Genomic DNA, 57,671 nt, shown 5'->3' on the forward strand with positions numbered 1-57,671 from the left:
TTTATTCCTCTAAAGCGTCAGAAGTCGTCAAGCTTCAGGTGAAGAAACGAGGTTTATTCCTCTAAAGCGTCAGAAGACGGCAAGCTTCAAAGTAACGAACCAGTATTATACCATGAAGAGTGAGAAACGGCTGAGCATCGCAAATAGAGAACGGCTCAGAAACTCGTAATAAAAAATAGAGGCCCAAAATCAGGGCCTCCAATCATTTATTTTTTAGTTTTAATTTTTCCGCTCCACTTTTTAAATCCGCCTTGTAGATGAGAAAGATCTCGGTAACCTTTGCGGCGCAATAATTGTGCAGCTCGTCCGCTTCTCATGCCACTCTGGCAATATAAATAAACAGGCTTGTCCTGTCGCAGTTCGATTAGACGGGTTTTTAATTGTGATAATGGGATGTTTCTTGCACCTAAAATATGTCCGCCTTCATATTCGTTTGGTTCACGTACATCAATAAGCTGAGCTTTTCTATAGCCCTCTCTGAATTCTTGTTCAGTTAAAGTTTTAACGATTCTTTTTTGATATAGCCACGTAATGACTGAATAAACAATAATTGCTCCAATAATAATTAGCAGGAAATAAAGTGTAGACAATTGATCTTTCTCCTTTCACACTTTGCTTAAGCCAAGATATATTATATAAGTTTTTACTATGTTTCGTAAAGGAAAACGAAGAATTTTTATTAGGAATTGATGATATTTTTTTTCAATTGGATAATTCGTGTTATCTCAGAAAAACTTTTATATAAAAATTTCGATCGTTCAGGCCGAAATATTTATTAAGGCAGTATCCTAAGAAAGGTATCTTGCAGCCGATCATCTGCTATGAACGAAATGTAAAGCAGCGGGTGTGTGGTGAGCCTAAGTGGTATCAAAACATAAAAAGAACTCAGCTATCCCGAGAATAGAGCAAAAAGTGATATCAAAAAAGAACCCAGTTTTCATAACGAACACGGTTCAATTTCCCAAAATCTATTGCTTTTTTTTTAGAGTGAATTTTGGTAGACTAGGATACGCTTATGGTTTCGTAAAAGACTATTTGTAAAAGAGGGTTAATATGGAGAAGGAAGTTTGGCGATTTATTGATTCAGGTATGGGATCACCGTCCTATAATATGGCATTGGATGAAGCTTTGCTAGAGTGGAATAGCGAAGGAAAAATGCCGCCTGTTATTCGATTTTATGGCTGGAATCCAGCTACACTTTCAATCGGCTATTTTCAAAAAGCAGAGAAAGAAATTGATATGGATGCAGTAGAGCGCCATGGGCTTGGCTTTGTGCGTCGGCCAACTGGTGGCCGAGGGGTATTGCATGAGCATGAGCTTACATATAGCGTCATTGTTTCGGAAGAACATCCTGAGATGCCGAAAACAGTCACAGAAGCCTACAGAGTCATTTCTGAAGGTGTGTTGAAAGGCTTTCACCATTTAGGGATGGAGGCTTACTTTTCGGTTCCGCGCTCTGAAGAAGAAAAGGCGTCATTAAAAAACCCGAGGTCGTCCGTTTGTTTTGATGCTCCGAGCTGGTATGAGCTCGTTGTAGAGGGCAGGAAGGTAGCTGGCAGTGCGCAGACAAGGCAAAAGGGTGTTATACTTCAGCACGGTGCGATTTTGTTAGACTTAGATGAAGATAAGCTATTCAGCCTCTTTAAGTATTCTAATGATCGAGTAAAGGAAAGAATGCAGCGTGCTTTTAAAAATAAGGCTGTTGCCATAAATAATTTAACTGCTGAAAAAGTCAGCTATGATCAAGCAAAAGCAGCTTTTAAAAAGGGCTTTGAAGAGGGACTGAATATAGAGCTAGAACCATATGAGCTGACTAATGAAGAACGCGAATATGTTGAAAAGCTTGCTCGTGAGCGTTATGAAAGCGATGAATGGAACTTTAGAAGATAGATATAGAAAAAAATTTCGGCGCAGTGGCCATTTTTATTTGGAACCTGCGTCGAAATCCTTTGGGTTGAAGCTTTGAACGAATGTTTGTAAAAGGCAGAAAAAGTGCAAACCGCAAAATTGCTTGAAATTAAATGGATAAGCATAGAAATCCAATTAAAACGTCCATTTCCTCATGCTTATCCTCTTTTTTATGTTTGACAAATTTAAAATTATCTTAATCTAACACAATATATAGTAGTGTCGAAAATAATCAGAACACTATATATTGATTTTTTATGTTTGGATATGATAACGTAAGGGTATTCTTTAAACCAGCTATTTTAATTATAAATATAAATTTTTAAAGAGAATCAGATTTTATTTATTGAAGGAGTTGTCATAATGTCTGTTGCTACTGGACAAAAAATGAAGCTAAATGTTGAGAGGTTAAATGAGGACATACGTTTATTCCCACAAGTCCATCCAATTACCCCAGAGATGAAATTAACCCACAAAGGAGTTTCCCGTCTTGTCATGCTGGACAGGTATACTTTCAAAGATACTGAAAAAGTAACATTAACAGAAGGTGACTTCGTTGTTTTAACTATAAAAGAAGATCCTAAATTCCCTGCTCGTGGATTAGGATTTATTATGGAAATTGACTGGGAAAATAAAATGGCTACTGTACAGGTGGAAGAGGATTATCGAGGTGTGCTTGACCATCCTGAAGAAGTTGAAACAGGCATTATTAAAAAATCCTTAGATGTTATCGAAAAGCCGCTGGAAATTTATTATGAGCAAATTGCGAAAAGAAACGCGACAGGGCTTGCATCTGTTGAAAAAACAGAGGAAAAGCAAAAGGAATGGTTTGAAAAATTTTATCATGAATTAGCAAGCTTAAATTTCATTCCTGCAGGCCGTGTGCTTTACGGAGCTGGGGCGGATACTGAGGTAACATACTTTAATTGTTATGTAATGCCTTTCGTCCAGGATTCACGTGAAGGAATTTCAGAACATCGCAAGCAGGTGATGGAAATTATGTCCCGTGGAGGCGGAGTCGGAACGAACGGTTCGACGCTTAGACCACGAAATACTTTAGCAAAAGGCGTTAACGGTAAATCATCGGGATCTGTATCTTGGCTTGATGATATTGCTAAACTGACACACCTTGTTGAACAAGGCGGATCAAGACGCGGTGCACAAATGATCATGTTAGCGGATTAAATAGATGCTGTAGTCCGCGCCGTTCAGACAATGAATGGCTGGAAAATCGGGTGAATTGCAGGAAAATCCTTTAGAGGCAAAGCTGCGACAACGTGACTGGAAACGGTGAGCGTGAACGCTTTAAAAAACGCTTTGCATTGGACAATCTGCAGCCAAGCGTCATTGGGCAAAGGTAATGGCGAAGGTTCAACGACTAGAGAGTGAGTCCCAACAATAAACTCTCATAAGCGCCCGACCCCTATTGCAGAATAGGGTGATGATATAGTCTAGTCCGACTGCGCAGCAGTGTAAATATCCCGAAAGGGACGGTAGGGAACGTGGCATCCAGATATTATTGAATTTATTATTTCTAAAATGCAAAACCCAAGAATTCTTCGCTTTTTATTAGAAAATACAAAAGACGAGACGATTAAAAGGTATGCGAAAGAAAAATTAAAATTCACCCCTTTTACTGAGCAGGAAATTGCAATGTACCAAGGGATTACAAATTATAAAACCATTCCTGGTCTTGGCGGATTTAATGAGAAAATTATTAAAGATGCGGAGGAAAAATTGCAAGCAGGCGGTACGTATACGGTTCATAACTCAGAATTCCTAACAGGTGCAAATATTTCCGTTTGCTTGACGAAGGAGTTTATGGAAGCAGTTGAAAACGATGCAGAATATGAGCTTCGTTTCCCTGATGTTGAAGGCTATGACGCTGATCGCATGAAAATTTATAATGAACAGTGGCATGAGGTCGGCGATGTTCGCGAGTGGAAAAAAATGGGCCATAAAGTTCGCGTTTATCGAAAAATTAAAGCGAAAGAGCTTTGGAACTTAATTAATATATGTGCAACATACTCAGCAGAACCAGGAATTTTCTTTATCGACAATGCTAATGATATGACAAATGCGAAAAGCTATGGCCAAAAGGTTGTTGCGACTAACCCTTGCGGTGAGCAGCCATTAGCACCATACAGCGTATGTAACTTAGCGGCTGTAAACCTAGCAGAAATGGCGGATAAAGAAACCAAAACTGTTAATTTTGAAAAATTAGCGAAAACAGTAGAAATCGGTGTGCGTATGCAAGATAATGTAATCGATGCGACACCATATTTCCTAGCAGAAAATAAAAAGCAAGCTCTAGGTGAACGCCGTGTTGGCTTAGGGGTTATGGGTCTCCATGATTTATTAATCTATTGTGAAACAGAATATGGATCTGAAGAAGGCAACGTTCTTATTGACAAGGTGTTTGAAACGATTGCAACAACTGCATATCGTGCGTCCGTTGAAATTGCACAAGAAAAAGGCAGCTTCCCATTCTTGACTGGCGAAACAGCGGAAGAAACAAACCGCCTTCGTGAGGCGTTTACTAAAACAGGCTTTATGGAAAAAATGCCTGAAGATATTAAAGCATCAATTCTGGAGCATGGCATCCGAAACTCACACTTGTTAACTGTTGCGCCAACCGGTTCAACAGGAACGATGGTAGGTGTTTCAACAGGTCTTGAGCCATACTTCTCATTCTCATATTATAGAAGCGGACGCCTTGGTAAATTTATCGAAGTAAAGGCTGATATTGTACAAGAATACTTAGACAGAAACCCAGGTGCAAATCCTGAAAATCTGCCAAACTGGTTTATTGCTGCGATGGACTTAGCACCTGAAGCGCATGCTGATGTTCAATGTGTCATTCAGCGCTGGATAGACAGTTCTATCAGCAAAACTGTTAATGCGCCAAAAGGCTATAGTGTAGAGCAGGTTCAAAAAGTATACGAACGCTTGTATCGTGGCGGTGCGAAGGGCGGTACAGTCTATGTGGATGGTTCCCGTGATTCGCAAGTGCTCACATTAAAAGCAGAAGAAAACACATTTGAGGATGAACTAGAGACGAAAGAAAAAACGAAACAGCATGTTGTCCTTGTAGATACAATTAGTGATCTTCGTTCAACAGATGTTACGATTGGATCAGAAGTTGGAAATACTTGTCCGGTTTGCCGAAAAGGAAAAGTAAAAGAAATCGGCGGCTGTAATACATGCACAAATTGTAATGCACAGTTAAAATGCGGATTGTAAATGAATAAAGACAGGAGGGTGATAATCCTCCTGTCTTTTTTATTTTTCGATATGTATTCACCCCATTAATCACAAAACAAGTCACACTCAAATACTTTAATAAAGGAAGGGTTATAGGACGTCAATGCACGTTATTGATGGGGGTGGCTTACATGGAAATAGATGGTGTGTTTTCTGGCGGTGGAATTAAAGGGTTTGCACTAATCGGCGCCTATGAAGAGATTGAGAATCGGGGGCTGCACTTTAAGCGAGTTGCTGGCACTAGTGCTGGATCACTAATTGCCGCATTAATTATTGCAAACTATTCAAGTGAAGAAATCGCCAGGATGATGGATGAACTGGACTTGAACAAATTCCTAGATCCACGGAAAACCGTTATCCCGTTTGCAGCTACAAAATGGTTTTTATTATATTGGAGCTTAGGATTATATAAAGGGAATGAATTGGAAAAGTGGATTAGTGAAAAGCTGGCAGCAAGGGGAATTCGAACATTTGCTGATATACCACAGCAGTCTTTAAGAATTATTGCATCAGATTTAACTAATGGCCGCTTAGTTGTCCTACCTGATGATCTCCACAAATATCAAATTGACCCAGCAAAATTTCCAGTAGCTAAAGCAGTTAGAATGAGCTGCAGTCTGCCTTATTTTTTCGAACCGGTTAAACTATACGGCCCCGGTCATTCTACAAATATTATAGTTGATGGCGCAGTGCTCAGCAATTTTCCAATGTGGTTATTTGATAAGGACAATGTCAAGAAAACAAGGCCGGTGCTTGGAGTGAAACTTAGCAATAATACTAATGAAATTCCTCCTAAAAAGATAAAAAATGCGATAAAAATGTTTGAGGCGCTGTTTGAAACGATGAAAGATGCTCATGATTCACGCTATATTTCCAGAAGTCATGAACAAAATATTATTTTTATTCCTACAGAAGGCGTCCTTGCTACAGAGTTTGAACTGACTCAACAAGGGAAGTATGACCTTTTGAAATTGGGGAGAGAGCGGGCAAGAGAATTTTTATCAAAATGGACATATTAAAAAATCGGGCTTCTATAAAGATGCCCGATTTTTCTTTTTGCCTTTTTTTCCTTCTATCACAGTTAAATGAGTAGTAGAAGACTTCCTTTTCGATTTTTTGATCGATGTTAATGTGCCCGTTTTTGCTTTACGCTGAATTGCTGAGCCTTGCTCTTTATTTTTAAATCGTTTCTTTGATTTTTTTGCTGCTTGTGCAAATGCTCTGTGCTCACGCTTGCCGGGATTAGCTCGGTTCACTCGCTGCACAATAAAATAGATTACTGCTACGACAATAGCAATGACTGCTATGCTTTGGAATAGACCAGTCGGATTATTGACAAGTTTAACGCCTAGTCCAAGGATAGCAAGGATAATCAGTCCTGAGACTACATAAAAAGAAATCCGATTTTTCAAGAAAGCCACCTCCCTATGAGCATGATGAGCATTTTTTAAAACTTTTAAACTTAGTTTTAAAAGAAAGTTGCTTGAAAAAACGCTGCTTTTAATGATATCTTACCCAATTTTTTAAAAATAAAGCAATATTTGCTTAAGAAAAATATTATTCTAATAATCCTTGTATTATCAATATTAATTTTAAAATAAATTGTGATAATACAAAGCACCATTTATATATATTTTAAATTCTACTCGAGTTGCTGTAAAACCTTTAGGATTATGTGAAAAAAGAATGAACAAAGGAAGTTGATTATTATTTTCCTACAATTATGCAATGGTTTTTTCCGCATTGGACATAATAAAAGCGGAGGTGGATATAATGGGTGAAGAACATCAAGAACTTGAACAAAATGAACGCGAAAAACCAATGTCGTTAATGAATATGACGGTGCTAACAGGATTTATAGGAGGCATTTTATGGAGCAGTTTAGGCTACCTCTGTTATGTGCTTAATTTTACTGAAATAGGACCTAGGGTGATCTTAGATCCGTGGACAATTGGCGAATGGAAGGATAGCTGGCTCGGCATTGTTATTGCCATTGTATTAATTGGGGTTATTTCAATTGGAGCCGCGCTGATTTATTATGTTGCATTAAGAAAATTTACAAGTATGTGGTTTGGAGCGGCCTATGGTGTCGGTATCTATCTGCTTGTTTTTTTTATACTCAATCCGATTTTTCCTAGTATTGCTCCTTTTACTGAATTAAGCAGGAATACAATCATTACATCTTTTTGTTTATACCTTTTATATGGTATTTTTGTCGGTTATTCCATTTCTTATGAAACGAGTGAATTGAAAAAGCAAAAAAAGATGGAGAAAGAAGCACAAACTTAAATCATTCCGTAGTGAGTTAGAATTATTTTGTGATAGAATAATCATATTGAATATTATTCACAGGAGAAAATCATGAAAAAATTCTTGCTTTTAAATGGTCCGAATCTGAACCTATTGGGTCAGCGTGAGCCGGGTATTTACGGTTCTGAAACTCTTGAGCTGCTTGAGAATAATATGAAACATTTAGGTGCTTCTGCTGAAATTGAAATTGATTGCTTTCAATCTAATCATGAAGGAGCTTTAATTGACAAGCTGCATGATGCAGGTGCACAAAAGATTTCAGGTGTTATTTTTAATCCGGGTGCATTTACACATTATAGCTATGCAATTAGAGATGCAATAGCAGCAATAAATGTGCCGGTGATTGAGGTACATATTTCCAATGTTCATGCTCGTGAAGAGTTTCGCCATCATTCAGTTATATCCGCAGTCACACGCGGACAAATTGTTGGTTTAGGTTTAAAGGGTTATGAATTGGCTTTTCATGCTTTAAAAGATTTATAAGGGAGAGGATCACTTTGGAAAAAATACAAAAACTACGTGCAACTTTCGAAAAACTTGGAATTGATGGATTTCTTGTTACTAGCTCATACAATCGCCGCTATATGTCTAATTTCACTGGATCTGCAGGGGTTGTTTTAATCAGCAATGATAAAGCTTTATTTATTACAGATTTTCGTTACACTGAACAAGCGGGGAAACAATGCCAAGGTTATGAAGTTGTTCAACATACAGGTTCTATTCCAGAGAAACTGGCGTCATTAGTACAGCAATTAGGCATTAAGAAGCTCGGTTTTGAACAAGATCATGTAACCTATTCCTCGTATCAGACGTTTGACAAGGCAATTGATGCAGAATTAGTGCCGATATCGGGAGAAATAGAAAAGTTACGCTTGATTAAGGATGAATCAGAGATTAAGATATTAAAGGGAGCAGCCAATATTGCTGACGCTGCATTTACACATATTCTTAACTTTATTCAACCCGGAAAAACGGAAATTGAAGTTGCGAATGAACTTGAGTTTTTTATGAGAAAAGAAGGGGCAACATCATCGTCTTTTGATATGATTGTTGCGTCCGGTCACCGTGGAGCTCTTCCTCATGGTGTAGCAAGTGATAAAGTCATTGAAAAAGGTGAGCTTGTCACATTAGATTTTGGTGCGTATTACAATGGCTATGTTTCAGATATCACTAGAACGGTTGCTGTCGGTCAACCTGATGCCAAAATGCAAGAGATCTATCATATTGTTTTAGAAGCTCAATTGCGAGGTATGAAGGGAATTAAGCCAGGTATTACTGGTAAAGAAGCCGATGCACTGACTAGAGACTATATTACTGAAAAAGGTTACGGAGACAACTTTGGCCATTCAACAGGCCACGGCATTGGTCTGGAAGTTCATGAAGGCCCAGGGCTATCTTCTAAGTCAGATATTGTACTTGAGCCAGGGATGGTTGTTACATGTGAGCCGGGGATTTATCTTCCAGGGCTCGGCGGGGTAAGAATCGAAGATGATACAATTATTACAAAAGATGGTAATGAGAACCTTAACAGCTCTAAAAAAGAGTTAATCATTCTTTAATGATTGATCGCGGATTAACGGGCAATAAGACCAGCACTTCAGGAACTTTCGAGAATTGTGCCACATTCTTACGGCTTTAGTTTTCTTGATGTGAATCCGTGGCGAGGATAGTGAGAGGTTAATTGCCCGTAAAAGCCTGATGATCAGAACTCAGACTAAAAGTACGCCACATCCTGTGGCAACGCCTGAGTGACCCGCATCCTGCGGGTCCCAGCTAAAAATCAGTGGACGGTGTAGTAAACCGCACTGATAAAAGTTTCACTTTATAATTAGGAGGATTTTTTGCATGATTTCAGTAAATGATTTTCGTACAGGATTAACAATTGAAGTGGATAACAGCATCTGGCGCGTAATGGATTTTCAACACGTGAAACCAGGTAAAGGAGCTGCGTTTGTCCGTTCCAAATTGCGTAATCTTCGTACTGGTGCAATCCAAGAAAAAACTTTCCGTGCAGGAGAAAAAGTAGGAAAGGCTCAAATAGATAACCGTAAGATGCAATATTTATATGCTAATGGCGACCAGCATGTATTTATGGATACAGAATCATACGATCAAATCGAGCTAGCTGCAACGGCAATTGAATATGAATTGAAATTTTTAAAAGAAAACATGGAAGTTTCAATCATGCTATACCACGGGGAAACACTTGGCGTTGAGCTTCCAAATTCTGTTGAGCTTGAAGTGACAGAAACTGAGCCAGGTATTAAGGGAGATACAGCTTCAGGCGGTACTAAGCCGGCTATCCTTGAAACAGGACTAAGTGTGCAAGTGCCTTTCTTCATTAATCAAGGCGATGTACTAATTATCAATACGACAGATGCTTCATACGTATCTCGTGCATAAAATGAAAAATCCGAGGCTTTGGCTTCGGTTTTTTTATGGATATTCTATTTTCCTTGTCATTGAGTGATTGTTATAGTAAGATAATTAGTATGAAGGCTGCGTTGTACGTTTGTATATGAAGTTTCAACCTTTACTTAAATAACGGGAGTTCAAAATTATTGAAGGAATAACATGCCTACATTATGTAGGACGTTAGGAAAACAATTGCGAACACCCACCTGGTGGAGCAGGTTATGAAACTCCATATTAATCGGCGGCAACAGCGGCTTATTGTATTGTTTAAAAACATGTCATAACCATTTTGGTTAGCATGTTTTTTTATTTTATAAAAAGTATAAACCTATGCAATACATATAAAAATGGCAGCATTTCGAAAAATGCTACCATAAGACACATGCGGTTCGTATCTCGTTTTGATCCCACAAAAATACGTCTATCAAAACAGTGTTCATCACCTTATAAATCATAGCCCATTAGTTCAGCAATTTTCCTTGGAACCTCAGTATTATCCATCACGCCGTGAAATTCCTCAGCACCTGTTCCGTAGGCAAACAGGATAACGGGGTTTCCTGTATGACCTCCCGCGCTGCTTATTGAGCGGATTTTCCTGCTAATAATGCCTGCATAATTTCTTTCAGCAATATAACTGCCAACCTCCCAAATCTCTTTGTTTTTCGTGTAAACTTTTCCTCGTGCGTTCATCATTCTCTGATTTAATTTGTTGATTTCTCTATCAGATAACTCCATTCCTGCATATTGCTTTAGCGCCTGATATATTGAATTTTTATCATATCCTGCGCCGTCTGTAGCTTCCTTAAATTGCGAGACGATGTATTCTGGTGAGGCACTGGCCGATTTTAATGAGCGGATATTTAACGGTTCAGTTCCGGACAGTCCCATTGTTTCATGATCAGCAACGACAATCACTAATGTTTGGCTATCCTTTTCAGCCCAGCTTTTTACTTGCCGCACAGTTTCATCGAACTCTTTTGTTTCAAGCCATACGCTCGTTAAATCAGCTGAATGGGCAGCATGGTCAATTCTCGCACCTTCTATCATTAAGAAAAAACCATTCTTATTATTTAAAGTGTCTATTGCTTTTTTTGACATTTCCCATAAAAAAGGTTCGTCGCTTTTATAATGCTTGCGATCGATTTTAAAGCTCATATGGTGCGGTGAAAATAAGCCAAGAATTTTTTCCCCTTTAGTCTTTGACAATCCAATTTGGTCTTCAATGACTGTATATCCCTTTTTTTTGGCTTGTGCAATTAAATTTCCTCGAAAGTATTTTTTACCGCCGCCCATAATAACATCAATGCCATGATCAATTTGCTGGCGTGCAATGTCACTTTGGTTTGTCCATCTATTGGCTATGCTTGCTGAAAAAGCAGCAGGAGTAGCATCCGTTACTGAATTGGTTGTTAATATGCCAGTGCGTTTCCCGTTTGTTTTAAAAGCATCAAGGATGCTATCGATCTCTTTTCCATCAGGTGTAACGCCAATCATTTCATTATTTGTTTTTTTGCCGGTGGCGAGCGCTGTGCCTGCTGCAGCGGAATCTGTAATCATCCGATTGGCTGAATATGTATGGACAAGTGCTGTATAAGGAAGAGATTCTAAAAAAAGCCGTCCATTCTTGCCGTATTCCAGCTGTCTGGCAATTTCAATCTGTCCTGCACCCATGCCATCCCCAATCATCACAATCACGTTTTTCGGTTGAGCCGACTTTCCTAAAGTAAATGCTTTTGCTGTGTCGGCAACATTTAGACAAAAAATAAAGAAAAAGGTGAAGGTTAAAAATTTTATCAATTTCATTTCATTGTTCACACTCCGCATTAACAATTTCCTTTTATTATCCCTCTCTTCAGCAAGAATTATTTCATGATGCAATTCATCTGTCATAATGTCGCAAACGAGGCATACATTTTAATTAATAAGAGGCTAGTCCTATAAAAACAGCGGCATCAGACTTTGTAAAGGAGGACTTTCGAGTTGGAATCCATTCTAGCATTTTTACCAAAAACTATAAGTGAACAGATCATGCAATTGCCTTCTCGACAGTTAAGTGGAATGGAAGAAATTCGCGTTCGTATTAACAAGCCATTGGAAATTGCAGAAAAAGGAAAATATCACCTTTTACCATATAAGGTTGAAGCGAATGACGCGATTCATTTATTGAATAAAATTAGTCATTTCTCCATTTATACGCTTGAAGAAGAGCTAAGGAGAGGCTATATCACCATTGAAGGCGGTCACCGTGTCGGTTTAGCTGGAAAAGTCATTCTCGAAGAAGGCAAGGTCAAAGCAATTCGTGATGTATCTTCCTTTAACATTCGAATTGCAAAAGAAAAGATTGGCAGTGCAGAGAAACTTGTCTCCTACTTAAAAAAGGATGATTGGCTCCATACGATGATTATCGGAGCACCACAAACAGGGAAAACCACACTGCTGCGCGATATCGCAAGAATTGCTTCCACAGGGGATAAAAATGGATTATTTACTGCCAAAAAAGTAGGGATTGTAGATGAAAGATCAGAAATTGCCGGCAGTGTCGGTGGAATTCCTCAGATGACATTTGGAGCGCGTCTCGATGTCCTTGATTCATGCCCGAAAGCGGAGGGGATGATGATGATGATTCGATCGATGAGTCCTGAAATATTGATTGTTGATGAATTGGGAAGCAAAGAGGATGTTGAGGCTGTAATGGAAGCAGTCAACGCTGGAATTAAACTAATCACTACTACACACGGCTATTCTTTTGAAGACATAAAACGGAGACCCATTATGGCCCCTCTGTTAAATTTAGATATTTTTGAACGGTTTATAGAACTGGATCGCCGAGTGGGTCCAGGAAATATTAAAGGGATTAGAGATGCCGATGGAAAAGAAATTCGCCATAAAATGTGGGTGAACTAAAATGATTAAACTTGTTGGAGCGGTATTGATCATTGTTGCCACCACGCTAGTTGGATTTGAAGTATCTAAGCGTTTAAGTGAAAGACCACGACAGTTAAGGCTATTGAAGTCAGCACTGCAATCATTGGAGGCTGAAATAATGTATGGCCATACACCATTGCATGAAGCCTCCAGGAGGTTAGCTGCTCAGCTTTCAAAACCGATATCTACTTTTTTTGACCACTTCTCCAAGAGGCTCACACATACGGAAACAACCGTGATGGAAGCATGGGAAGGCAGCTTAAAGGAAGTATGGAAAACAACCGCATTAAAAGGCGGTGAATATGAAATTATGAAGCAATTTGGCGAGACATTGGGTCGCCATGATCGCATTTCACAGCAAAAGCAAATTAGGCTGACATTGGCCCATCTTGAGAGAGAAGAAGCGGATGCGCATGAGAAGCAGGCCAAATATGAAAGGATGGCAAAAAGCCTTGGATTTTTATCAGGTCTTCTGCTCATCATTTTATTAATGTAATCATGAAAAATGATGTCTTGATATGTGAGAGGCATAGGAGGAGAAAGAAATGGGCTTGGACGTAGATATTATTTTTAAAATTGCGGGAGTAGGAATTGTCGTTGCATTCTTGCATACCATTCTTGACCAAGTAGGCAAAAAAGAGTATGCCCAGTGGGTCACATTATTTGGCTTTATTTATATTTTATTTATGGTTGCATCAGTAGTTGATAATCTCTTTCAGAAAATCAAATCCGTATTTTTATTTCAAGGCTAAAGGAGGGGTGCGCCATTGATATTCTTAAGATAGTTGGAATCGCACTTATCGCTACCTTCCTTGCATTAGTAGTAAAAGAACAAAAGCCAAATTTTGCCTTTTTACTTGTTGTTTTTGTTGGCTGTACGATTTTTCTATATTTAATCGATCAAATTTATATGATTATCCATATGATTGAGAAGCTGGCCGTGAATGCAAACGTTAATATGGTTTATTTAGAGACTATATTAAAAATTATTGGCATCGCCTATATAGCAGAATTTGCCTCGCAAATAACAAAAGACGCCGGACAGGGTGCCATGGCGGCTAAAATTGAAATGGCCGGAAAGATCTTTATTCTCGCAATGGCGATCCCGATATTAACTGTCTTAATAGAAACCATCATTCAAATGATTCCAAATTAATTAACATGGATTGCTTCCGAGTATAACCTCATGTTGTTGCTTAATTAATCCTAATTATTCCAGTCCGGGTGGCATATTGTCCGCCTACGCATTTCTATAATGAGGTGTAATGATGAAGCATAATATTTTGAAAATATTAACGTTGTATTTACTGTCACTTTTTCTGTTCGTTTCAAATGTACAAGCTGCTGATGAGAAGAATGAACAAGATCCAGACGACCAGCAAGAAAATACGGAAGAGGTATTTAGTCCTCAGGAAGTAGTCGATTCGCAAATAGATACTTTGCACTTAGATGAATTAAAGCAATTCTGGGAGGACATCAGCAATGAATATGGCGGTTTTTTGCCAGAAAGTCAAAAGGGAAGCATTTACGATTTTATTAAGGGAGAGAAGGAGTTCTCATTTAAACAATGGGCTGCAGGCGCTTTAAAATTTGCCTTTCATGAATTCGTCGTTAACGGAAAACTATTAGGCACACTCATTTTACTTACAATATTCAGTATGTTCCTGCAATCGCTGCAAAACTCTTTTGAATCAACAACAGTCAGTAAAGTGGCTTATGCAATCGTCTTTATGGTGCTTGTCATTCTTGCCCTGAATAGCTTCCATGTTGCAATGGAGTACGCCCAGGATACGATTCACAAAATGATTTCCTTCATCATGGCGCTTATACCGCTGCTGTTAGCTTTGATTGCTTCCTCAGGCGGGATAATATCTGCTGCCTTTTTTCATCCGGTCATTTTATTTTTGATGAATACGAGTGGATTACTCATCCAATATGTCGTCTTGCCGCTATTGTTCCTTTCAACATTACTTCATATTGTCAGTACTTTATCTGATCAATATAAGGTTACACAGCTTGGAAATTTGTTAAGAAACTGGAGCATCGGATTACTAGGTTTGTTTTTAACTGTTTTTCTAGCTGTTATATCTGTTCAGGGTGCTTCCACGGCTATTACAGACGGTGTCACTTTAAAAACAGCAAAATTTATCACTGGAAATTTCATACCAGTCATTGGCAGAATGTTCACAGATGCTACGGATACGGTTGTCAGTGCTTCCGTTCTTTTGAAAAATACAGTAGGTATCGCCGGAGTAGCGATACTGATGATTATCGTCGCATTTCCTGCAATCAAAATTTTAATGATTGCGTTTATATATAAATTTGCTGCTGCCGTCCTGCAGCCGTTGGGCGGCGGCCCAATTATCAAATGTCTGGACATCATTAGTAAAAGTGTCATCTATATTTTTGCAGCTTTGGCAATCGTGTCGCTGATGTTTTTCCTTAGTATTACTGTGGTCATCGCAGCGGGCAATTTAACGATGATGGTTAGGTAAGGAGGATTATATGGATGGAATTTTTAAAGGAATGGATTACAAACATCATTTTATTTATATTACTGGCAACAGTTATCGACATGATCCTGCCGAACACAAAATTGCAAAAATATACAAAAATGGTAACGGGGCTATTGTTGATCGCCATCATATTAACACCTATTTTAAGGCTTATATCTAGTGATTTTGAACAGGCCTTCTCATCTGTGCCAAAAATAGAAGCGGTTTCATCAAAAAGTGAGATAGAAAATTCAATAGAAATGCAAAAAAAAGAAATACAAGCCTCCACTGCTGCATATGCTTTAGAAAACGTAGAAAAAGCCATGAAAACAACGGCGAATGAGGAGTTGATGGAAAAGTACGGGTTAGAGATAACAAATATTCAATTTAATGTTGATCATAGCTCTGAGCTTGAGTTCCCTGAAAATCTGCAGAAGCTATACGTACAAGTGCAATCGATTCAAGAAGAGGAGGAAGCTCAGGCAATTGAAGTGGTTCAAAGAGTAGAAGTGAATACAGGTGAACCTTTAAAAAGTGAAACAGCCAAGTCGGTACCAAGTGAAATAACTTCTCTTCTGTCTAGCAATTGGGAAATCGATGAGCAAATTATGGAAGTGTTTTTAGATGAAGGGGGGATGGCGAAGGAAGATGAATAAAGATAAGGGACCGATCACCATGCTTAAGGATTGGCTTACAAAGGACAAACAATCGGACAAAAAACCCGGGAAATTTCAATATTTAGTGATTGTTCTTCTCTTTGGTGCAGCCATTATGCTCATAAGCAATCTTATGTTTAAGGATGATAAACCAAATGACCTCTCTGTTTTTAACTCGGGAGAAAACAACAATGTAGAAGAAAAAGAGGTTTTTGGCCAGGGCGATGCTGTTAAGAATGGGACAATCTCAGACTATGAAAAATCATATGAGGCACAAATTAAAGAGGCTCTGGATGCCATTGTTGGTGTAGAGGATGTAACTGTCGTCGTTAATGTGGACGCCACTGAGAAAAAGGTGCTTGAAAAAAATAAAACAACTCAATCACAGACAACCGATGAAACAGATCGCGAAGGCGGCAAACGAACAGTTGAAGACCAATCAAAGGATGAGCAGCTCGTCATCATTCGCGAAGGGGAAAAAGAGGTTCCGATAGTAGTAGAGACGAAGAAGCCGACAATTAGAGGCGTGCTTATCGTTGCAAAAGGTGCTGAAAATGTACAAGTTAAAGCATGGATTGTTGAAGCGGTATCACGAGTACTAGATGTACCAGCTCATAGAGTATCTGTTATGCCTAAAAAAACTAAGGGGGATTCATAGATGTTATTAAAGAAGCAAACAGTTTGGCTATTAACCATGTTAAGTTTAGTTGTCGTATTATCAGTTTACTATGTCACTTCACCAGATGGAAAATCTGATTTGGCTGCAACAGACCAAGAGGAAACAACAGGCAATGAAGAGGCGGAAAATAAAGATGATGCCATTATCTCGACTGTTTCTGGCGAAGAAGAGTTTGTTCAAGCTAGACTTGAAAAAGAAGTAGAAAGAAGTAAAATGCAAGAAGATTTAACAGATAAGGTTGCAGAAGCAGAAGTAAGTGCGGAAGAAAAAAGTAAAGCGATGGATCAATTAGATCAATTGAAAGACCTGGCAAATAAAGAAGAAATGCTTGAAAGCATGATTAAATCAATGGATTATGAAGATGTGCTAGTACAAGCGGATGGCGAGAGTGTAAAAGTAATTGTAAAAGCTGAAGAAGCTTCAAAAACAGAGGCAAATAAAATCATTAAAGAAGTCATAAATGAGCTTGGACAACAAGCGGCAGTGGCTGTAGAATTTCAAGTGAAAAAGTAAATAGTTGAAGGCAAGCCCGCTATCAGGTTTGCCTTTTTTTTTGCCTTGAGGACAAGAAAAATGATATGATAAATATGATATTTCGAATAATTGTAAAAAGTGTTAAAACAGTTCGCGTGCGATCTGCGACCATACATAACCAGTAAGATTATATTGAATTTTTATTAGGTCTTATCGTATGATTATAGTAGCTAGTCATAAAAACTTACCGATACTAACTAGCCTCACCTCCATTGGTGAATAGGTGGAAAAGAAGAACAGGGGTGTAATTATGTTGAAAGTACAAGAAATTCGCGAATTAATTAAACTTGTCGATCAGTCAAATATCGAAGAATTTATTTTCGAGCATGAAGGATCGAAAGTAGAAATGAAGAAGAAGGCGGGAGCTGTTGCGCCAGTTGCAGTCACTCCGGTTGTTCAACCAGCTGTGCAGGAGGTCTTACAAACGCCTCAACCAGTACAAACAGCAGCCGTTCAAACTGAAGTGAAGCCTGAACCAGCTGTGGCAGAGGCAGAAAAGCAAATTGACACTTCCGATTTGCATCAAGTTGTTTCTCCAATGGTAGGTACATTCTATCAATCGTCTTCTCCAGATGCGGATGCATATGTGAAACAAGGATCTAAAATAACGAAGGATTCTGTACTGTGCATTGTTGAGGCAATGAAGCTATTTAATGAAATCGAAGCAGAAGTTGATGGAGAAATCGTAGAAATCTTAGTTAAAGACGGACAATTAGTCGAATACGGGCAACCATTATTTTTAGTTAAGCCTGAATAAGGAGGGCTTTTTCAATTATGATAAAGAAAGTATTAATTGCAAATAGAGGAGAAATTGCTGTACGGATTATTCGCGCTTGCCGTGAAATGGGGATTGAATCTGTTGCAGTCTATTCCGAGGGCGATAAAGAAGCTTTGCATGTGCAGCTTGCAGATGAAGCATATTGTATCGGTCCGGTATCATCAAAAGATAGTTATTTGAATTTCACTAATATTATTAGTGTGGCAAAGCTGACAGATTGCGATGCTATTCATCCTGGATATGGCTTTTTGGCCGAGAATGCAGACTTTGCAGATCTTTGCAGAGAATGCCATATTACTTTTATCGGTCCGACACCGGAAGCGATTACAAAAATGGGGACAAAGGATATTGCTCGTGAAACGATGAAAGAAGCGGGGGTACCAATTGTACCTGGGTCAAACGGAATTATTAAGGATGTTGACGATGCGCTTGAACTAGTGAAAAAAATCGACTATCCTGTTATTATTAAAGCTACTGCTGGTGGCGGAGGCAAAGGCATTCGCGTCGCACGTAATGAAGAGGAGCTTGTAAAAGGAATTAACATTACACAGCAGGAAGCACTAACTGCATTTGGTAATGCTGGTGTATATCTTGAAAAGTTTGTAGAAGATTTCCGCCATGTGGAAATTCAAATACTGGCGGATACCTTTGGTAATACCATTCACCTCGGTGAAAGGGATTGTACCATTCAGAGAAGGCTCCAGAAGCTTCTTGAAGAAACACCATCACCAGCACTTGATGGCGAAACAAGAGAAGAAATGGGTAATGCAGCTGTAAAAGCAGCAAAAGCAGTTGATTATACTGGTGCAGGCACGATAGAATTTATTTATGATTATCATAACCGCAAATTTTATTTCATGGAAATGAATACTCGTATTCAAGTGGAGCATCCTGTTACAGAGATGGTAACAGGCGTGGACTTAATTAAGGAACAGATTAAAGTTGCATCTGGTGAGCGATTAGGCTTTACTCAAGAAGATGTCACATATTCCGGCTGGGCGATGGAATGCCGCATCAATGCTGAGAACCCGGCGAAGAACTTTATGCCATCCGCTGGGAAAATCACAATGTATCTTCCTCCAGGAGGTTTAGGTGTTCGCGTTGACTCAGCGGCTTACCCTGGTTATTCGATTCCTCCTTATTATGATTCCATGATTGCGAAAGTCATTACGTATGGAGATACACGTGAAGAAACGATTGCACGAATGAAAAGAGCATTAAGTGAATTTGTCATTGAAGGAATAAATACAACGATTCCGTTCCATTTGAAGCTTCTTGAAAACGAGAAGTTTGTAGAAGGGCAGTTTAACACAAAATTCCTGGAATTAAATGACGTTATGAAATCTGAATAAGAATGGGAGGTTTCAAAATGAGCGATCAAAACATTCTTGAAATGAACCAGGAGGAAACTGGTTTAGGTAAGGTGGAAATTGCTCCTGAAGTCATTGAAGTTATTGCTGGAATTGCTGCATCAGAGGTTGAAGGAGTTGCGCAAATGCGCGGTAACTTTGCTACTGGTGTAGTCGAAAAGCTAGGCAAGAAAAATCATGGCAAAGGCGTTAAAGTAGAACTTTCAGAGGAAGGCATTAAAGTGGATGTGTACTGCCTGATGAAGTTTGGTGTATCCATACCTGCTGTAGCCCAAAGCATTCAAGATAATATTCGCCAAGCTTTATTGAATATGACAGCATTGGAGACGAAGGAAATTAACATCCATGTTGTCGGTGTCTTATTTGAAAATCAAAAAAATGAACCCGACTATGAACAAGAAATGTAAGCACGAACACACAAAAGGCCAAAGACATCACCGTCTTTGGCCTTTTTATGATTCATATCATTAATGGATTTTCAATTATTTAAAGCGCTCTCGAAATGGGAAAAAATATGACTATACAGTGCGAATCATCTTGAGTTATGCTATTATCTTCTTATGTGTTTTTTAATTAACTTATATGATTAATCAATGATCTGTTATATAATTGAGATTTTCTCGAAAAAGGAGTCAATATAAAAGATGAAAAGAAGAACAGCAAGAGAAAAAGCTTTACAAGCTCTATTCCAAATTGATTTAAGTCAAACTGAAGTAAATGCCGCCATTGAGCATGTTTTGGAAGATTTGCCGAACGATCAATATTTAACAAAGCTAGTAAATGGAGTGGTTCAAGAAAAAGAAAGCATTGATCCGCTTATAAAAAAACATCTGGAAAAGTGGACAATTGAAAGATTGGCTGCAGTGGACAGAAACTTATTGCGTATCGCGATTTATGAATTGAAATATTGTACAGAGGAAGTGCCGGCAAATGTCGTCATTGATGAAGCCATTGAAATAGCAAAATTATATGGTGATGATCACTCTCCAAAATTTATTAATGCTGTATTATCAAAAGTCAAACAACAATAATAATCGAACATAGATCAGACCGATGAGAATCACTGTATAAATAAACAATGATTGTTTACTGTCCAGTATTCTTTTCGGTTATATACATATGAAGAAGTGCCTTATCCATATTTAGCATGACGTTATATACCTTTGTACGTGACGGCAAAGCCATCTAAATGGGCAGTAAGACCCGCAACCTCAAAGCTTAAAAGTAATCGAAGAAGCTTAGGTGGAGGGTAACTGTCCGTTAAAGCCCGATGATCAAAAAGCAGACTAAATCCGCCGCGTCCTGTAGTAACATTTTGAGTGACCCCGCACCCTATATGTCCTACCTAACCACAGTGGAGGATGAAGGAAAAACCACACTGATTCAAGTTTCACTCTATCATGGAGAGGTAGTTTTTATATAAGAGTAACGTCTATGACGGTGGCAAAGAAGGAGTAAAGATGGAAGAAAAGCGCTATTTAACTGTGAATGCACTAACTAAATACATAAAGCGAAAATTTGATGTCGATCCTCATCTCCAACAAGTCATGGTAAAAGGGGAAATATCCAACTTTAAACAGCATTCGAGTGGCCATATGTACTTTACCTTGAAGGATGAGAAATCACGAATTTTGGCAGTGATGTTTTCACGATACAACGCTGCAATGAAGTTCATTCCTGAAAATGGAATGAAGGTATTAATTTCAGGGGATTTATCTGTATACGAGTCGAGTGGACAATATCAGATCTATGTAAAAGAAATGAAGCCTGATGGCGTAGGCGACCTTTACTTAGCTTATGAACAGTTAAAGGCGAAGCTTGAAAAAGAAGGCGTCTTTTCACCCAAATATAAAAAGCCAATACCGAAATTTCCAAAAACCATTGGATTAGTTACATCACCAACAGGGGCCGCTATAAGAGATATGATTACAACGATTAAGCGGCGATATCCTATCGCGAATATTCTAATTTTCCCTGCGCTCGTTCAGGGAAACGGTGCCGCCCCATCCATCGTAAGTAAAATACAGCAGGCGAATGCACTCAATGAAGTCGATGTACTTATAGTCGGCCGTGGCGGCGGTTCGATTGAAGAGCTTTGGGCGTTTAATGAAGAGGCTGTTGCAAGGGCGATATTCTCCTCTAATATTCCGCTAATATCAGCTGTTGGTCATGAAACAGATTTTACAATCGCTGATTTTGCAGCTGATTTGCGTGCTCCTACTCCGACTGGTGCAGCAGAGATGGCTGTTCCGCACATTGATGACTTAAGTGAAAGAATCTTTAACCGCCAATCACGGCTTATTCGGTCGATGAGGGAAAGAATGATATTTCAAAAAGAAAGGCTTTCTAGGATTGAGAGATCATATGCTTTTCGTTATCCTCACAAGCTTTATGAACAAAAGCTTGAACAGGTGGATAAAATGAAGGAACAGTTAATAAAAGGTGCAAACAGGCTCGTCAAGCTGAAGCTGGATGAAGCGGAAGAAAGGCGAAAACGACTGATAAGAAACCATCCTGCGGCCGTTCTTTTAGATGCAAAGAATCAGCATGCAAAGGTGGAAAAGGAACTGAAAAAAACAATAGCCATCATCGCAGACGGAAAGCAAAAGGATTTTGCACATATCGTCTCTAAGCTTGAAGCCTTAAGTCCTTTAAAAATTATGGATCGCGGCTATAGCCTTGTATATTCAGCAGAGAACGAAATGATTAAAACAGTTAAGCAAGTGAAGAAGGATGACGAGATAAAAATAAATGTTACTGATGGTACAGTTTACTGTCGGGTAACGGATATTAAGGGGTGAGCTCATATGCCTAAAGAACAGAAAATGACATTTGAAGAAGCGATGGAACAGCTGGAACAAATTGTTGATAGGTTAGAAGAAGGCGATGTTCCACTGGAGGAAGCCATTAATATTTATAAGCAAGGAATGGAACTTTCCAAGCTCTGTCACGATAAACTGAAAAATGTAGAGGAACAACTGACACAAATCATAACAGAAGATAATGAAAAGGAATCATTTCATGTCAATGAGGAGGAATAACATCATGCAAGAATCATTACAGTCATTCACCGACAGCCATAAGACATTGCTGGAAGATAAAATGCGTGAGTATGTTAATCAGTTAGAGGCGCCTTCGATTATAAAAGAATCGATGCTCTATTCATTAGAGGCGGGTGGAAAAAGAATACGCCCTCTTTTGCTTTTTGCAACTCTTGCTGCATTTAATCAGGACACAAAGATAGGGTTAAATACCGCAGCGGCACTTGAAATGGTTCATACGTATTCTTTAATCCATGATGATCTCCCGAGCATGGATGATGATGATTTAAGAAGAGGAAAACCTACAAATCATAAAGTTTTCGGAGAAGCCTATGCAGTTCTTGCAGGTGATGCACTGTTAACTTATAGCTTTCAGTTAATTGCCGAGACATCAGCAGAAGATGCAACCGCTGACGCAAAGCTTGCCATCATAAAAGAGTTTTCCAAAGCGGCAGGTGCTGAAGGAATGGTTGGCGGACAAGTGGCTGATATTGATGGAGAGGAAAAACAGCTGTCATTGCCGGAATTAGAATATATTCATGTACATAAGACTGGCAAGCTGCTTGCTTTTGGAGTCATTGCTGGGGCAATATTATCAGGAGCGGATGAAGAAAAAATTCATTTGTTAACAGAATTTGCCATGCATCTCGGTTTAGCCTTCCAAATTAGGGATGATATTTTGGACTTGGAAGGGTCAGTGGAAATGATTGGCAAGCCTGTAGGCAGCGATGAGGTAAATCATAAAAGCACATATCCATCATTGCTAACAATGGATGGCGCTAAGAAGGCTTTAGTTGAACATACGACATTAGCTAAAGCAAAGCTGGCAGAAACAGGATTAAATACGTTTTTCTTGGAAGAAATCACTGACATGTTAGCTGTAAGGAATCATTGATAAATTATAACATTTGCTCTTCTTTACACTTTTAAGGTAATCTAGATATAATCACCTAAAAGTCTGAGGAACTTTTGTTATAAAAAGTAGTAAAAGAGTAACCGCATCGGATGAATAAGAAACGAAAGTGAGTGGTCCTCCAAATGGATCTATTATCAATTAAAGACCCTAGCTTTCTGAAGCAGCTTTCTAATGAACAGCTTGAAGAGCTTGCTGGGGAGATTAGAAATTTTCTAATCGAAAACCTATCTGCTACAGGTGGACATATCGGTCCAAACCTTGGGGTGGTTGAGCTGACAATCGCATTGCATAAATCCTTCGATAGCCCGAAGGATAAGATTTTATGGGATGTCGGGCATCAGTCGTATGTTCATAAAATCTTAACTGGACGAGCAGATCAGTTTGATACGTTAAGACAATATAAAGGTCTTTGCGGGTTTCCAAAAATGATTGAAAGTCCGCATGACGTGTGGGAAACCGGTCATAGCTCGACTTCTCTATCAGCGGCAATGGGAATGGCCATTGCAAGAGATTTAAAGAAAGAAAACAGCCATGTCATTCCGGTCATTGGAGACGGAGCTTTAACGGGCGGAATGGCTTTGGAAGCGCTAAACCATATCGGCCATGAGCAAAAAAATATGATTGTCGTACTCAATGATAATGAAATGTCAATTGCTCCGAATGTCGGCGCACTTCATAACGTTCTAGGAAGATTGCGTACAGCTGGAAAATACCAATGGGTAAAAGATGAATTAGAAGCCTTCTTAAAGAAAATCCCAGCGGTAGGCGGGAAAATCGCATCAACTGCAGAACGTTTAAAGGACAGCTTGAAGTATCTTTTTGTATCTGGAATGTTTTTTGAAGAACTTGGTTTTACTTATTTAGGACCGATTGACGGTCATAATTATGACGAGTTATTTGAGAACATTAATTATGCGAAAAAGATAGAAGGTCCGGTTCTTTTACATGTCATCACTAAAAAGGGGAAAGGCTTTGCCCCTGCTGAGAGCGATACAGTGGGAACATGGCATGGTACTGGGCCGTATAAAACAGAAACAGGAGACTTTTTAAAGCCGGTCAATACTGCCCCGGCATGGAGTAAATTGGTGAGTGAAACGGTTCGTGAGCTTGCTCGCGAGGATGAAAGAATTGTTGCGATCACTCCTGCTATGCCTGTTGGTTCAAAACTGGAAGGCTTTGCAAGTGAATTTCCTGACAGAATGTTTGATGTTGGAATAGCTGAACAGCATGCTGCCACTGTAGCTGCTGGATTGGCAACACAAAACATGAAACCATTTTTAGCCATTTATTCGACATTCCTGCAAAGAGCATATGATCAAGTTGTCCATGATATTGCCAGGCAGAACTTGAATGTATTTATTGGTATTGATCGTGCAGGATTAGTTGGAGCGGATGGTGAAACACATCAAGGTGTATTTGATATTGCCTTTTTAAGACATTTGCCGAATATGGTTGTGATGATGCCTAAGGATGAAAATGAAGGTCGTCATATGGTTTATACGGCTGTTAAATATGAAGATGGACCGATTGCAATGAGGTTTCCTCGAGGAAATGGTTTAGGTGTACCGATGGATGAAACGATGAAAGCTATACCGATTGGTACTTGGGAAGTGCTAAAGGAAGGAAGAGATGGGGCAATTCTCACCTTCGGAACAACCATCCCAATGGCAATGGAAGCGGCGGTGCAGCTTGAGAAAAAAGGCTATTCAATCAAAGTGGTAAATGCGAGATTCATTAAGCCGCTTGATGAATCAATGCTTTCAGAATTGCTGCGGATTAATATTCCTATTTTAACGATTGAAGAAGCTGTCCTGCAGGGTGGATTCGGAAGCGCAGTGCTGGAATTTGCACATGACAAAGGCTACAGCCATGCAAAAATCGATAGAATGGGCATACCGGATGAATTCATTGAGCATGGCAGTGTAAATGAATTATTGAAAGAAATCAACATGACTACTGAAGATGTGGTAAATAGAATGACGATTCTCACCGGGAAAAAACAAAAAAGGGCATAGATGATGAAGATAAAAAAAGAGCGGGTCGATGTATTGCTCGTAGAAAAAGGTTTAGCAGAAACAAGAGAAAAAGCGAAAAGAGCGGTGATGGCCGGCCTTGTTTTCAGCAATGAAATGAGGCTAGATAAACCAGGCGAAAAGGTGAGTGTGGATATTCCTTTAACGGTAAAAGGAAAAATGATGCCTTATGTTAGCAGAGGTGGACTAAAGCTTGAGAAAGCCCTGAAGAACTTTGATCTTAACGTAAAGGACAAAGTTCTCCTCGACATCGGTGCATCCACAGGCGGTTTTACCGACTGCGCCTTGCAAAATGGTGCAAAGATGTCTTATGCCTTAGACGTAGGCTACAATCAGCTGGCGTGGAAATTAAGGCAGGATGAACGAGTTGTTGTTATGGAACGGACCAATTTTCGCTACGTTACACGTGCGGACCTGGTTGGGGAACTTCCGAATATAGCATCTATTGATGTATCATTTATTTCCCTTGAGCTTATTCTTCCTGTCTTAAAAACCTTGCTTGTTGGAAACAGTGATGTCATTGCTCTTATTAAGCCGCAATTTGAAGCGGGAAGAGAGCAGGTTGGCAAGAAAGGGATTGTGCGCGATTCCAAAGTTCATATACAAGTCATTAACAAAATCCTTTCTTTTTCAATTGCGCAAGGTTTTGAAGTGAAGGATCTTTCCTTCTCGCCAATTACTGGGGGAGATGGAAATATTGAGTTTCTTGCCCATTTATATTGGTCCGGAAGCCCTGATCAAGGGAAGCTTAGCCTAAATAAAACAATTGAACAAGTGGTGCAGGAGGCTCATACTGAATTAAAAGCCAATCGTACCAATGAAGGGGAATGAGCGTCTATGCTTATTCCTTTTTTTTACTTGGTGATTGAATAAGTTTAATTCTGGAGTGAAAGTTAATAGCATGGACTGAAGCACATATCGTTTTGTGAAAATCGGCAAAAGAGGGATGAAGATTGTAAAAATTTCTCGTTTTTACAAGAATAAATTGTACAATAATGCAAAAATCAGCTAACATATGGATAGAGAACAATTGGATAGCGATGCGTCATAACTATGCGCTTTTGCTTTTAAATATGAGGTGAGAGAGTAATGAATAAAGGTCAACGCCATATAAAAATTCGTGACTTAATTACGAATAATGACATTGAAACGCAGGATGAATTAGTAGAAGAATTAAGAAATGCTGGATTTAATGTTACACAAGCAACGGTTTCTCGCGATATTAAAGAGCTGCATCTCGTCAAGGTGCCGCTGCTTGATGGCCGCTACAAATATAGCCTGCCAGCCGATCAGCGATTTAACCCGTTGCAAAAATTAAAGCGAAACTTAATGGATGCTTTTGTAAGACTGGACCCAGCGGGACATTTACTTGTGATGAAAGTGCTTCCCGGCAATGCAATGGCGATCGGTGTCCTCATGGACAATCTTGATTGGGATGAAATATTAGGCACAATTTGCGGAGATGATACTTGCCTTATTATTTGTAGAACACCTGAGGCAGCTGAAGTAATTTCAGAACGATTTTTAGAAATGCTATAAGCCGGGGTGAAGTTTAAGTGCTAAATGAAATATCAATAAGAAACTTTGCAATCATTGAAGCCCTTTCCATACCATTTGAGAAGGGCTTAACAGTGTTATCAGGAGAAACGGGGGCAGGCAAATCAATCATTATTGATGCTGTGCATCTCCTTGTAGGTGGACGAGGCTCAGCTGAATTTGTCAGGCACGGAGAAGATAAAGCTGAAATAGAAGGGTTATTTCTATTAGATGATTTGAACCACCCATGCTATAAGAAGGCCGAAGAATTCGGCATTGAGATTGAAGATGGAATGGTTGTTTTAAGAAGAGACATTTCTAAGAATGGGAAAAGTGTGTGCAGAATTAACGGTAAGCTAGTGACCATTTCTACATTGCGTGAAGTAGGAAGTACACTTGTCGATATTCATGGCCAGCACGAGCATCAAGAGCTTATGGATGAAAGCAGGCATTTGCCGCTTCTTGATCAATTTGGTGGTCAGAAAATAGCGAAAAGCCACAATGAGTACGAAAATATTTTTCGATCGTATGACCAAACGATGAAAAAAATAAATAATCTAACTGAAAATGAACAGCAGATGGCACACCGTCTTGATTTAATTCAATTTCAGCTTGAAGAAATAAGAAATGCCGATTTGAAATTAAATGAGGATGAAGAATTAATTGAAGAGAAGCAAAAGCTTTCGAATTTTGAAAGGATCTTTGAAGCGCTGCAAATTAGTTTTAATGCACTTCAAGGTGAGCAAAAAGGGATGGATTGGGTTGGTCTGGCCATGAGCCAGATGCAAACAGCCTCGGAGTTGGACTCAAATTTTCAGGAGCTGTCTGAATCTGTTTCGAACAGTTTTTATCAGTTGGAAGACAGTATGAGAACATTGCGGAATGAATTGGATCTAATGGAGTATAATCCAGGAAGATTGAATGAAATAGAAGAACGTTTGAACGAAATCAATGGTTTAAAGAGGAAGTATGGGCAATCAATCGAAGCAACCTTGGAGTATGCTTCTAAAATAGAAGAGGAAATAGAAACGATTTTAAATAAAGAAACCCATATAGAACAACTGCAGAAAACAGCTGCCTCCTTAAGGGAAGATTTATTAGTGGAAGGCGAAGAACTGAGCAGGCTGCGACAAAAAACGGCGGTAAATTTAACTAAATTAATTCATAAAGAATTAAAAGAGTTATATATGGAAAAGACTGTATTTAAAGTGAATTTCACAATGGACAAAGAAACTTTTTCAAAAAATGGCTTAGATATAGTTGAGTTCTATTTGTCGACCAATCCTGGTGAGCCGTTAAAGCCGCTTTCAAAAATCGCTTCAGGTGGAGAGTTGTCAAGAATTATGCTTGCATTAAAAAGTATTTTCTCAAAGCACCAAGGCGTCACCTCTATCATATTTGATGAGGTAGACACGGGCGTAAGCGGCCGTGTAGCACAAGCAATAGCCGAAAAAATTCATCAGGTGGCAAAGGATTCCCAAGTTCTTTGTATTTCCCATCTTCCGCAAGTTGCAGCAATGGCAGATTCACATTTATTTATTTCCAAGAATACGAAGGCTGGAAGAACGAAAACAACGGTAAAATCCTTGGGTGACGAAGAGAAGATTAAAGAGATAGGCCGAATGATATCTGGAGTTGAAATCACTGATCTGACTAGAGAACATGCGAAAGAACTCCTTCTTATGGCCAAACAAGTGAAAATACCTTGAAAAGCTATCCAAAGAAGGATAGCTTTTTTTATTGAGAAGAAGGTTATAAATGCACCTATTGCAGGCAAAATTATATATGTAGCCATGAACAAGAAGCGAGGAGAGTGAAAAGATGAAAAAAGACACAATACGTAAAATAATTGGTGGAATTCTCCTTGTTTCATTGATTGTAATTGGATTCTCAAAACCTTTTCAGGAGTATATCAATATTCCTCAACATATGACTGTTTTTGAAGGGCAGGAGCATGAGTTTGCAAAGGCAGAGCCCGTTGTCGCCACATTAAGTTCGAACGGAGCTGAATTGGCGATTAAACAAGATAAGAATACAATCTCATTATTAGCTAAAGAAAATGGAAATAGTGAAATGTTTTTAGAGCTTGCCGGCTTTCCAATTAAAAAAGTCGATGTAAATGTAATAAAGGATTTTAAAGTGATACCAGGCGGTCAATCTATAGGTGTAAAATTGAATACTGTTGGCGTATTGGTGGTTGGTCACCACCAAATAAACACGGTGGATGGCAAAGCTTCACCAGGAGATATAGCTGGAATTAAAGTGGGCGATATCATAACGGAAATTAACGGAACTAAAATTGAAAAGATGGCAGATGTCGCACCTTTTGTGCAAGAGGCTGGCGATAATGGAAAGCCATTAAAGATTTCACTAACGCGAGAAGATGGAAAATTTGAAACGGAATTAATGCCTTTAAAGGACAAAGGCGAGTCGACTTATAAGTTAGGCTTGTATATTCGTGACTCAGCAGCGGGAATCGGGACGATGACATTTTATCATCCTCCAACAAAAAAATATGGCGCATTAGGCCATGTTATTTCTGATATGGATACAAAGCGGCCAATTGTCGTCGATGATGGCCAAATCCTCAGATCTACCGTAACCTCTATTGAAAAAGGAAGCAACGGGAATCCTGGCGAAAAGCTAGCTAGATTCTCTAATGATAAAGAAATCATTGGTAATATCGTTAGAAATAGTCCATTTGGGATATTTGGCGAATTAAATAAGAGCATTAAAAATGGACTTTATGATAAACCGATGCCAATTGCTCTTTCGCATCAGGTAAAAGAAGGTCCAGCTCAAATTTTAACAGTGGTTGAAGACGATGAAGTTCAATTATTCGATATTGAAATTGTAAGTACGATACCGCAAAAGTTTCCTGCCACAAAAGGAATGGTTATAAAAGTGGTGGATTCTAAGCTGCTTGAGAAAACCGGAGGGATTGTACAAGGCATGAGCGGCAGTCCAATCATTCAGGACGGCAAAGTGATTGGTGCGGTAACACATGTATTTGTCAATGACCCTACAAGCGGATACGGCGTTCATATAGAGTGGATGTTAAATGAGGCGGGTATAGATATTTATGAATCAGAAGAAAAAGCATCATAAATGGAAAAAGCGGGGGATATCCCGCTTTTTTTTTCTTGTTTGTGGTAATATATAATCATAAAGATTTTTCGACAAAACTTATTTAAATAATCGAACATAGTCGAATAAGGGAGAAAACAAAAGGAAATTAAAGAATTAATCTGATTTTTTTAGAAATATAAAAAATACAAGAGGATTTTTAATACCTTTGTCGAATTTGTCACTTAGAAAATAGAGATAGCAGTAAATATAGAGACCAACTATGGATTGAGGAGGAAAGAATTAGTGAAAAAAATAAAAGTGTGCGTAGTGGATGACAATCGAGAACTCGTTGCTTTATTAGAGGAATACATTTCTTCGCAAGAGGATATGGAAGTTGTAGGGGTGGCACATAACGGTCAAGACTGCTTAAATATCATCGAAGAGGTTGAAACAGATGTTTTAGTTTTAGATATTATTATGCCGCACTTGGATGGTCTAGCTGTGCTTGAAAAAATGAGGAATTTCGAGAAGAAGCCTCTGCCAAGCGTAATTATGCTAACGGCTTTCGGTCAAGAAGATGTAACGAAGAAAGCCGTTGATTTAGGCGCGTCTTATTTTATTTTAAAACCGTTTGATATGGATAATTTAGCTAGCCATATTCGTCAAGTTAGCGGCAAATCAAGTCCGATCATGCGCAAGCCTTCTGCAAACAATTACCGCTCGCAAGTAGAAGCAAAACCTAAAAACCTGGATGCAAGCATTACAAGCATTATCCATGAAATCGGCGTTCCGGCACATATTAAAGGTTATTTGTATTTAAGAGAAGCCATCTCAATGGTTTATAATGATATTGAACTACTCGGCTCGATTACAAAGGTGCTATACCCGGATATTGCAAAAAAGTACAATACTACAGCAAGTCGAGTTGAAAGGGCGATTCGTCATGCGATTGAAGTAGCATGGAGCAGAGGGAATATTGATTCCATTTCATCCTTGTTTGGATATACGGTAAGCATGACAAAAGCGAAGCCAACGAACTCTGAATTCATTGCCATGGTTGCAGATAAGCTGCGTCTAGAGCATAAAGCTTCTTGAAAGAGCTAGGCGGTAAAATTACCGAATACAATTAAAATGATCGTTAAATTATCCAAAAATCGTCAGCAGAAAAAGGCTGGCGATTTTTTTGTAGAGACGGCATATAGATGGCATATTGGATTGGAGGACATTATATGAAAAAAAAACAACGGTTTACATGGCAATATGGGCCTTCATTGCAAATTGTTGCGGAAATGAAAAGAACATTGATGTCTACTGCTTCCCGTTCACATAATAATGAGTACTATTGCTTCGTCTGCAAGCTGCCGTTGAATAATCAGCCATGCATGATTAAAAATGATCAAATCTATTGTGCAAGCTGCAGTCTTTAAAAGTGTAGATTTTTGCGGATAGAACAGCCAGGATAAATACTTGGCAGTTTATTTATTTCATATATAAAAAAGTACCCCGGCATCTAGCGGGGTACAATAATTATTTCTTTCCTTCCACTTGCTTAAACTTGTCCTGAACTTTGTTTCTCTTTCGATCACGGTGCAGGATGAAGCCTGCAATAAATCCAATCCCGATTAAAACAAATAATAATCCGCATATAAATTGCAGCCATAGAAAAGGAAATGGGCTTTGCAAAATGCCAAAAACCATATCTCTCATTAATTTAATCCCATAAACCGCTAGAATGCCGGGAATGACTAAGATGGATAACGCGATTATTCTAATCATAATAATCCTTTCGTTTATATAAAAGTAATGATTTTATATCCTCTATTATATATGAAAACGGATAAAACAGTGAAGATATTTGTCAACTGGCTTTATTTCCGGTTTAATAAAGGTATGAAATAAATTGCAGTGGGCAATTGAAAGAAAATTCAGGGTAGGGTGAAAATATGCATAACGTATTAATTGTTGGAGCTGGAAAGGGCGGCACCGCAATTTATAAATTGCTTAAAGAAACGGAAATGCTTCGAGTGAAAGCAATCATTGATATAAATGAAAGTGCTGAAGGCCTGCACCTAGCTCGGCAGGAAGGTGTGAAAACAGGTACAGACTGGAAAAGTTCATTAAATGAAGAGATAGACATCATTATTGAAGTAACAGGTAATGAACAAGTTTGTAATGAAATTCGTTCCCAGCTGAATGAGCGCATTGTTTTTATCCCAGGCAGCGTTGCTTACTTAATGGCAATCATGCTAGAGCAAAAAGAAGAGTTAATATCAAAACTTAAAACACAAACGTATAAATTTGATCTTATTTTTAACTCAACGGATGATGGCATGATCGTTATTAACCCTGAGGAAGAAATAATATTATTCAATAAAAGTGCTGAAGCGATGACAGGTGTTTTAAAAGGCGATGCAATTGGCAGGAGAATCGGGGATGTTATTACCGGTAGCCTTCTTCCGCGGGTGCTGGAAACAAGACGCATCGAAGTAAATCAGGAATTTGTTTTTGAAAGCGGCTTGAAAATCATTACAACGAGAATCCCAGTACTTGGGGAGAATAATAAAATTATTGGTGCAGTATCGATATTCAAAGATATTACTGAGGTAGTAAATTTAGCTGAAGAGATTACCGACTTAAAGGAATTAAAAACAATGCTTCAGGCGGTGATTCATTCAAGCGATGAGGCTATATCTGTTGTGGACGAACATGGTAGAGGGATCATAATCAATCCCGCCTATTCCCGCATAACAGGATTATCTGAAGCTGAAGTGATTGGAATGCCGGCTACAGCAGATATTTCAGAAGGCGAAAGTGTGCATATGAAGGTGCTTAAAACGAGAAGAGCAGTAAGAGGCGTTCCTATGCGGGTAGGACCAAAGAAAAAAGAGGTAATTGTGAATGTAGCACCTGTCATTGTTGATGGGAAGCTTAAAGGAAGTGTAGGTGTTCTCCACGACGTCACAGACCTCCAAAATATGAGCAGAGAGCTAAATCGGGCAAGACAGATTATTAGAAACTTGGAAGCGAAATATTCATTCCAAGACATAATCGGGCAATCAGAAGAAATGACGATTGCAATTGAACAAGCAAAGCTAGGAGCAAAAACGCCGGCAACCGTTTTATTAAGAGGTGAGTCAGGCACGGGCAAGGAGCTATTTGCACATGCCATTCATAATGCTAGTGATCGAAAATATAACAAATTTATCCGGGTGAATTGTGCTGCTTTATCGGAATCATTGTTGGAAAGCGAATTATTCGGGTATGAAGAAGGAGCATTTTCAGGAGCGAAGCGCGGCGGAAAAAGAGGGTTGTTTGAAGAAGCAAACAAAGGCAGCATTTTTTTGGATGAAATTGGCGAGTTAACTGCGAACACTCAGGCAAAACTATTAAGGGTGCTGCAGGAGGGGGAAATTACACGAGTAGGCGGAACAAAGCCGCTGCAAATCAGTGTAAGAATTATTGCAGCAACAAACGTCAACTTAGAAAAAGCCATTGCAAATGGGACATTCCGTGAAGACTTATATTACAGGCTGAATAGAATGCCGATTCATATACCTCCATTACGAAGAAGGAAGGAAGATATCCCTCTGCTGGCTGATCGTCTCATCGAAAAGATAAACCAAGAGTACGGTCGCAATGTGGAAGGGATAAGCGAGGAAGGTTTAAGGATTTTGATGCAGTATGACTGGCCTGGAAATGTCCGTGAACTCGATAATATTATTGGTAGAGCAATGATTTTTATGGGTTATCAGACAGAAATTGATAAAGAGCATCTCCCTTCATTAGTAAATGAAGAAGGACAAGCTGCCGTTCAAGAATCCTTCAATAGCGTCAATTCAAGTGATGAGCCTTTAGCAGCTCAATTGGAGAGGTATGAGGAGAAAATTATTAAAGAGACGCTGATGAGAGTAAATGGAAATAAAACAAAAGCTGCAAAACAACTCGGTTTATCTGTAAGAAATTTATATTATAAGCTCGATAAATACAAAATTGAAAATGATAGCATGCAATAATTTTCACATATTGAAATAAATTGCACACCCCGTTCAGAGGAATAAAGCGTTTTCATCAATTTTAAAGTTGGCACACTACTTGCATATATAAATAGTGGGTGTAGCAAAATTAAAATATACGATTTTGCACAGCACTTTTTAGTAAAGGGGTTGAGACAGATGAAATTGGATTCGCTTATACAGAAAGCAACCCAATACGAAGGAAACACAGTAGCGGTCGCTGCAGCTGAAGACGAAGAAGTATTAGAAGCTGTTGCTGAAGCAGTGAAAAGAAAGATGGCGAGCTTCCTTTTATTTGGAGATAAAGAAAACATTCTTCAAATATTAGATGCGCACCATGCAGATGTCGCAAATAGCGATAAGCTAACTATTATACATGCAGAATCACCTGCACTTGCTGCTGAACTGGCAGTTAAATCAGTGAAGGAAAAGAAAGCCAGCGTGTTAATGAAAGGCAATATTCCAACTGCGGTTATTTTAAAAGCTGTATTGAACAAAGAATACGGTTTGCGCACAGGAAATGTTTTATCTCACGTAGCTGTCTTTGAAGTTCCCGGATTTGACAGATATACCATTGTTACAGATGCAGCAATGAATATTGAGCCGGATTTAAACCAAAAAGCTCAAATTACAAAAAATGCTGTAGGTATTGCTAGGAGCATTGGTGTAGCTATGCCTAAAGTAGCGGCAATCGCGGCAGTTGAAGTAGTTAACCCAGCGATGCAGGCTACACTTGATGCTGCTGCACTTACCCAAATGAATCAGCGCGGCCAAATTAAAGGCTGTATTGTCGATGGACCATTGGCACTTGATAATGCTGTATCTGCACTTGCTGCAGAACATAAGGGCATTAAAAGTGAGGTAGCAGGACAAGCTGACATTTTATTAGTACCGACAATCGAAGTTGGGAATACTCTTTATAAATCTTTAATCTATTTTGCTAAAGCGAAAGTAGGAGCAGTTATTGCTGGAGCTAAAGCGCCAATCGTATTAACATCCAGAGCAGATTCAGCTGAAAGTAAATTATATTCACTTGCACTGGCAATATGCTCTGCTAAATAATTTTTTAAACTCAGGGAGGAATCACAACATGGAAATTTTCAAATACCTAGAAAAATATGACTATGAACAAGTAGTACTTTGCCAAGATAAAGAATCAGGATTAAAAGCAATCATCGCGATTCACGATACAACTTTAGGGCCTGCACTAGGCGGAACTCGCATGTGGACTTATGCAACTGAAGAAGCTGCAATTGAAGATGCTCTACGTCTTGCGAAAGGTATGACTTACAAAAATGCTGCAGCTGGCCTAAACCTTGGCGGCGGTAAAACTGTAATCATCGGCGACCCACGCAAAGATAAAAACGAAGAAATGTTCCGTGCATTCGGCCGTTATATTCAAGGATTAAACGGACGTTACATCACTGCTGAAGATGTAGGAACAACTGTTGCTGACATGGATTTAATCCACGAAGAAACTGATTATGTAACTGGTATCTCTCCAGCATTCGGTTCTTCAGGTAACCCATCTCCAGTAACTGCTTACGGCGTTTATGTTGGTATGAAAGCAGCAGCTAAAGCAGCATTCGGTACAGATTCACTTGAAGGTAAAGTTGTTGCAGTTCAAGGTGTAGGTAACGTTGCATACCACCTTTGCAAACATTTACACGAAGAAGGCGCGCAATTAATCGTTACAGATATCAACAAAGAAGCAGTTCAACGTGCGGTTGAAGACTTCGGTGCAAAAGCGGTTGATCCAGATGAAATTTATGGTGTTGAGTGTGACATCTATGCTCCATGTGCCCTTGGTGCAACAGTAAATGACGACACAATTCCACAATTAAAAGCAAAAGTAATTGCTGGTTCTGCTAATAACCAATTAAAAGAAGAGCGTCACGGCGATCAAATCCATGAAATGGGTATCGTTTATGCTCCAGACTATGTAATCAACGCTGGTGGCGTTATCAACGTTGCTGACGAATTATACGGTTACAACGCAGAGCGCGCAATGAAAAAAGTTGAAGGTCTATACGAAACAATCGATCGTATTATGGAAATCTCTAAAAACGAAGGTATTCCAACATACATCGCAGCTGACCGTATGGCTGAAGAAAGAATTGCAAAAATGAGACAATCTCGTAGCCAATTCCTTCAAAATGGCCATCATATTTTAAGCCGCCGCAAGTAAGGCGAGCTTAACAAAGTAGCAAGCGCCGATTATTCGGCGCCTGCTATCCATTATTATTTAAACAAACAGGCTAATGATTATTGCAATCATTTTAAAATGGAGGTTTCGTCGTGCAAGAACAAATTAATCGAATTCTCGTCATCAATCCTGGTTCTACTTCAACGAAAATCGGCGTTTTCGATAATGATAGCTCCGTTTTTGAGAAAACGTTGAGACATGATACTGACGTTATTAATAAATTTGAAAATATTATCGACCAATATGAATTCCGTAAAAATGCTATTTTAGAAACTTTGGATGCAGAAGGCATCAATATTTCTAAATTAAATGCAGTTTGTGGACGCGGTGGACTTCTACGTCCAATCGAAGGCGGCACATACGGAGTAAACGAAGAAATGCTTGAAGATCTTAAAATCGGTTTTGCCGGACAGCATGCTTCAAATCTTGGTGGAATTATAGCATATGAAATTGCTACAGGTTTAAACATTCCTTCCTTTATTGTAGATCCGGTTGTAGTTGATGAATTGGCCCCGATTGCCCGCATCTCTGGCTTCCCGCAAATTGAAAGAACTAGCATCTTCCATGCGTTAAATCAAAAAGCAGTGGCACGTAGAGTCGCAAAAGATTTAGGTAAGAAGTATGAAGATCTTAATCTAATCGTTACTCATATGGGTGGCGGTGTTTCAATTGGCGCACATGAAAAAGGCAAAGTCATCGATGTAAACAATGCATTGCATGGTGAAGGCCCATTCAGCCCTGAGCGTGCAGGTACAGTTCCAGCTGGTGAGTTAATTTCACTATGCTATTCTGGTGACTACTATCGCGAAGAAGTAATGAAAATGCTTGTTGGCGGCGGCGGCCTAGTTGGATACCTTGGTACGAACGATGCGGTTAAAGTTGAACAAATGGTTGCTGATGGTGATGAAAAAGCAACTTTAGTCTATAACGCTATGGCTTACCAAATTGCCAAAGAAATTGGATCTGCTAGCGCAGTATTAAAAGGCAAAGTAGATGCAATCATTTTGACAGGTGGTTTAGCATACGGTAAAGATTTCGTTAATGATATTTCTAGCTATATTAACTGGATTGCCGATGTCATCGTACAACCTGGTGAAAATGAGCTTCAAGCACTAGCTGAAGGCGCATTGCGTGTACTTCGTGGAGAAGAAGCTGAAAAAGTTTATTCAGGCAAGGAAAAAAAAACAGCAACAGTTAATTGATAGGAGGAAATCACGTGGCACAAGAATATGATTTGGTCATTCTTGGCGGAGGTACTGGCGGTTACGTAGCTGCTATTCGTGCTTCTCAAGCAGGATTGAAAACAGCATTAGTTGAAAAAGGTAATCTTGGTGGGACATGCCTTCATAAAGGTTGTATCCCAAGTAAAGCACTTTTAAGAAGCGCAGAAGTATATGCTACTGCCAAGAAAAGTGAAGAATTCGGAGTTATCACTAGCGACGTTTCAGTAAACTTTGCTAAAGTTCAAGAAAGAAAAGGTAAAATCGTTGACCAGCTTCATAAAGGTGTTCAACATCTAATGAAACAAGGTAAAATCGATGTATACGAAGGAATGGGCCGTATTCTAGGACCATCAATCTTCTCTCCGACTGCTGGCACAATTTCTGTTGAAATGAACAATGGTGAAGAGAATGAAATGTTAGTTCCTAAAAACGTTATTGTTGCAACTGGTTCACGTCCAAGAACTTTACCTGGTTTAGAGATCGGCGGAAATGTAATGACTTCTGATGAAGCATTGTCAATGGAAGAAATCCCTAAATCAATCATTATCGTAGGCGGCGGTGTAATCGGTATCGAGTGGGCTTCTATGCTTGCTGATTTTGGCGCAGAAGTAACAGTACTTGAATTTGCTGATCGCATCATTCCTACTGAAGATAAGGATATTTCAAAAGAAATGCAGCGCCTAATGAAAAAACGCGGCGTAAACATTGTTACCAAGGCAAAGGTGCTTCCTGAAACACTTAAACAAGATGGCGGCGTAACGATTTCTGCAGAAGTGAAAGGCGAGCAAAAAGAATTCAAAGCTGAAAAACTTCTTGTATCTGTAGGCCGTCAAGCAAACACTGAAGGAATTGGCCTTGAAAACACTGATATTCAAGTGGAAAAAGGACATATCGTCGTAAACGAGCACCTACAAACAAAGGAAACTCATATCTATGCAATTGGCGATGTAATCGGCGGACTTCAACTAGCTCATGTTGCTTCTCATGAAGGAATTCATGCAGTTGAGCATATTGCTAACCAAAACCCATCTCCAATCGATTATGATCTTGTTTCTAAATGCATCTACTCTGCTCCAGAAGCAGCTAGCGTTGGTTTAACTGAAGACCAAGCAAAAGAGCAAGGACATAAAGTGAAGATTGGTAAATTCTCATTCCGTGCAATTGGTAAAGCATTAGTATTCGGTGAATCTGATGGTTTTGTTAAAATTGTTGCCGATGAGGAAACGGATGACATTCTTGGTGTTCACATGATTGGACCACACGTAACAGATATGATTTCTGAGGCAGGTCTTGCAAAAGTGCTTGACGCTACCCCTTGGGAAGTGGCGCACACTATTCACCCTCACCCGACATTGTCAGAAGCTATTGGCGAAGCTGCTCTAGCAGTTGACGGCAATGCAATTCACGGGTAATTAGCCAAGCGTTGATCGAATGCTCTAAGTATTGTTAATAAATGCTTAGAGTATTTGGTTAAAACCTTGTGTACAGAATAAAAGAGCGTAATAAAGCTCTTCTATATATTTTTAGGAGGTTTTGAAATGGGTAAAGGTAAAAATCGTCATAAAGCTTTAGGTTTAAGTGATGAGAAAGTATTGGAAATGTATGAAACAATGCTTTTAGCGCGCCGTATTGATGAGCGTATGTGGCTTCTAAACCGTGCAGGTAAAATTCCTTTTGTTATTTCTTGTCAAGGGCAAGAAGCAGCTCAAGTAGGTGCTGCATTTGCATTAGATCGTGAAAAGGACTATGCACTGCCATACTATCGTGATATGGGTGTTGTCTTAGCATTTGGAATGACAGCGAAGGAATTAATGCTTTCTGCATTTGCAAAAGCTGAAGACCCTAACTCAGGCGGACGTCAAATGCCAGGACACTTTGGTCAAAAATCAAACCGCATCGTTACAGGTTCATCACCAGTAACAACGCAAGTGCCTCATGCAGTAGGGATTGCTTTAGCGGGTAAAATGGAAGGCAAAGACTTATGTACTTTTGTAACATTCGGTGAAGGTTCTTCTAACCAAGGTGACTTCCACGAAGGTGCAAACTTCGCAGGTGTTCATAAACTTCCAGTTATCTTCATGTGTGAAAATAACAAATATGCGATTTCTGTACCAATTGAAAAACAATTAGCATGTGAAAATGTATCTGATCGTGCGATTGGCTACGGTATGCCGGGTGTGACTGTTGATGGTAATGATCCACTTGAAGTGTACAAAGTAGTTAAAGAAGCGGCTGACCGCGGACGTAAAGGTGAAGGCCCATCTCTAATTGAAACAGTTTCTTACCGTTTAACTCCACACTCTTCAGATGATGATGACCGCAGCTACCGTGATCGCGAAGAAGTTGCAGCAGCAAAAGAAAAAGATTCAATCATCACATTTGCTGTTTATCTTAAAGAGCTTGGTTTATTAACTGATGAGAAAGAAAAAGAAATGAACGATCGCATCATGAAAATCGTTAACGAAGCAACTGATTTTGCTGAAAATGCACCATATGCAGATCCAGAACATGCAATGAAATATGTATATGCAGAATAAGTAAGGGGGAACAAACATGGCAGTAATTTCTTATATTGACGCAATCACAATGGCGATGCGCGAAGAAATGGAAAGAGATCCAAAGGTATTTGTACTAGGAGAAGACGTAGGTCGTAAAGGTGGCGTATTCAGAGCAACTAACGGCTTATACGAACAATTTGGAGAAGACCGTGTTCTTGATACACCGCTTGCAGAATCTGCAATTGCAGGTGTAGGAATCGGTGCGGCAATGTACGGTTTGCGTCCAATTGCAGAAATGCAATTTGCAGATTTCATCATGCCTGCAGTAAACCAAATCATCTCTGAGGCAGCGAAAATTCGCTACCGTTCTAACAACGACTGGACGGCACCAATGGTTATCCGTGCTCCTTACGGCGGTGGCGTTCACGGTGCATTATACCACTCTCAATCAGTTGAAGCGGTATTTGCTAACCAGCCAGGACTAAAAATCGTAATGCCTTCGACTCCATACGATGCAAAAGGCTTACTAAAAGCAGCGATTCGTGATGACGATCCTGTAATGTTCTTTGAGCACAAACGTGCATATCGCTTAATCAAAGGCGAAGTGCCTACTGATGATTATGTACTTCCAATTGGAAAAGCGGACGTGAAACGTGAAGGTGAAGATATCACTGTTATCACTTACGGTCTATGTGTTCACTTCGCTCTACAAGCAGCAGAGAAATTAGCAAAAGACGGAATCTCAGCTCATATCCTTGATTTGAGAACTGTTTATCCGTTAGATAAAGAAGCAATCATTGAAGCTGCTTCAAAAACTGGTAAAGTTCTTCTTTTAACTGAAGATAATAAAGAAGGAAGCATCATGGGTGAAGTTGGTTCTATCATCGCTGAAAACTGCCTATTTGATCTTGATGCGCCAATCATGCGCCTTGCTGGTCCTGATGTACCTGCAATGCCATATGCTCCAACAATGGAGAAATTCTTCATGGTCAATCCGGATAAAGTTGAAAAAGCAATGAGAGAGCTTGCTGAATATTAATTAAACTGATTAACATATATGCGGGTGTAGCCATCATATGGCTCCCCGCCAATGATTAAAGAGAGAACAGAAAGACTTGCTATAAAGCAGTCAAACGTAATAAGGAGGTTTACCCATTGGCTATTGAACAAATTAAAATGCCTCAATTAGGTGAAAGTGTAACAGAAGGTACAATTAGTAAATGGTTAGTATCTGTAGGTGACAAAGTTAATAAATATGATCCACTTGCAGAAGTAATGACAGATAAAGTAAACGCTGAGGTACCATCATCTTTTGATGGCGTAATTAAAGAACTTATCGCTGAAGAAGAAGGAACTTACGAGGTAGGCGAAGTCATCTTAACAATTGAAACTGAAGGCGGCGGAAGCGCAGACAGTGCACCAGCAGAATCTGCTGAGCCTGCTAAAGAAGAAGCACCTGCAGCGGACAACCAAGCGGCAGCAGCTGCACCAGCTCCAAACGCTGATGCACCAAGAGGCCGTTATTCTCCAGCAGTTCTTAAGCTTTCTCAAGAACACGGCATCGACTTGAACCAAGTAACTGGTACTGGTGCTGGCGGAAGAATCACTCGTAAAGACCTTAACAAAATCATCGAATCAGGAAACATCCCAACTGCAGCTTCAGCTCCTAAAGCAGAAGCACCAAAAGCAGCAGAAGCTCCTAAGCAAGAAGCGCCTAAAGCAGCCGCTCCTTCTAAGCCAGCTAAATCTGCAGCAACAAATGTACCAGTTGTTCCTGGCGACGAAGAAATCCCAGTAACAGGCGTACGTAAAGCAATCGCAGCAAATATGCTTAAAAGTAAGCATGAAGCGCCGCATGCTTGGACAATGATGGAAATTGACGTAACAAACCTTGTTGAATACCGTAATTCAATTAAAGGCGAGTTCAAGAAGAAAGAAGGCTTCAACCTTACATTCTTCGCTTTCTTTGTAAAAGCAGTTGCTCAAGCGCTTAAAGAATATCCACAAATCAACTCTATGTGGGCTGGAGACAAAATCGTTCGCAAGAAAGATATTAACTTAAATATCGCTGTTGCAACTGATGACGCGCTTTACACTCCAGTAATCAAAAACGCTGACGAAAAAACAATCAAAGGTATCGCTCGTGAAATCGGTGAACTAGCTGGTAAAGTACGCGCAGGAAAATTAACTGGCGCTGAAATGTCTGGTGGAACATTCACTGTAAACAATACGGGTTCATTCGGATCTGTTCAGTCTATGGGTATCATCAACCACCCTCAAGCTGCTATCCTGCAAGTTGAATCAATTGTTAAACGCCCAGTAGTTATGGACAACGGCATGATCGCTGTTCGTGACATGGTTAACCTTTGTATGTCTCTAGACCACCGCGTACTAGACGGACTTGTTTGCGGACAATTCCTACAACGCGTGAAGGAAATCCTAGAAAACACTTCTAAAGAAAATACTTCTGTATACTAATACAGAATTGTCGAAGCACCGCGTATAATGCGCGGTGTTTTTTTTTGTGGAATAAATCAGAGGTGTAAAATGAGTGTCAACTGACGCAAAATCAGCGAGGCGCAAAAAGAGTGCGAGCTGACGCAAAAAGGGTGCCAACTGACGCAAAAAAGAGAGAAGCGGCGCAAAAAGAGTGCGAACTTACGCAAAAAAACAGCGAGGCGCAAAAAGAATACGAACTGACGCAAAAAAGAGAAAAGCGACGCAAAAAGAGTGCGAACTGACGCAAAAAAACAGCGAGGCGCAAAAAGAATGCGAACTGACGCAAAAAAGAGAAAAGCGACGCAAAAGAAGTGCGAACTGACGCAAAAAAGAGAAATGAGACGCAAAAAGAATGCGAACTGACGCAAAAAAGAAACGGCGCCAAAAAAAATGCGCGCTCACCTAAAAAACACTTGGTAATTAGCTGATTTATTGCTATAATATAGCAAAAATAAAATGAGGAGGAAAATATGATCCACAAACCTCGAAAAAAGTCTCTCATGCTACTTAAACATGAATCGCTTGAAGCACGTCTCCCATCTTCCCATCCTAAAATTCCACAAATTACTTCCAATTTGAAAAAGTTGTCCCCAGGCTATAATGGCGAGAAATCGGTTGACTATTATTTAAGCTTTCTCGATTTTGAAGACTATCATATTTTTCACGATATACGCCTCCCGTTTCAAAATCATTACTTCCAAATCGATATAATCATCCTTACAAGCTATTTTATTCTTTTGCTAGAAATCAAAAACATCGCAGGCACTTTATATTTTGATCCTATTTTCAAGCAATTCATACGAAATAAAGATGGTATAGATACTGGTTTTCCTAATCCGCTTCTTCAAATGAAACTGCATAAAATACAGCTTCAAAGATGGTTAAATCACCATATAAATACCCCGATTTATACCTACCTTGTCATAAGCAATCCGCAAACGATTGTTCGAACATCAAAGGATAACGAAACGCTTAATCAAGCAGTCATCCATGCCAACTACCTTTTAGAAAAGATCGAGCAAATACGAAGAACGGACCCCGTCTTACCAGAATCCTCATTGCACAAGATATCAAAAAATCTCCTCGCTGAACATAAGGAATTAAACTATCCCATACTTGAAAAATATCATATTTCCCAAAATGAGCTGATTAGAGGGATAATTTTGCTGCCGCTGCAGTTTTTGTCCGGTTCAGAGAGTATATGGTACTTGGTATTGCCCAAGCTGCTCCTTCAGCAATGAAAATCTTCATCAATCTGCACTCAATGATTATTATCTATTAATTAATGAAAGAGCGATGAATAGACAAATTAGACAATTTTTACAGGTGAATTCTAGAACAGTCGTGCATCGGCTGTTAAAGGAGATGGAATATCCTTTAGTTGGTTTCAAGAAAAGTGCCTTCTATCAACTGTGCTATTCAGAAGTCAATTAATACTCGCCCCGCCTTACATATTGCGTGTTTTCCCTATGTATAATACAATTAATATAAGTTTAATTTTGAATTTTATTAATTTTACAAAGGGACTACGGATTAGGTGAGGGGAGGGAATCTGTCTATTAGTAGACAGCGACTTTATGACGTTAAATCAGATGATGAATGAAACGTTTAAGCAGCAAAGCGGACATGATTGGAAGAATAAAGCCGAAGAAACGTTAAAGGGAAAGTCGATTGACATATTATCAAGAGATACATATGAAAACATTAAATTGAAACCGCTTTACACGAAAGAGGATTTGCCGCAGTCAAGTATTTCACAAAACCCGGGCAGCGCCGATTTCAGAAGGGGGTTTAATGAGCTTGGCTATGTTGAAGACGATTGGAAGGTTGCGCAAAAGCTTACTGGCGGAGATCCTAAAATTTTGCGTGAGAAGCTTCTTTTATCTCTGGAAAAAGGACAGACAGCGCTTTCTTTTCACTTAGATGAACTTAGACCGGCAGAGCTTGCAAAAATTGTAGATGGCCTGCATGATTATCCACTTAGTCTGCATACCGATCAATCATTAAAGGAAATTTTTGATGTGATTGAGGATGCGAACTTTACAGGCTATATTGCAAAGGACCCGATTGCAGTATCAGCAAAAACGGGTGTGGCTGTAGATGAAGAATGGCTAGCAGCTATTACTGAAGCGGATAAAAAATTTCCAAAACTGAAAACGATTTTAGTAGACGCATCCGTTTATCATAATGGGGGTGCAAATGCGGTACAGGAATTAGCTATTTCGGTGGCTACAGGGGTCAATCATATTGAGCGCTTGCTCAACGACAAGGGCATGAACATTGAAACAATCCTTGATAAAATGGTTTTTAATTTTTCAATCGGCGCTAATTTCTTTATCGAAATTGCTAAGCTCCGCGCGGCAAGACTACTTTGGAATAAAGTAGCTGAAGCATATGGAATAGAAGAAAGCAATAGAAAAATGACGATTGCAGCAGAGACATCTCAATATACTAAGACGGTGTATGATCCATATGTCAATATGCTAAGAGCAGGCAATGAAGCATTTGCTGCTGTATTGGGCGGTATCCAATACTTGCATGTCTCCCCATATAACGCTCCTGAAGGAGAAGCATCCAATTTTTCAGATCGAGTGGCAAGAAATACACAGCTGATTTTAAGAGAAGAAGCGCATTTGAAAAAAATAGTCGATCCTGCTGGCGGATCTTATTATATAGAAAGCATTACGAATCAACTGGCAGAAAAAGCATGGAATTTATTCCTGCAGATTGATGAAAAAGGCGGAATGGTCGAGGTATTGAAGTCTGGCTGGATACAGGGCCAAATTGCAGATACTCGTCAAAAACGCGAAATTGACAGCTATTCAAGAAAACAAAGCATAATCGGTACAAATATTTATGCGAACTTGCAGGATAAACCATTAGAGAAAAAGGCACAATCAAATGTGAAGGCGGCAAACACAGCGTTTGAAGTCATTCCGCAATTGCGTTTATCAGAAGCATTTGAGAATTTGCGGCACAAGTCAGAAGCATTGCGGGAAAGAGGGCATAAAGTTGAAGCCGGACTGCTTTGTCTCGGTGAATTAAAAGCTCATAAGGCAAGAATGGACTTTGTTACAGGCTTCCTTGCACCAGGCGGTATCAACACGGCTAAAAGCGAAGGAGTTAGCGGATACGAAGAAGCTACTAGCTTTATTAAGGAAACTAATGTGAAACATTATTTTATTTGTGGATCAAATGAGCAGTATGACGACACAACCATTGGACTCGTAAAGTCCATCAAACAGGATCATCCGGAAGTAAAGCTGTATCTTGCCGGTCTTCCCGCAAAAGAAGAGCAAGTGAAGTGGGAACAGGCAGGCATTTCTGCTTTTATTCATATGAGAAGCAATTGTTACGAGACTCTTCTCTCCATACTAGCTGACTTGGAGGTAGAAAAATAATGGCAAGCAAACCTGATTTTTCAAAAGTGGTATTATTTGATGACCGCTCAAACGTGCAGGCTGAGGAAGCGAGCCAGCTCTCGTTTGAGACCAATGAGCAAATAGACGTTAAGCCACTGTATACAAATAAAGATTTGGAAGGAATGGAGCATTTAGATGATAAACCAGGTCTAGCTCCGTTTACGAGAGGTCCGTATCCTACCATGTATGTGAATCGTCCTTGGACAGTTCGGCAATACGCTGGTTTTTCAACTGCAGAGGAGAGCAATGCTTTTTATAGACGAAATCTGGCAATGGGGCAAAAAGGGCTTTCGGTTGCGTTTGATCTTGCCACTCATAGAGGCTATGATTCCGATCATCCACGTGTTGTTGGCGATGTTGGAAAAGCAGGAGTAGCGATTGATTCAATCTTAGATATGAAAACATTATTCGATGGCATTCCATTGGATCAAATGTCTGTTTCAATGACGATGAACGGTGCGGTGCTGCCGATTATGGCTTTTTATATCGTTACTGCAGAAGAGCAGGGCGTCACCCAGGAAAAGCTGTCTGGTACCATTCAAAACGATATTTTAAAAGAATATATGGTGCGTAATACGTATATTTACCCGCCTGAAATGTCAATGAAGATTATCGCGGATATATTTGAATACACTTCCAAATATATGCCAAAGTTCAACAGCATTAGTATTTCTGGCTATCATATGCAGGAAGCTGGAGCACCGGCCGATATCGAGCTTGCCTATACGTTAGCAGACGGCTTGGAATATGTAAGAACAGGCTTAAAAGCGGGAATTGACATTGATTCATTTGCGCCGCGTTTGTCATTTTTCTGGGCTATCGGCATGAATTACTTCATGGAAGTTGCGAAGATGCGTGCTGCCAGATTGATATGGGCAAAAATGATGAAAACATTCGATCCAAAAAACCCGAAAACAATGGCGTTGCGGACACATTCGCAAACCTCAGGCTGGAGCTTGACTGAACAGGATCCTTTCAATAATGTAACGAGAACATTAATAGAAGCGCACGCTGCTGCTATGGGACATACACAATCGCTGCATACAAATGCACTAGATGAGGCGATTGCACTTCCAACAGATTTCTCAGCGAGAATCGCAAGGAATACACAGCTGTTTTTACAAGAGGAGTCCGGTGTGACAAATGTAATCGATCCATGGGGCGGTTCTTATTATGTGGAATCTTTGACAAATAAACTAGTTGAAAGAGCATGGACTCATATTGAAGAAATAGAAGAGCTTGGCGGAATGGCAAAAGCAATTGAAACAGGCTTGCCAAAAATGAGAATTGAAGAAGCAGCTGCAAGAAGACAGGCGCAAATCGATTCAGGTAAAGAAACAATTATCGGTGTGAATAAATATCGTTTGGAACAGGAAGAACCAATCGAAATATTGGATATCGATAATACGGCCGTCCGAATAAAACAAATTAAAAAGCTGGAACAATTAAGAGCTGCGCGTGATGAAGATAAAGTGAAAGCAGCATTAATAGCTATTACAGCAGCAGCCGAAAAAGGAGAAGGCAATCTGCTTGAACTTGCTGTTCAAGCGGCACGTGTCAGAGCAACGCTTGGGGAGATTTCTGATGCGATTGAAATCGTTGCTAAACGTCATAAAGCAATGATTCGTTCAATTAGTGGAGTATACAGCGCTGCGTTTTCTAATGAAGAAGAAATTAATGAAGTGAAAGCAATGACAGATGAATTTTTAGAAAATGAAGGCAGAAGACCTCGTATTCTCATTGCTAAAATGGGTCAGGATGGGCATGACAGAGGTGCAAAAGTAATCTCTACTGCTTTTGCTGATTTAGGCTTTGATGTGGATATCGGACCGTTATTCCAAACACCGGAAGAAACGGCGATACAGGCAGTGGAAAACGATGTCCATGTAGTAGGCTTCAGTTCTCTGGCAGCGGGACATAAAACCCTTCTGCCGCAGCTAATCGAAGAGCTGAAAAAGCTGGGAAGAGAAGATATTCTTGTTGTCATCGGCGGAGTCATCCCAGCGCAGGATTATAGTTTCCTTACAGAAAATGGGGCAGCTGCAATCTTTGGGCCAGGAACAGTTATCCCCGTAGCAGCGCAAAAGGTAGTGCGTGAAATTTATAGCAAATTAGGATATGAGGAAGTGGCTAAATAAATGGCCTCCTTTAAAAAACCTGAATGGCATCAAAATGAACGAAATAGTAATGATTTTACTACTTCTGTTGTGAGCGGTGTTCATTCAGAGCCTTATGTTCCTAAAGTCAATAAAGGACGCTTTCAAAAGAAGGAGAGGCAAGGCCCAAATATTGAGGAACTGGAAAAGGAGCTGCTCCAAGGGAATCGCAGTGCATTAGCGCGCTCAATCACATTAATAGAGAGCAATGCCGAGCATCATTTTAGGCCAGCACAGGAGCTATTGCAAAATCTGCTCTCTTATTCCGGCAATTCGATAAGAATTGGAATTACAGGTGTACCTGGTGCAGGAAAAAGCACTTTTATCGAAGCGTTTGGGACGTATCTTTGCGACGATTTAGGCTTAAATGTTGCTGTACTGGCTGTCGATCCAAGTTCAAGCTTGAGCGGAGGCAGCATTCTTGGCGATAAAACAAGAATGGAACAGCTTTCTAGAAATCCTAAAGCATTTATTCGTCCCTCCCCTTCATCAGGAAAACTTGGCGGTGTCCATCGTAAAACGAGAGAAACAATGGTGCTTTGTGAAGCGGCTGGCTTTGATGTTATTTTAGTTGAAACCGTCGGTGTCGGACAAAGCGAAGTCATTGTTCGAGATATGGTTGATTTCTTTATGCTGCTCGTATTAACAGGAGCCGGAGATGAACTGCAAGGGATGAAAAAAGGAATTATGGAATTAACAGATACTGTGATTGTGAATAAAGCAGATGGCGCAAATAAGCGGGCTGCTTTAAAGACAAAGGCAGAGTATGATAAAATCCTCCACTTCCTGCAGCCGGCAACAAAGGGATGGGTTTCAAGAGCCTACACCTGTTCCTCTGTAAATAATGAGGGCATTGATCATATATGGAACGTCATTGAAGAATTCTCTGATGTGACTAAAAAATCAGGAGTATTTGAACATAGAAGAAGAGAACAGACGAAGGAATGGATATATTCAATGATTATCGACCAATTGCAGTTTAGTTTTTTTGGGCAGCCTGAAATAAAAGAATTGCTGCCTAAAGTAGAAAATGATGTGATTGCCGGCAATCGAACGGTTACTTCAGCTGTAGAGCAACTTTTTAGCATTTATTCGAAGCAATAAAAAAGATAAGCTGCCCAATATTGGGCAGCTTATTGTCTATTATAATAGCCTGTTTGTCTAAGCAGGCACACCCAGGGGGAGAGGGTTATATTTAAATAATACCCAAACCTTCATAACTTAAACGCTCAAAAAAAAGTTTTCTTCACTGTAAAAATTGATTTCTAATTGGTATGATAGAAGCATACGTATTTTACAACAAAGGCGTAACTGTTATAGGATGAATTCCTATGAAATAAAAGGAGGAATAAACATGAATATGGATTTTAACCTGTTTATGAACGATGTTGTTCAGCAAGCACGAAAAGAAATCGTATCTGCAGGATATACAGAACTAACAACAGCGGAAGATGTAAAAGAAGCATTAGCGAAAAAAGGTACAACATTAGTGATGGTCAACTCAGTATGCGGCTGTGCTGGAGGAATTGCCCGTCCTGCGGCAGCTCATTCGCTGCATTATGATAAGCGTCCTGATCATTTAGTAACAGTTTTTGCAGGTCAGGATAAGGAAGCAACAGCAGAAGCTCGTTCCTTCTTTACAGGATATCCACCATCCTCTCCTTCCTTTGCATTACTAAAAGATGGAGAGATTATCACAATGGTTGAACGCCATGACATTGAAGGTCATGAGCCGATGGCTGTCGTACAAAAGCTTCAGCAATCATTTGAAGAGCATTGCGAAGAAATTTAATAGATTAGACCGAAAGTCATGTTAAAGAAGTCTCCAATTTTTTTGGAGACTTTTTTTTGATATTTACATAAGTTTCCTATATAATTAGTATTATTTGAAAAATCAAACGTTTTTGTCGATTTAAATTATGTAAATATAATATTGCATAATCAATGAAATGTGTTAAAATACAACTAGATGAATAAATATTAATCAACGAAATAGAGAAAATAATTTTAATAATATAAGATTTTTAGGAGGAGAAGGTATGAAAAAGAAGTGGTTCTCTTTAGCAGCAGTATTTGTTCTGCTTGCAGGTTTTCTTGCTGCATGTGGGACAAGCGATAGTGCAAACGGTTCAGGTGAAGGGGAAGAAGGCAAGAAAAAATTAATTATGGGTACTTCAGCGGACTATCCGCCGTTTGAATATATTGATACAGCAAAAAGCGATGAAATCATAGGCGTTGATATTGATATTGCTAAAGCTGTAACTGAGAAGCTTGGCTACGAATTTGAAGTAAGAGATATGGATTTCGGCGGATTAATTCAAGCGCTTCAATCTGGACAGGTTGACTTTGTTTTATCAGCAATGTCAGCAACTGAAGATAGAAAGAAAAATGTTGATTTCAGTGAAATCTATTATACTTCTAAACATATGATTGTTTCTAAAAAAGGCAGCGACATTACATCATTAGAGGACCTTGAAGGAAAAACTGTCGGTGTTCAGCTTGGATCAATTCAGGAAACAAAGGCGAAAGATTTAACGGAAGAAGTGGATATGAAAGTAGAAAACCGCAATCGTATCCCTGAACTAATCCAGGAAATTAAGGCTGGCCGTTTTGATGCAGCCATCATTGAAGATACTGTCGCACAAGGCTTCTTTGAAAAAGATAAAGAGCTTGAAGGCTTTACAGTTGAAGATGCTGACGGCGGATATGCGATTGCATTGCCGAAGGACAGTGAGTTAACGGAGGAATTCAATAAGGCCCTTCAAGAAATGATTGACAACGGCGAGCTGGACGAAATCATAACTAAATGGTTCTCCGGCGAGTAAATATAATGACAGGCGTTCAGAAGAATTTTCTTCTGGACGTCTTTTCCCTTAATCAATTCATTAACTATTACGGGCATTCCCGATTCAAAGAGTTAAGGGAGATAAAAATAATTTTGAGAGGAATTGCATGACAATGAACTTAGATTTTACTTCGGTCCTCCCTTCTCTGCCCTTCATATTAAAAGGTATTGGTGTAACGCTGCAAATTGTATGTCTGGCAGGTATATTAGGGTTTTTGCTTGGTGTCATTTTATCCTTATGTAAGATTAGCTCGATAAAGGTGCTAAACTGGCTTGCAGATGCTTATACTTCCATCTTCCGTGGAACACCTTTAATACTACAATTAATGATTATTTATTTTGGTTCGCCACAGATTTTTGGCTATCAAATTGAACCGATAGTAGCTGCAGTAGCAGCATTTGCGCTAAATTCTGCTGCCTACATCTCAGAAATAATCCGCGCTGGGATATTAGCGGTAGATAAGGGACAAAAAGAAGCAGCAATGGCACTCGGTGTTCCATATCGTCCAACTATGTTAAATATTATCCTCCCTCAGGCGATGAAAAATATTTTGCCAGCATTAATGAATGAATTCATCACATTGACGAAGGAATCAGCATTAGTGACTACAATCGGTGTAATGGATGTGATGCGCAGAGCTTACCAAGTAGGAGCCGATCAATTTAAATTTTTTGAACCGCTGCTTTTAGCCGGTATTATTTATTACATCATGGTAACGGTACTAACATTATTAGGTAAAGTGATCGAAAGGAGGTTGAGAACAAGTGATTAAAATTAGCAATCTCCACAAATCATTTGGAAGCAATGAAGTGTTAAAGGGAATAACAACGACAATTAATGACGGAGAAGTAGTGGCCATCATCGGTCCATCAGGTTCAGGAAAGTCCACTTTCCTTCGCTGCATTAATAAGCTTGAAGAACCAACGAGCGGTCACATCCTCATTAATGAACACGATATTACAAATAAAAAAACAGATATTATGAAGGTAAGGCAAAATGTAGGAATGGTGTTTCAGCATTTCCACTTATTTCCGCATAAGACAGTGATGGAAAACTTGACTTACGCCCCTATGAAAGTAAAAGGCCTTTCAAAGCAGGAAGCAGAAAAAGTTGGCATGGACCTGTTGGAAAAGGTTGGACTGGCTGTGAAAGCAAATGAGTATCCGAATAAATTATCAGGTGGCCAAAAACAGCGTGTGGCAATCGCACGTGCACTTGCAATGGAGCCGGAAGTCATGCTGTTTGATGAACCAACTTCCGCCCTCGACCCTGAGATGGTAAAGGAAGTGCTGGATGTAATGAAAAATTTGGCGCATACAGGCATGACAATGGCTATCGTGACGCATGAGATGGGATTTGCGCGTGAAGTAGCTGATCGTGTGCTGTTTTTAGATGGAGGCGTACTTGTCGAGGATGCACCGCCAAAACAATTTTTTACCGAGCCAAAATCGATGCGTGCGAAAGATTTCTTGCAAAAAATGCTCTAAAAGAGATATCCTATTAAAGATGATCATACAATTGATCATCTTTTCTTTATTTTTCCTGAAAAAATATGAAAGCAATCCCCATATTTTTTATCATATTGTCGAAACCTTTATAAGACTCTATGGAGGTTAAAAGAGAAGGATTTGAAAGCACTGAATTTTTTTCGATATAAAATCAGAATACAAATATGCACGAATATAGACATTCATGAGGAGCAAATGCATGAAATTTAGAATTGGCTACCGTACAGTAAAAACAGCATTAGGTGCTTCGATCGCTATAATGATTGCACAGATGGCTGGATTGGATAATTATGTTTCAGCAGGAATACTAACGATTCTATGTGTGAAAGTGACGAAAAAAGATTCATTAAGAGCATCGTGGGACCGAATATTTGCCTGTATCCTTGCGCTTATTATCGCTTCGTTGCTTTTTGAGTTGCTCGCCTACCACCCGCTAATTATTGGCCTAGTGCTGCTGCTATTTATTCCAACAGCAGTTATGCTTAAAGCGAGCGATGGCATTGTAACGAGCGCTGTTATCATCATTCATATTTATGCAGCGGAGCAAGTAACTGCAGAACTGATTGTCAATGAATTAGGCATCATTCTTATTGGGGTGGGCGTAGCATTACTTGCCAATCTTTACATGCCTAGTCTGGATATAAAGCTGAAGGAATATCAAGTGGAGATCGAACAGAACTTTAAAAGAATGTTTGATGAAATCGTTATTTATTTGCGCACAAATGAAAGCAATTGGGATGGGCGTGAAATTACTGAAACGTATACATTAATCGAAGAAGCGAAAGCATTGGCTTTTAGAGAAGTGGAAAATCATGTATTGCGAAATGAAAGCTTATATTACAGCTACTTCAAAATGAGAGAAAAACAATTTGAAATCATTGAGCACGTTCTTCCTATTGTGACATCCATTGATCAATATGTTGAGCAGGCTGAGACAATTGCTGACTTTATTGAAGAGCTGTCAGAAAATATTCACCCGGGAAATACTGCCAGTATTTTCATTAATAAATTACATGATATGAGGGCTGAGTTTGCTAAAATGGAGCTGCCAAAAACTCGTGAGGAGTTTGAAGCGCGTGCAGACCTCCTTTATTTCACAAAGGAAATGGAAGAATATTTAATTATAAAAAGCAAATTTGCTGGCCTTAAGGGCAGCCGCAAAATGAATCAAACAAAGGCAGCTGGAGAACAATAAAAGTAAAAAACAAGAGAGGTGTGATTTTTTGCTTCAACTTGTTTATTCACTTTTCATTGCATTTACCCTATCACCGCTATGGCCGCTTGGACAAAATCCTCTACCTGGAGATCCGTTTATTATCGTCAATAAAACAAGTAATGAGGTTGCCTTTATTGATGATAATCAAGTGCAAACGGTTCTGCCGGCTGCGACAGGAAAAGAAGAGAAACTGACGCCTGAGGGACTGTTTACTTTCACAGTGAAAGCGAAGGAGCCTTATTATCGCAAAAAAGAAATAAAAGGCGGCGATCCTGCAAATCCGTTAGGCACTCGCTGGCTCGGATTTGATGCATTAAATACAGATGGAAGAATCTACGGGATTCACGGCACAAATAACCCTGAATCAATTGGCAAATATGTATCAAATGGCTGCATTAGGCTGCAAAATGCAGCGGTTGAATCGCTGTTTGACAAGGTGCCGATTGGCTCAAAAATATTAATCACGTCAACCGAAAAGAGCTTTGAACAATTGGGCAAGGACTACGGCGCAATAAAGTAAAAATGGTGACAGATAAAATAAAAAGGACAGCTCAGCATTCTCTATCGAGAAGAGTGCTGAGCTGTCCTTTTTTTCATACGAGCCAAATATATTAGAACAGCATCGTTAATCCCATGAGTAAAGTAGATGCGAGCATGACAAAAATCATTAAATAGACAACAATTTTAATTGCTTTTTTTGACAAATGATTTCACCCTTTCTATGAAAAACTCTTCACTCTATTTTACTAGGAAAAATAAAAATGAACAACCGCTCGCAATTAGATTAAGGACATTCGACAGATTAAGAGATTATTATTATAATTAAATATAGTCAGAAAATATGCGATTTTTTGCAAGTTTAAAGGGGGAGAATCATGATAAAGAAAATTGATCATATTGGCATTGCGGTAAAATCCTTGGATGAGGCCTTACCCTTTTACACGGACATCTTACAGCTTCCTTTACTAGGCATTGAAGAAGTGAAAAGCGAAGGAATCAAGGTCGCTTTTTTAAAGGCTGGCGAAACAAAACTTGAACTGCTCGAGCCGCAAAATGATGAAAGCGCTGTAGCAAAGTTCATTGAGAAACGCGGGGAAGGCCTTCATCATGTAGCACTAGGTGTCGATTCTATCCAAGCTCGCATTGATGACATGAAAATGCACGGCATTAGAATGATTCAAGATGAACCCAAAATTGGAGCTGGTGGGGCACATGTTGCCTTTATGCATCCAAAATCTACTGGAAGTGTCTTATATGAACTTTGTGAAAAGAAAGGAATGAAGTAAATATGGCAGACATCTATGAGAAAATTAATGAACTTTATGACCGCCGCAGGGAAGTCGAGCTTGGCGGAGGAGATGAAAGAATCGAAAAGCAGCATGAGAAGGGAAAGCTGACTGCGAGAGAGCGGATTGATTTGCTAGTTGATCCAGGCAGCTTTGTAGAGTTGAACCCTTTTATCGAACACCGCAGCACAGATTTTGGTCTAGAACAGCAAAAGGGTCCTGGTGACGGAGTCGTAACAGGATACGGGAAAGTAAATGGCCGTCCAATTTTCTTGTTTTCACAGGATTTTACAGTATTCGGCGGAGCGCTCGGTGAGATGCATGCGAAGAAAATAGTGAATGTTATGGATTTAGCGGCTGAAAACGGTGCGCCATTTATCGGGCTCAATGATTCTGGCGGAGCAAGAATCCAGGAAGGCGTTGTTTCTTTAGATGGCTATGGCCATATTTTTTATCGCAACTCGATTTATTCAGGTGTTATTCCGCAAATCTCAGTCATCATGGGCCCTTGTGCCGGCGGTGCCGTATATTCTCCTGCAATCACTGATTTTGTTTTTATGGTAGAAAAAACGAGCCAAATGTTTATTACAGGGCCGAAGGTTATCGAAACGGTAACAGGCGAAAAGATTACAGCTGAAGATTTAGGCGGAGCGAAAGTACATAATACAATTAGCGGGAATGCCCATTTTAAAGGAGAAACAGAAGAAGAAGTCATTGCACAAGTGCGTCATCTGTTAAGCTATTTGCCGCAAAATAATGAAGAGAAGCCGCCGATAGCCGATGTGGACGAAAACGATGACTATCGTCCAGACTTAACTGATATTATTCCATTTGATGCGATTCGGCCTTATGATGTCCGCAAAGTAATCGATCAAGTAGTCGATCAAGATTCATTTATGGAAGTCCAGCCTGATTTTGCTAAAAATATCGTCGTCGGTCTTGCGCGCGTGAAAGGGGAATCAGTCGGACTCGTTTGCAACCAGCCTAAAGTAATGGCGGGGGGCCTTGATATTGATTCTTCGGATAAAGCCGCCAGATTTATCCGCTTCTGTGATTCATTTAATATCCCTTTAATCACGTTTGAGGACGTAACTGGTTTCTTCCCTGGAATTAAACAAGAGCATGGCGGGATTATTCGCCACGGCGCAAAGATTCTCTACGCTTATTCAGAAGCAACAGTCCCTAAGCTGACTGTTATATTACGAAAGGCATTTGGTGGAGCTTATGTGGCATTAAACAGTAAGTCAATTGGAGCGGATTTAGTGTTTGCATGGCCGAATGCAGAAGTCGCTGTCATGGGTCCACAAGGTGCTGCCAATATCATTTTTGCTAAAGAAATTGCTGGCAGTGAAGACCCAGAGGCAACAAGAGCACAAAAAATAGAGGAATACCGTGAAAAGTTTGCTAATCCATACGTAGCCGCAAGCAGAGGAATGGTGGATGATGTGATTGATCCGCGCGAAACAAGAATTAAAATCATCCAAGCACTAGAAATGCTAAGAAATAAAAAGGAATCTCGTCCTTATAAAAAACATGGAAATATTCCTTTATAAAGTGTAAGAGTGAGCGCTGACTCAAAGTTGATCGATTATGCATATACGGGGCAGCTACAACAACTGTTTTAAGGCAACGGGATTTTCCCGTGAATCTGCCGTGAAAATCTCATTTGCTGATAAAAACGCTTAGGAGTATACTTATATTGATAAGCGGATATCTAGTAACTGATATGTTTCAAGATTTTCCATAAAGTTGGGGGTTTATAATTAATGATTAACGAGGAAAGATTATTAAACGAATTTCTAGAGCTTGTACAAATTGATTCGGAAACAAAATTTGAAACACAAATTGCAAAGGTGTTAAAGAAGAAATTTCGTGATCTAGGTGTAGAAGTGTATGAGGACGATACAACTGCAGTGACTGGACATGGTGCAGGCAACTTAATTTGCACCCTTCAAGCAACAAAAGAAGGTGTCGACCCGATCTACTTCACTTCACATATGGATACAGTTGTGCCAGGCAACGGCGTAAAACCGTCAATTAAAGATGGATATGTTGTTACAGATGGCACAACGATATTAGGGGCAGATGATAAAACTGGACTGGCGGTTATGCTTGAAATCGTGAAGGTTTTAAAAGAGCAAAACATCGCTCACGGCACAATCCAGTTTGTGATAACGGTAGGTGAAGAATCTGGTTTACTTGGTGCAAAAGCATTGGATCCTTCATTAATGAAAGCTAAATTCGGCTATGCGCTTGATAGTGATGGAAAAGTTGGCAATATTATCGTTGCTGCACCTACACAAGCAAAAGTGAGAGCGACAATTATTGGAAAAACTGCCCATGCTGGTGTTGCACCTGAAAAAGGAATTTCTGCGATTACGATGGCATCAAAAGCGATTTCCAGAATGCCATTAGGGCGTATTGATGAAGAAACGACTGCGAATATTGGCCGTTTCGAAGGCGGTAAGCAAACGAATATCGTTTGCGATCATGTTGATGTGCTGGCGGAAGCTCGTTCACTTATTACAGAAAAAATGGAAGCACAAGTGGCAAAAATGAAAGACGCTTTTGAAAGTGCTGCTGAAGAAATGGGCGGCCGTGCAGAAGTTGAGATTGAAGTGATGTATCCTGGCTTTAAATTTGGCGAAGGTGACCATGTGGTGGAAATTGCAAAGAAAGCTGCAGCAAAAATCGGCAGACCTTCAGAGTTGCTTCATAGCGGCGGCGGGAGCGATGCGAACGTCATCGCCGGATTTGATATCCCAACAGTAAACTTAGCTGTAGGATATGAAGAAATTCACACAACAAATGAGCGCATGCCAATCGAAGAGCTGAATAAGCTTGCAGAAATGGTTATTGCAATCATTGA

At 39.6% G+C, this 57,671-nt stretch carries 55 protein-coding genes, 1 other RNA gene and 2 pseudogenes (1 of these 58 running past the window's edge); 53 read left to right on the forward strand and 5 right to left on the reverse strand.

The window, feature by feature from the left end; genetic code table 11:
* Positions 1 to 206 precede the first annotated feature (206 nt).
* On the reverse strand, positions 207 to 590 hold the full coding sequence (locus CWS20_RS25015) for a rhodanese-like domain-containing protein (protein WP_066201127.1): 384 nt from the start codon (positions 588 to 590) through the stop codon (positions 207 to 209).
* 463 nt (positions 591 to 1,053) lie between these two features.
* Here CWS20_RS25015 and CWS20_RS25020 point away from each other — a divergent pair, with 463 nt between their 5' ends.
* The 4 genes and pseudogenes from CWS20_RS25020 to CWS20_RS25035 all read left to right on the forward strand — a co-directional run bounded on the left by CWS20_RS25020 (position 1,054) and on the right by CWS20_RS25035 (position 6,191).
* Positions 1,054 to 1,890, forward strand: a complete 837-nt coding sequence (locus CWS20_RS25020) for a lipoate--protein ligase family protein (RefSeq protein ID WP_066201124.1) — start codon at positions 1,054 to 1,056, stop codon at positions 1,888 to 1,890.
* A gap of 381 nt (positions 1,891 to 2,271) precedes the next feature.
* Positions 2,272 to 3,090 (forward strand): annotated as a pseudogene (locus CWS20_RS25025) (ribonucleotide reductase barrel domain-containing protein); the annotation flags it as partial.
* Positions 3,091 to 3,411: 321 nt separating this feature from the next.
* Positions 3,412 to 5,151, forward strand: a pseudogene (locus CWS20_RS25030) (vitamin B12-dependent ribonucleotide reductase); the annotation flags it as partial.
* Between the two features lie 152 nt (positions 5,152 to 5,303).
* Positions 5,304 to 6,191 (forward strand): patatin-like phospholipase family protein, encoded by an 888-nt coding sequence (locus CWS20_RS25035; protein ID WP_066201121.1) that lies wholly within the window; start codon positions 5,304 to 5,306, stop codon positions 6,189 to 6,191.
* Positions 6,192 to 6,203: 12 nt separating this feature from the next.
* Here the strand turns inward: CWS20_RS25035 and CWS20_RS25040 are convergent, their stop codons facing one another.
* Positions 6,204 to 6,593, reverse strand: a complete 390-nt coding sequence (locus CWS20_RS25040; protein WP_276328341.1) for an SA1362 family protein — start codon at positions 6,591 to 6,593, stop codon at positions 6,204 to 6,206.
* 352 nt (positions 6,594 to 6,945) lie between these two features.
* On the opposite strand from CWS20_RS25040, the gene CWS20_RS25045 reads away from it, so the two are divergent.
* The 5 genes from CWS20_RS25045 (at position 6,946) to ssrS (ending at position 10,158) form a co-directional block, all read left to right on the forward strand.
* On the forward strand, positions 6,946 to 7,461 hold the full coding sequence (locus CWS20_RS25045) for a YqhR family membrane protein (RefSeq protein ID WP_066201115.1): 516 nt from the start codon (positions 6,946 to 6,948) through the stop codon (positions 7,459 to 7,461).
* A 72-nt stretch (positions 7,462 to 7,533) separates the two neighbouring features.
* Positions 7,534 to 7,965, forward strand: a complete 432-nt coding sequence (gene aroQ, locus CWS20_RS25050; protein WP_066201109.1) for a type II 3-dehydroquinate dehydratase — start codon at positions 7,534 to 7,536, stop codon at positions 7,963 to 7,965.
* Between the two features lie 14 nt (positions 7,966 to 7,979).
* Positions 7,980 to 9,041 carry a M24 family metallopeptidase gene (locus CWS20_RS25055; RefSeq protein WP_066201104.1) on the forward strand — a complete coding sequence of 354 codons (1,062 nt, stop codon included), beginning with the start codon at positions 7,980 to 7,982 and terminating at the stop codon, positions 9,039 to 9,041.
* 286 nt (positions 9,042 to 9,327) lie between these two features.
* On the forward strand, positions 9,328 to 9,885 hold the full coding sequence (gene efp / locus CWS20_RS25060) for an elongation factor P (RefSeq protein WP_066201101.1): 558 nt from the start codon (positions 9,328 to 9,330) through the stop codon (positions 9,883 to 9,885).
* 90 nt (positions 9,886 to 9,975) lie between these two features.
* Positions 9,976 to 10,158: non-coding RNA, 6S RNA (gene ssrS / locus CWS20_RS25065), on the forward strand.
* 183 nt (positions 10,159 to 10,341) lie between these two features.
* Here the strand turns inward: ssrS and CWS20_RS25070 are convergent.
* Complete coding sequence (locus CWS20_RS25070) at positions 10,342 to 11,700, reverse strand: alkaline phosphatase (protein ID WP_083957520.1); 1,359 nt, start codon at positions 11,698 to 11,700, stop codon at positions 10,342 to 10,344.
* Between the two features lie 177 nt (positions 11,701 to 11,877).
* Here CWS20_RS25070 and spoIIIAA point away from each other — a divergent pair, with 177 nt between their 5' ends.
* The 22 genes from spoIIIAA to CWS20_RS25180 all read left to right on the forward strand — a co-directional run bounded on the left by spoIIIAA (position 11,878) and on the right by CWS20_RS25180 (position 31,356).
* Positions 11,878 to 12,801 (forward strand): stage III sporulation protein AA, encoded by a 924-nt coding sequence (gene spoIIIAA, locus CWS20_RS25075; RefSeq protein WP_066201098.1) that lies wholly within the window; start codon positions 11,878 to 11,880, stop codon positions 12,799 to 12,801.
* Between the two features lies 1 nt (position 12,802).
* A complete protein-coding gene (gene spoIIIAB, locus CWS20_RS25080) occupies positions 12,803 to 13,318 on the forward strand; it encodes a stage III sporulation protein SpoIIIAB (protein ID WP_066201095.1) in 516 nt (171 codons plus the stop codon).
* Between the two features lie 49 nt (positions 13,319 to 13,367).
* Positions 13,368 to 13,574: a stage III sporulation protein AC gene (gene spoIIIAC / locus CWS20_RS25085; RefSeq protein WP_066201092.1), complete on the forward strand. Its 207-nt coding sequence runs from the start codon at positions 13,368 to 13,370 to the stop codon at positions 13,572 to 13,574.
* 14 nt (positions 13,575 to 13,588) lie between these two features.
* Positions 13,589 to 13,978 carry a stage III sporulation protein AD gene (spoIIIAD, locus tag CWS20_RS25090; RefSeq protein WP_066201090.1) on the forward strand — a complete coding sequence of 130 codons (390 nt, stop codon included), beginning with the start codon at positions 13,589 to 13,591 and terminating at the stop codon, positions 13,976 to 13,978.
* Between the two features lie 112 nt (positions 13,979 to 14,090).
* Positions 14,091 to 15,317: a stage III sporulation protein AE gene (gene spoIIIAE / locus CWS20_RS25095; protein WP_066201088.1), complete on the forward strand. Its 1,227-nt coding sequence runs from the start codon at positions 14,091 to 14,093 to the stop codon at positions 15,315 to 15,317.
* 14 nt (positions 15,318 to 15,331) lie between these two features.
* Complete coding sequence (gene spoIIIAF, locus CWS20_RS25100) at positions 15,332 to 15,973, forward strand: stage III sporulation protein AF (RefSeq protein ID WP_066201086.1); 642 nt, start codon at positions 15,332 to 15,334, stop codon at positions 15,971 to 15,973.
* Positions 15,966 to 16,631, forward strand: coding sequence for a stage III sporulation protein AG (gene spoIIIAG / locus CWS20_RS25105; protein ID WP_066201084.1), 666 nt, complete (start codon positions 15,966 to 15,968; stop codon positions 16,629 to 16,631). Before spoIIIAF ends, spoIIIAG begins: the two co-directional genes overlap by 8 nt.
* Positions 16,632 to 17,165: a SpoIIIAH-like family protein gene (locus tag CWS20_RS25110; protein WP_066201081.1), complete on the forward strand. Its 534-nt coding sequence runs from the start codon at positions 16,632 to 16,634 to the stop codon at positions 17,163 to 17,165. It abuts the gene before it with no gap.
* A gap of 271 nt (positions 17,166 to 17,436) precedes the next feature.
* Complete coding sequence (accB, locus tag CWS20_RS25115; RefSeq protein WP_066201078.1) at positions 17,437 to 17,943, forward strand: acetyl-CoA carboxylase biotin carboxyl carrier protein; 507 nt, start codon at positions 17,437 to 17,439, stop codon at positions 17,941 to 17,943.
* 17 nt (positions 17,944 to 17,960) lie between these two features.
* Positions 17,961 to 19,316 carry an acetyl-CoA carboxylase biotin carboxylase subunit gene (gene accC / locus CWS20_RS25120; protein WP_066201073.1) on the forward strand — a complete coding sequence of 452 codons (1,356 nt, stop codon included), beginning with the start codon at positions 17,961 to 17,963 and terminating at the stop codon, positions 19,314 to 19,316.
* Positions 19,317 to 19,333: 17 nt separating this feature from the next.
* Positions 19,334 to 19,741, forward strand: coding sequence for an Asp23/Gls24 family envelope stress response protein (locus tag CWS20_RS25125; RefSeq protein WP_066201068.1), 408 nt, complete (start codon positions 19,334 to 19,336; stop codon positions 19,739 to 19,741).
* A gap of 237 nt (positions 19,742 to 19,978) precedes the next feature.
* Positions 19,979 to 20,365 carry a transcription antitermination factor NusB gene (nusB, locus tag CWS20_RS25130; protein ID WP_066201066.1) on the forward strand — a complete coding sequence of 129 codons (387 nt, stop codon included), beginning with the start codon at positions 19,979 to 19,981 and terminating at the stop codon, positions 20,363 to 20,365.
* 429 nt (positions 20,366 to 20,794) lie between these two features.
* Positions 20,795 to 22,135 carry an exodeoxyribonuclease VII large subunit gene (gene xseA / locus CWS20_RS25135; RefSeq protein ID WP_066201063.1) on the forward strand — a complete coding sequence of 447 codons (1,341 nt, stop codon included), beginning with the start codon at positions 20,795 to 20,797 and terminating at the stop codon, positions 22,133 to 22,135.
* 6 nt (positions 22,136 to 22,141) lie between these two features.
* The gene (locus CWS20_RS25140; RefSeq protein ID WP_066201060.1) at positions 22,142 to 22,375 is read left to right on the forward strand and encodes an exodeoxyribonuclease VII small subunit; all 234 of its coding nucleotides are present in this window, start codon (positions 22,142 to 22,144) and stop codon (positions 22,373 to 22,375) included.
* 4 nt (positions 22,376 to 22,379) lie between these two features.
* Positions 22,380 to 23,270, forward strand: coding sequence for a polyprenyl synthetase family protein (locus tag CWS20_RS25145; RefSeq protein WP_066201057.1), 891 nt, complete (start codon positions 22,380 to 22,382; stop codon positions 23,268 to 23,270).
* 143 nt (positions 23,271 to 23,413) lie between these two features.
* A complete protein-coding gene (dxs, locus tag CWS20_RS25150; RefSeq protein ID WP_066201054.1) occupies positions 23,414 to 25,306 on the forward strand; it encodes a 1-deoxy-D-xylulose-5-phosphate synthase in 1,893 nt (630 codons plus the stop codon).
* A gap of 3 nt (positions 25,307 to 25,309) precedes the next feature.
* On the forward strand, positions 25,310 to 26,155 hold the full coding sequence (locus tag CWS20_RS25155; protein WP_066201885.1) for a TlyA family RNA methyltransferase: 846 nt from the start codon (positions 25,310 to 25,312) through the stop codon (positions 26,153 to 26,155).
* Positions 26,156 to 26,413: 258 nt separating this feature from the next.
* The gene (gene ahrC / locus CWS20_RS25160; RefSeq protein WP_066201051.1) at positions 26,414 to 26,863 is read left to right on the forward strand and encodes a transcriptional regulator AhrC/ArgR; all 450 of its coding nucleotides are present in this window, start codon (positions 26,414 to 26,416) and stop codon (positions 26,861 to 26,863) included.
* 17 nt (positions 26,864 to 26,880) lie between these two features.
* Complete coding sequence (recN, locus tag CWS20_RS25165) at positions 26,881 to 28,569, forward strand: DNA repair protein RecN (RefSeq protein WP_066201048.1); 1,689 nt, start codon at positions 26,881 to 26,883, stop codon at positions 28,567 to 28,569.
* Between the two features lie 112 nt (positions 28,570 to 28,681).
* Positions 28,682 to 29,968, forward strand: a complete 1,287-nt coding sequence (gene spoIVB / locus CWS20_RS25170; RefSeq protein WP_066201046.1) for a SpoIVB peptidase — start codon at positions 28,682 to 28,684, stop codon at positions 29,966 to 29,968.
* A gap of 264 nt (positions 29,969 to 30,232) precedes the next feature.
* Positions 30,233 to 31,024, forward strand: coding sequence for a sporulation transcription factor Spo0A (gene spo0A, locus CWS20_RS25175; RefSeq protein ID WP_066201043.1), 792 nt, complete (start codon positions 30,233 to 30,235; stop codon positions 31,022 to 31,024).
* A 134-nt stretch (positions 31,025 to 31,158) separates the two neighbouring features.
* On the forward strand, positions 31,159 to 31,356 hold the full coding sequence (locus CWS20_RS25180; RefSeq protein WP_066201040.1) for an LIM domain-containing protein: 198 nt from the start codon (positions 31,159 to 31,161) through the stop codon (positions 31,354 to 31,356).
* Positions 31,357 to 31,456: 100 nt separating this feature from the next.
* Here the strand turns inward: CWS20_RS25180 and CWS20_RS25185 are convergent, their stop codons facing one another.
* A complete protein-coding gene (locus CWS20_RS25185; protein WP_066201037.1) occupies positions 31,457 to 31,705 on the reverse strand; it encodes a DUF2627 domain-containing protein in 249 nt (82 codons plus the stop codon).
* A gap of 167 nt (positions 31,706 to 31,872) precedes the next feature.
* Here CWS20_RS25185 and CWS20_RS25190 point away from each other — a divergent pair, with 167 nt between their 5' ends.
* The 19 genes from CWS20_RS25190 to CWS20_RS25275 all read left to right on the forward strand — a co-directional run bounded on the left by CWS20_RS25190 (position 31,873) and on the right by CWS20_RS25275 (position 54,036).
* Positions 31,873 to 33,942: a sigma-54 interaction domain-containing protein gene (locus CWS20_RS25190; RefSeq protein ID WP_066201034.1), complete on the forward strand. Its 2,070-nt coding sequence runs from the start codon at positions 31,873 to 31,875 to the stop codon at positions 33,940 to 33,942.
* A gap of 159 nt (positions 33,943 to 34,101) precedes the next feature.
* Positions 34,102 to 35,004, forward strand: a complete 903-nt coding sequence (yqiS, locus tag CWS20_RS25195) for a phosphate butyryltransferase (protein ID WP_066201031.1) — start codon at positions 34,102 to 34,104, stop codon at positions 35,002 to 35,004.
* Positions 35,005 to 35,032: 28 nt separating this feature from the next.
* Complete coding sequence (gene bcd / locus CWS20_RS25200; protein ID WP_066201029.1) at positions 35,033 to 36,130, forward strand: branched-chain amino acid dehydrogenase; 1,098 nt, start codon at positions 35,033 to 35,035, stop codon at positions 36,128 to 36,130.
* A 110-nt stretch (positions 36,131 to 36,240) separates the two neighbouring features.
* Complete coding sequence (gene buk, locus CWS20_RS25205) at positions 36,241 to 37,350, forward strand: butyrate kinase (protein ID WP_066201026.1); 1,110 nt, start codon at positions 36,241 to 36,243, stop codon at positions 37,348 to 37,350.
* Between the two features lie 14 nt (positions 37,351 to 37,364).
* Positions 37,365 to 38,783: a dihydrolipoyl dehydrogenase gene (gene lpdA / locus CWS20_RS25210; protein ID WP_066201024.1), complete on the forward strand. Its 1,419-nt coding sequence runs from the start codon at positions 37,365 to 37,367 to the stop codon at positions 38,781 to 38,783.
* A gap of 126 nt (positions 38,784 to 38,909) precedes the next feature.
* A complete protein-coding gene (locus tag CWS20_RS25215; protein ID WP_066201022.1) occupies positions 38,910 to 39,908 on the forward strand; it encodes a thiamine pyrophosphate-dependent dehydrogenase E1 component subunit alpha in 999 nt (332 codons plus the stop codon).
* Between the two features lie 16 nt (positions 39,909 to 39,924).
* The gene (locus CWS20_RS25220) at positions 39,925 to 40,908 is read left to right on the forward strand and encodes an alpha-ketoacid dehydrogenase subunit beta (RefSeq protein WP_066201019.1); all 984 of its coding nucleotides are present in this window, start codon (positions 39,925 to 39,927) and stop codon (positions 40,906 to 40,908) included.
* Between the two features lie 116 nt (positions 40,909 to 41,024).
* Complete coding sequence (locus CWS20_RS25225; protein ID WP_066201017.1) at positions 41,025 to 42,347, forward strand: dihydrolipoamide acetyltransferase family protein; 1,323 nt, start codon at positions 41,025 to 41,027, stop codon at positions 42,345 to 42,347.
* 110 nt (positions 42,348 to 42,457) lie between these two features.
* Positions 42,458 to 42,610, forward strand: coding sequence for a hypothetical protein (locus CWS20_RS28250; protein ID WP_158237038.1), 153 nt, complete (start codon positions 42,458 to 42,460; stop codon positions 42,608 to 42,610).
* Positions 42,611 to 42,838: 228 nt separating this feature from the next.
* On the forward strand, positions 42,839 to 43,609 hold the full coding sequence (locus CWS20_RS25230) for a nuclease-related domain-containing protein (protein ID WP_083957476.1): 771 nt from the start codon (positions 42,839 to 42,841) through the stop codon (positions 43,607 to 43,609).
* Between the two features lie 336 nt (positions 43,610 to 43,945).
* Entirely contained in the window at positions 43,946 to 45,769 is a 1,824-nt protein-coding gene (locus CWS20_RS25235; RefSeq protein WP_066201012.1) for a methylmalonyl-CoA mutase subunit beta, read from the forward strand.
* Entirely contained in the window at positions 45,769 to 47,928 is a 2,160-nt protein-coding gene (scpA, locus tag CWS20_RS25240; RefSeq protein ID WP_066201008.1) for a methylmalonyl-CoA mutase, read from the forward strand. Before CWS20_RS25235 ends, scpA begins: the two co-directional genes overlap by 1 nt.
* Complete coding sequence (gene meaB, locus CWS20_RS25245) at positions 47,929 to 49,050, forward strand: methylmalonyl Co-A mutase-associated GTPase MeaB (protein WP_066201005.1); 1,122 nt, start codon at positions 47,929 to 47,931, stop codon at positions 49,048 to 49,050.
* Positions 49,051 to 49,300: 250 nt separating this feature from the next.
* Positions 49,301 to 49,738, forward strand: a complete 438-nt coding sequence (locus CWS20_RS25250; RefSeq protein WP_066201002.1) for a BrxA/BrxB family bacilliredoxin — start codon at positions 49,301 to 49,303, stop codon at positions 49,736 to 49,738.
* 247 nt (positions 49,739 to 49,985) lie between these two features.
* Positions 49,986 to 50,771: a transporter substrate-binding domain-containing protein gene (locus CWS20_RS25255; RefSeq protein ID WP_066200999.1), complete on the forward strand. Its 786-nt coding sequence runs from the start codon at positions 49,986 to 49,988 to the stop codon at positions 50,769 to 50,771.
* Between the two features lie 133 nt (positions 50,772 to 50,904).
* Positions 50,905 to 51,564: an amino acid ABC transporter permease gene (locus CWS20_RS25260; protein ID WP_066201882.1), complete on the forward strand. Its 660-nt coding sequence runs from the start codon at positions 50,905 to 50,907 to the stop codon at positions 51,562 to 51,564.
* Entirely contained in the window at positions 51,557 to 52,279 is a 723-nt protein-coding gene (locus tag CWS20_RS25265) for an amino acid ABC transporter ATP-binding protein (protein WP_066200997.1), read from the forward strand. The genes CWS20_RS25260 and CWS20_RS25265 overlap by 8 nt, the downstream gene beginning before the upstream one ends.
* Positions 52,280 to 52,499: 220 nt before the next feature.
* Positions 52,500 to 53,495, forward strand: a complete 996-nt coding sequence (locus CWS20_RS25270) for an aromatic acid exporter family protein (protein ID WP_066200995.1) — start codon at positions 52,500 to 52,502, stop codon at positions 53,493 to 53,495.
* Between the two features lie 28 nt (positions 53,496 to 53,523).
* Positions 53,524 to 54,036, forward strand: a complete 513-nt coding sequence (locus CWS20_RS25275) for a L,D-transpeptidase (protein WP_066200992.1) — start codon at positions 53,524 to 53,526, stop codon at positions 54,034 to 54,036.
* A 91-nt stretch (positions 54,037 to 54,127) separates the two neighbouring features.
* Here CWS20_RS25275 and prli42 read toward each other — a convergent pair whose 3' ends face one another.
* Positions 54,128 to 54,220 carry a stressosome-associated protein Prli42 gene (gene prli42, locus CWS20_RS25280; protein ID WP_101226426.1) on the reverse strand — a complete coding sequence of 31 codons (93 nt, stop codon included), beginning with the start codon at positions 54,218 to 54,220 and terminating at the stop codon, positions 54,128 to 54,130.
* A gap of 168 nt (positions 54,221 to 54,388) precedes the next feature.
* On the opposite strand from prli42, the gene mce reads away from it, so the two are divergent.
* From mce to CWS20_RS25295, 3 genes are all read left to right on the forward strand, one after another.
* Positions 54,389 to 54,802, forward strand: a complete 414-nt coding sequence (gene mce / locus CWS20_RS25285) for a methylmalonyl-CoA epimerase (protein ID WP_241504265.1) — start codon at positions 54,389 to 54,391, stop codon at positions 54,800 to 54,802.
* A gap of 2 nt (positions 54,803 to 54,804) precedes the next feature.
* Complete coding sequence (locus CWS20_RS25290; protein ID WP_066200985.1) at positions 54,805 to 56,355, forward strand: acyl-CoA carboxylase subunit beta; 1,551 nt, start codon at positions 54,805 to 54,807, stop codon at positions 56,353 to 56,355.
* A gap of 213 nt (positions 56,356 to 56,568) precedes the next feature.
* On the forward strand, positions 56,569 to 57,671 hold the 5' portion of the coding sequence (locus tag CWS20_RS25295) for a tripeptidase T (protein ID WP_066200982.1). 16 nt of this gene lie beyond the right edge of the window; the window shows 1,103 of its 1,119 coding nt (coding positions 1-1,103); its start codon is at positions 56,569 to 56,571; its stop codon lies off the right edge, out of view.

Source organism: Cytobacillus horneckiae (assembly GCF_002835735.1).
Lineage (GTDB): Bacteria > Bacillota > Bacilli > Bacillales > Cytobacillaceae > Cytobacillus > Cytobacillus horneckiae.

Coding starts and splice junctions, on each gene's coding strand:
- CWS20_RS25020 (WP_066201124.1), top strand. CDS start 1,054: ATGGAGAAGGAAGTTTGGCGATTTATTGATTCAGGTATGGGATCACCG.
- CWS20_RS25035 (WP_066201121.1), top strand. CDS start 5,304: ATGGAAATAGATGGTGTGTTTTCTGGCGGTGGAATTAAAGGGTTTGCA.
- CWS20_RS25045 (WP_066201115.1), top strand. CDS start 6,946: ATGGGTGAAGAACATCAAGAACTTGAACAAAATGAACGCGAAAAACCA.
- aroQ (WP_066201109.1), top strand. CDS start 7,534: ATGAAAAAATTCTTGCTTTTAAATGGTCCGAATCTGAACCTATTGGGT.
- efp (WP_066201101.1), top strand. CDS start 9,328: ATGATTTCAGTAAATGATTTTCGTACAGGATTAACAATTGAAGTGGAT.
- CWS20_RS25070 (WP_083957520.1), bottom strand. CDS start 11,700: ATGAAATTGATAAAATTTTTAACCTTCACCTTTTTCTTTATTTTTTGT.
- spoIIIAB (WP_066201095.1), top strand. CDS start 12,803: ATGATTAAACTTGTTGGAGCGGTATTGATCATTGTTGCCACCACGCTA.
- spoIIIAC (WP_066201092.1), top strand. CDS start 13,368: ATGGGCTTGGACGTAGATATTATTTTTAAAATTGCGGGAGTAGGAATT.
- spoIIIAE (WP_066201088.1), top strand. CDS start 14,091: ATGAAGCATAATATTTTGAAAATATTAACGTTGTATTTACTGTCACTT.
- spoIIIAF (WP_066201086.1), top strand. CDS start 15,332: ATGGAATTTTTAAAGGAATGGATTACAAACATCATTTTATTTATATTA.
- spoIIIAG (WP_066201084.1), top strand. CDS start 15,966: ATGAATAAAGATAAGGGACCGATCACCATGCTTAAGGATTGGCTTACA.
- CWS20_RS25110 (WP_066201081.1), top strand. CDS start 16,632: ATGTTATTAAAGAAGCAAACAGTTTGGCTATTAACCATGTTAAGTTTA.
- accB (WP_066201078.1), top strand. CDS start 17,437: ATGTTGAAAGTACAAGAAATTCGCGAATTAATTAAACTTGTCGATCAG.
- accC (WP_066201073.1), top strand. CDS start 17,961: ATGATAAAGAAAGTATTAATTGCAAATAGAGGAGAAATTGCTGTACGG.
- CWS20_RS25125 (WP_066201068.1), top strand. CDS start 19,334: ATGAGCGATCAAAACATTCTTGAAATGAACCAGGAGGAAACTGGTTTA.
- nusB (WP_066201066.1), top strand. CDS start 19,979: ATGAAAAGAAGAACAGCAAGAGAAAAAGCTTTACAAGCTCTATTCCAA.
- xseA (WP_066201063.1), top strand. CDS start 20,795: ATGGAAGAAAAGCGCTATTTAACTGTGAATGCACTAACTAAATACATA.
- CWS20_RS25140 (WP_066201060.1), top strand. CDS start 22,142: ATGCCTAAAGAACAGAAAATGACATTTGAAGAAGCGATGGAACAGCTG.
- CWS20_RS25145 (WP_066201057.1), top strand. CDS start 22,380: ATGCAAGAATCATTACAGTCATTCACCGACAGCCATAAGACATTGCTG.
- dxs (WP_066201054.1), top strand. CDS start 23,414: ATGGATCTATTATCAATTAAAGACCCTAGCTTTCTGAAGCAGCTTTCT.
- CWS20_RS25155 (WP_066201885.1), top strand. CDS start 25,310: ATGAAGATAAAAAAAGAGCGGGTCGATGTATTGCTCGTAGAAAAAGGT.
- ahrC (WP_066201051.1), top strand. CDS start 26,414: ATGAATAAAGGTCAACGCCATATAAAAATTCGTGACTTAATTACGAAT.
- spoIVB (WP_066201046.1), top strand. CDS start 28,682: ATGAAAAAAGACACAATACGTAAAATAATTGGTGGAATTCTCCTTGTT.
- CWS20_RS25180 (WP_066201040.1), top strand. CDS start 31,159: ATGAAAAAAAAACAACGGTTTACATGGCAATATGGGCCTTCATTGCAA.
- CWS20_RS25185 (WP_066201037.1), bottom strand. CDS start 31,705: ATGATTAGAATAATCGCGTTATCCATCTTAGTCATTCCCGGCATTCTA.
- CWS20_RS25190 (WP_066201034.1), top strand. CDS start 31,873: ATGCATAACGTATTAATTGTTGGAGCTGGAAAGGGCGGCACCGCAATT.
- yqiS (WP_066201031.1), top strand. CDS start 34,102: ATGAAATTGGATTCGCTTATACAGAAAGCAACCCAATACGAAGGAAAC.
- bcd (WP_066201029.1), top strand. CDS start 35,033: ATGGAAATTTTCAAATACCTAGAAAAATATGACTATGAACAAGTAGTA.
- CWS20_RS25215 (WP_066201022.1), top strand. CDS start 38,910: ATGGGTAAAGGTAAAAATCGTCATAAAGCTTTAGGTTTAAGTGATGAG.
- CWS20_RS25220 (WP_066201019.1), top strand. CDS start 39,925: ATGGCAGTAATTTCTTATATTGACGCAATCACAATGGCGATGCGCGAA.
- CWS20_RS25230 (WP_083957476.1), top strand. CDS start 42,839: ATGATCCACAAACCTCGAAAAAAGTCTCTCATGCTACTTAAACATGAA.
- CWS20_RS25235 (WP_066201012.1), top strand. CDS start 43,946: ATGACGTTAAATCAGATGATGAATGAAACGTTTAAGCAGCAAAGCGGA.
- scpA (WP_066201008.1), top strand. CDS start 45,769: ATGGCAAGCAAACCTGATTTTTCAAAAGTGGTATTATTTGATGACCGC.
- meaB (WP_066201005.1), top strand. CDS start 47,929: ATGGCCTCCTTTAAAAAACCTGAATGGCATCAAAATGAACGAAATAGT.
- CWS20_RS25250 (WP_066201002.1), top strand. CDS start 49,301: ATGAATATGGATTTTAACCTGTTTATGAACGATGTTGTTCAGCAAGCA.
- CWS20_RS25255 (WP_066200999.1), top strand. CDS start 49,986: ATGAAAAAGAAGTGGTTCTCTTTAGCAGCAGTATTTGTTCTGCTTGCA.
- CWS20_RS25260 (WP_066201882.1), top strand. CDS start 50,905: ATGAACTTAGATTTTACTTCGGTCCTCCCTTCTCTGCCCTTCATATTA.
- CWS20_RS25270 (WP_066200995.1), top strand. CDS start 52,500: ATGAAATTTAGAATTGGCTACCGTACAGTAAAAACAGCATTAGGTGCT.
- CWS20_RS25290 (WP_066200985.1), top strand. CDS start 54,805: ATGGCAGACATCTATGAGAAAATTAATGAACTTTATGACCGCCGCAGG.